Source organism: Brachybacterium horti (assembly GCF_054777615.1).
Window position 1 is genome coordinate 225,258 of record NZ_BAAHAM010000002.1, and the last position, 57,238, is coordinate 282,495.

Annotated in this window: 49 protein-coding genes and 1 tRNA gene (2 of these 50 only partly in view); 31 read left to right on the forward strand and 19 right to left on the reverse strand. The window is 72.8% G+C overall.

The window, feature by feature from the left end; genetic code table 11:
- The 5 genes from ACYVAP_RS06270 to ACYVAP_RS06290 all read right to left on the reverse strand — a co-directional run.
- On the reverse strand, window positions 1–1,118 hold the 5' portion of the coding sequence (locus ACYVAP_RS06270; RefSeq protein WP_259359528.1) for a pyrophosphate--fructose-6-phosphate 1-phosphotransferase. It extends 103 nt beyond the left edge of the window; only the first 1,118 of its 1,221 coding nucleotides appear in the window; it begins with the start codon at window positions 1,116–1,118; the stop codon falls past the left edge of the window.
- Between the two features lie 168 nt (window positions 1,119–1,286).
- Entirely contained in the window at window positions 1,287–2,078 is a 792-nt protein-coding gene (gene hisN, locus ACYVAP_RS06275) for a histidinol-phosphatase (RefSeq protein ID WP_264449421.1), read from the reverse strand.
- A 75-nt stretch (window positions 2,079–2,153) separates the two neighbouring features.
- A complete protein-coding gene (gene rsgA, locus ACYVAP_RS06280; RefSeq protein ID WP_498860002.1) occupies window positions 2,154–3,194 on the reverse strand; it encodes a ribosome small subunit-dependent GTPase A in 1,041 nt (346 codons plus the stop codon).
- A complete protein-coding gene (gene aroA / locus ACYVAP_RS06285) occupies window positions 3,191–4,519 on the reverse strand; it encodes a 3-phosphoshikimate 1-carboxyvinyltransferase (protein WP_498860003.1) in 1,329 nt (442 codons plus the stop codon). The genes rsgA and aroA overlap by 4 nt, the downstream gene beginning before the upstream one ends.
- Before the next feature lie 4 nt (window positions 4,520–4,523).
- The gene (locus tag ACYVAP_RS06290; RefSeq protein ID WP_498860004.1) at window positions 4,524–5,102 is read right to left on the reverse strand and encodes a hypothetical protein; all 579 of its coding nucleotides are present in this window, start codon (window positions 5,100–5,102) and stop codon (window positions 4,524–4,526) included.
- Window positions 5,103–5,390: 288 nt separating this feature from the next.
- On the opposite strand from ACYVAP_RS06290, the gene ACYVAP_RS06295 reads away from it, so the two are divergent.
- Both ACYVAP_RS06295 and ACYVAP_RS06300 read left to right on the forward strand, forming a co-directional pair.
- On the forward strand, window positions 5,391–6,056 hold the full coding sequence (locus ACYVAP_RS06295) for a sigma-70 family RNA polymerase sigma factor (RefSeq protein ID WP_137770464.1): 666 nt from the start codon (window positions 5,391–5,393) through the stop codon (window positions 6,054–6,056).
- Window positions 6,053–6,367: a zf-HC2 domain-containing protein gene (locus tag ACYVAP_RS06300; protein WP_498860005.1), complete on the forward strand. Its 315-nt coding sequence runs from the start codon at window positions 6,053–6,055 to the stop codon at window positions 6,365–6,367. The genes ACYVAP_RS06295 and ACYVAP_RS06300 overlap by 4 nt, the downstream gene beginning before the upstream one ends.
- 138 nt (window positions 6,368–6,505) lie before the next feature.
- Here the strand turns inward: ACYVAP_RS06300 and ACYVAP_RS06305 are convergent, their stop codons facing one another.
- The 5 genes from ACYVAP_RS06305 to ACYVAP_RS06325 all read right to left on the reverse strand — a co-directional run bounded on the left by ACYVAP_RS06305 (window position 6,506) and on the right by ACYVAP_RS06325 (window position 13,428).
- The gene (locus ACYVAP_RS06305) at window positions 6,506–6,580 is read right to left on the reverse strand and encodes a 50S ribosomal protein bL37 (protein WP_370297284.1); all 75 of its coding nucleotides are present in this window, start codon (window positions 6,578–6,580) and stop codon (window positions 6,506–6,508) included.
- A 97-nt stretch (window positions 6,581–6,677) separates the two neighbouring features.
- Complete coding sequence (locus tag ACYVAP_RS06310; protein ID WP_259359534.1) at window positions 6,678–7,322, reverse strand: GDSL-type esterase/lipase family protein; 645 nt, start codon at window positions 7,320–7,322, stop codon at window positions 6,678–6,680.
- A gap of 49 nt (window positions 7,323–7,371) precedes the next feature.
- Window positions 7,372–11,286, reverse strand: a complete 3,915-nt coding sequence (locus ACYVAP_RS06315; RefSeq protein ID WP_498860006.1) for a multifunctional oxoglutarate decarboxylase/oxoglutarate dehydrogenase thiamine pyrophosphate-binding subunit/dihydrolipoyllysine-residue succinyltransferase subunit — start codon at window positions 11,284–11,286, stop codon at window positions 7,372–7,374.
- 184 nt (window positions 11,287–11,470) lie between these two features.
- Entirely contained in the window at window positions 11,471–12,565 is a 1,095-nt protein-coding gene (locus tag ACYVAP_RS06320) for a HAMP domain-containing sensor histidine kinase (protein WP_498860007.1), read from the reverse strand.
- The gene (locus ACYVAP_RS06325; protein ID WP_498860008.1) at window positions 12,562–13,428 is read right to left on the reverse strand and encodes a response regulator transcription factor; all 867 of its coding nucleotides are present in this window, start codon (window positions 13,426–13,428) and stop codon (window positions 12,562–12,564) included. The genes ACYVAP_RS06320 and ACYVAP_RS06325 overlap by 4 nt, the downstream gene beginning before the upstream one ends.
- Before the next feature lie 280 nt (window positions 13,429–13,708).
- Here ACYVAP_RS06325 and ACYVAP_RS06330 point away from each other — a divergent pair, with 280 nt between their 5' ends.
- From ACYVAP_RS06330 to ACYVAP_RS06345, 4 genes are all read left to right on the forward strand, one after another.
- Window positions 13,709–14,560, forward strand: coding sequence for a M23 family metallopeptidase (locus ACYVAP_RS06330; protein WP_498860009.1), 852 nt, complete (start codon window positions 13,709–13,711; stop codon window positions 14,558–14,560).
- Window positions 14,557–15,609 carry a tRNA (adenosine(37)-N6)-threonylcarbamoyltransferase complex transferase subunit TsaD gene (gene tsaD / locus ACYVAP_RS06335; RefSeq protein ID WP_498860010.1) on the forward strand — a complete coding sequence of 351 codons (1,053 nt, stop codon included), beginning with the start codon at window positions 14,557–14,559 and terminating at the stop codon, window positions 15,607–15,609. The genes ACYVAP_RS06330 and tsaD overlap by 4 nt, the downstream gene beginning before the upstream one ends.
- A gap of 78 nt (window positions 15,610–15,687) precedes the next feature.
- Window positions 15,688–15,760: transfer RNA gene (locus ACYVAP_RS06340), tRNA-Arg, on the forward strand.
- Between the two features lie 266 nt (window positions 15,761–16,026).
- Window positions 16,027–17,901 carry a bifunctional chorismate-binding protein/class IV aminotransferase gene (locus ACYVAP_RS06345; RefSeq protein WP_498860011.1) on the forward strand — a complete coding sequence of 625 codons (1,875 nt, stop codon included), beginning with the start codon at window positions 16,027–16,029 and terminating at the stop codon, window positions 17,899–17,901.
- A gap of 10 nt (window positions 17,902–17,911) precedes the next feature.
- Here the strand turns inward: ACYVAP_RS06345 and ACYVAP_RS06350 are convergent, their stop codons facing one another.
- The gene (locus ACYVAP_RS06350) at window positions 17,912–20,203 is read right to left on the reverse strand and encodes a bifunctional alpha,alpha-trehalose-phosphate synthase (UDP-forming)/trehalose-phosphatase (protein WP_498860012.1); all 2,292 of its coding nucleotides are present in this window, start codon (window positions 20,201–20,203) and stop codon (window positions 17,912–17,914) included.
- A 266-nt stretch (window positions 20,204–20,469) separates the two neighbouring features.
- Between ACYVAP_RS06350 and lysA the strand changes: the two genes are divergently transcribed.
- The 5 genes from lysA to rho all read left to right on the forward strand — a co-directional run bounded on the left by lysA (window position 20,470) and on the right by rho (window position 27,760).
- A complete protein-coding gene (gene lysA, locus ACYVAP_RS06355) occupies window positions 20,470–21,882 on the forward strand; it encodes a diaminopimelate decarboxylase family protein (protein ID WP_498860013.1) in 1,413 nt (470 codons plus the stop codon).
- A gap of 124 nt (window positions 21,883–22,006) precedes the next feature.
- Complete coding sequence (locus ACYVAP_RS06360; protein WP_498860014.1) at window positions 22,007–23,344, forward strand: homoserine dehydrogenase; 1,338 nt, start codon at window positions 22,007–22,009, stop codon at window positions 23,342–23,344.
- 5 nt (window positions 23,345–23,349) lie between these two features.
- Window positions 23,350–24,408 carry a threonine synthase gene (gene thrC / locus ACYVAP_RS06365; RefSeq protein WP_498860015.1) on the forward strand — a complete coding sequence of 353 codons (1,059 nt, stop codon included), beginning with the start codon at window positions 23,350–23,352 and terminating at the stop codon, window positions 24,406–24,408.
- The gene (gene thrB / locus ACYVAP_RS06370) at window positions 24,405–25,331 is read left to right on the forward strand and encodes a homoserine kinase (RefSeq protein ID WP_264451297.1); all 927 of its coding nucleotides are present in this window, start codon (window positions 24,405–24,407) and stop codon (window positions 25,329–25,331) included. Before thrC ends, thrB begins: the two co-directional genes overlap by 4 nt.
- Before the next feature lie 344 nt (window positions 25,332–25,675).
- A complete protein-coding gene (gene rho / locus ACYVAP_RS06375) occupies window positions 25,676–27,760 on the forward strand; it encodes a transcription termination factor Rho (RefSeq protein ID WP_264451296.1) in 2,085 nt (694 codons plus the stop codon).
- A 102-nt stretch (window positions 27,761–27,862) separates the two neighbouring features.
- On the opposite strand, the gene ACYVAP_RS06380 is transcribed toward rho, so the two are convergent.
- From ACYVAP_RS06380 to ACYVAP_RS06390, 3 genes are read right to left on the reverse strand one after another with little or no spacing between them, the layout of a single operon-like run.
- Window positions 27,863–28,768, reverse strand: a complete 906-nt coding sequence (locus ACYVAP_RS06380; protein WP_137770477.1) for a carbohydrate ABC transporter permease — start codon at window positions 28,766–28,768, stop codon at window positions 27,863–27,865.
- Entirely contained in the window at window positions 28,765–29,760 is a 996-nt protein-coding gene (locus ACYVAP_RS06385; protein ID WP_498860016.1) for a carbohydrate ABC transporter permease, read from the reverse strand. The genes ACYVAP_RS06380 and ACYVAP_RS06385 overlap by 4 nt, the downstream gene beginning before the upstream one ends.
- Window positions 29,757–31,043, reverse strand: a complete 1,287-nt coding sequence (locus ACYVAP_RS06390) for an ABC transporter substrate-binding protein (RefSeq protein WP_498860017.1) — start codon at window positions 31,041–31,043, stop codon at window positions 29,757–29,759. Before ACYVAP_RS06390 ends, ACYVAP_RS06385 begins: the two co-directional genes overlap by 4 nt.
- 256 nt (window positions 31,044–31,299) lie before the next feature.
- Here ACYVAP_RS06390 and ACYVAP_RS06395 point away from each other — a divergent pair, with 256 nt between their 5' ends.
- From ACYVAP_RS06395 to ACYVAP_RS06475, 17 genes are all read left to right on the forward strand, one after another.
- A complete protein-coding gene (locus ACYVAP_RS06395; RefSeq protein WP_498860018.1) occupies window positions 31,300–33,300 on the forward strand; it encodes an aldo/keto reductase in 2,001 nt (666 codons plus the stop codon).
- Window positions 33,301–33,313: 13 nt separating this feature from the next.
- Window positions 33,314–34,300 (forward strand): LacI family DNA-binding transcriptional regulator, encoded by a 987-nt coding sequence (locus tag ACYVAP_RS06400; RefSeq protein WP_498860019.1) that lies wholly within the window; start codon window positions 33,314–33,316, stop codon window positions 34,298–34,300.
- A 164-nt stretch (window positions 34,301–34,464) separates the two neighbouring features.
- Entirely contained in the window at window positions 34,465–34,677 is a 213-nt protein-coding gene (rpmE, locus tag ACYVAP_RS06405; protein ID WP_137770482.1) for a 50S ribosomal protein L31, read from the forward strand.
- Between the two features lie 191 nt (window positions 34,678–34,868).
- Window positions 34,869–35,987, forward strand: coding sequence for a peptide chain release factor 1 (prfA, locus tag ACYVAP_RS06410; RefSeq protein WP_498860020.1), 1,119 nt, complete (start codon window positions 34,869–34,871; stop codon window positions 35,985–35,987).
- Complete coding sequence (gene prmC / locus ACYVAP_RS06415; protein WP_498860021.1) at window positions 35,984–36,904, forward strand: N5-glutamine methyltransferase family protein; 921 nt, start codon at window positions 35,984–35,986, stop codon at window positions 36,902–36,904. The genes prfA and prmC overlap by 4 nt, the downstream gene beginning before the upstream one ends.
- Window positions 36,905–36,916: 12 nt before the next feature.
- The gene (locus tag ACYVAP_RS06420) at window positions 36,917–37,924 is read left to right on the forward strand and encodes an L-threonylcarbamoyladenylate synthase (protein ID WP_498860022.1); all 1,008 of its coding nucleotides are present in this window, start codon (window positions 36,917–36,919) and stop codon (window positions 37,922–37,924) included.
- Window positions 37,921–39,081 (forward strand): glycosyltransferase family 4 protein, encoded by a 1,161-nt coding sequence (locus tag ACYVAP_RS06425; protein WP_498860023.1) that lies wholly within the window; start codon window positions 37,921–37,923, stop codon window positions 39,079–39,081. Before ACYVAP_RS06420 ends, ACYVAP_RS06425 begins: the two co-directional genes overlap by 4 nt.
- On the forward strand, window positions 39,068–39,553 hold the full coding sequence (locus ACYVAP_RS06430) for a Cg1360 family ATP-synthase-associated protein (protein ID WP_498860024.1): 486 nt from the start codon (window positions 39,068–39,070) through the stop codon (window positions 39,551–39,553). Before ACYVAP_RS06425 ends, ACYVAP_RS06430 begins: the two co-directional genes overlap by 14 nt.
- A 453-nt stretch (window positions 39,554–40,006) precedes the next feature.
- Entirely contained in the window at window positions 40,007–40,690 is a 684-nt protein-coding gene (atpB, locus tag ACYVAP_RS06435) for a F0F1 ATP synthase subunit A (RefSeq protein ID WP_498860025.1), read from the forward strand.
- Window positions 40,691–40,763: 73 nt separating this feature from the next.
- The gene (gene atpE / locus ACYVAP_RS06440; RefSeq protein ID WP_498860026.1) at window positions 40,764–40,991 is read left to right on the forward strand and encodes an ATP synthase subunit c family protein; all 228 of its coding nucleotides are present in this window, start codon (window positions 40,764–40,766) and stop codon (window positions 40,989–40,991) included.
- A gap of 10 nt (window positions 40,992–41,001) precedes the next feature.
- Window positions 41,002–41,541 carry a F0F1 ATP synthase subunit B gene (locus tag ACYVAP_RS06445; protein WP_498860027.1) on the forward strand — a complete coding sequence of 180 codons (540 nt, stop codon included), beginning with the start codon at window positions 41,002–41,004 and terminating at the stop codon, window positions 41,539–41,541.
- Window positions 41,542–41,550: 9 nt separating this feature from the next.
- Window positions 41,551–42,366, forward strand: coding sequence for a F0F1 ATP synthase subunit delta (locus ACYVAP_RS06450; protein WP_498860028.1), 816 nt, complete (start codon window positions 41,551–41,553; stop codon window positions 42,364–42,366).
- Between the two features lie 75 nt (window positions 42,367–42,441).
- On the forward strand, window positions 42,442–44,067 hold the full coding sequence (gene atpA / locus ACYVAP_RS06455) for a F0F1 ATP synthase subunit alpha (protein ID WP_137770492.1): 1,626 nt from the start codon (window positions 42,442–42,444) through the stop codon (window positions 44,065–44,067).
- A 72-nt stretch (window positions 44,068–44,139) separates the two neighbouring features.
- Window positions 44,140–45,060: a F0F1 ATP synthase subunit gamma gene (locus tag ACYVAP_RS06460; RefSeq protein ID WP_498860029.1), complete on the forward strand. Its 921-nt coding sequence runs from the start codon at window positions 44,140–44,142 to the stop codon at window positions 45,058–45,060.
- Window positions 45,061–45,111: 51 nt separating this feature from the next.
- Window positions 45,112–46,584 carry a F0F1 ATP synthase subunit beta gene (atpD, locus tag ACYVAP_RS06465; protein ID WP_264451282.1) on the forward strand — a complete coding sequence of 491 codons (1,473 nt, stop codon included), beginning with the start codon at window positions 45,112–45,114 and terminating at the stop codon, window positions 46,582–46,584.
- Window positions 46,581–46,856 carry a F0F1 ATP synthase subunit epsilon gene (locus tag ACYVAP_RS06470; RefSeq protein WP_137770495.1) on the forward strand — a complete coding sequence of 92 codons (276 nt, stop codon included), beginning with the start codon at window positions 46,581–46,583 and terminating at the stop codon, window positions 46,854–46,856. The genes atpD and ACYVAP_RS06470 overlap by 4 nt, the downstream gene beginning before the upstream one ends.
- Window positions 46,857–46,872: 16 nt before the next feature.
- Window positions 46,873–47,340 carry a DUF2550 family protein gene (locus ACYVAP_RS06475; RefSeq protein ID WP_498860030.1) on the forward strand — a complete coding sequence of 156 codons (468 nt, stop codon included), beginning with the start codon at window positions 46,873–46,875 and terminating at the stop codon, window positions 47,338–47,340.
- Window positions 47,341–47,367: 27 nt separating this feature from the next.
- Here ACYVAP_RS06475 and nagA read toward each other — a convergent pair whose 3' ends face one another.
- Both nagA and nucS read right to left on the reverse strand, forming a co-directional pair.
- Window positions 47,368–48,588: an N-acetylglucosamine-6-phosphate deacetylase gene (gene nagA / locus ACYVAP_RS06480; RefSeq protein ID WP_498860031.1), complete on the reverse strand. Its 1,221-nt coding sequence runs from the start codon at window positions 48,586–48,588 to the stop codon at window positions 47,368–47,370.
- A gap of 79 nt (window positions 48,589–48,667) precedes the next feature.
- A complete protein-coding gene (nucS, locus tag ACYVAP_RS06485; RefSeq protein WP_498860032.1) occupies window positions 48,668–49,375 on the reverse strand; it encodes an endonuclease in 708 nt (235 codons plus the stop codon).
- 137 nt (window positions 49,376–49,512) lie between these two features.
- Between nucS and ACYVAP_RS06490 the strand changes: the two genes are divergently transcribed.
- The 3 genes from ACYVAP_RS06490 (at window position 49,513) to ACYVAP_RS06500 (ending at window position 52,555) form a co-directional block, all read left to right on the forward strand.
- Entirely contained in the window at window positions 49,513–50,418 is a 906-nt protein-coding gene (locus ACYVAP_RS06490) for a hypothetical protein (RefSeq protein WP_498860033.1), read from the forward strand.
- Window positions 50,415–51,467, forward strand: a complete 1,053-nt coding sequence (locus ACYVAP_RS06495) for a DUF8094 domain-containing protein (protein WP_498860034.1) — start codon at window positions 50,415–50,417, stop codon at window positions 51,465–51,467. Before ACYVAP_RS06490 ends, ACYVAP_RS06495 begins: the two co-directional genes overlap by 4 nt.
- Window positions 51,468–51,652: 185 nt before the next feature.
- Window positions 51,653–52,555 carry a co-chaperone YbbN gene (locus tag ACYVAP_RS06500; protein ID WP_137770500.1) on the forward strand — a complete coding sequence of 301 codons (903 nt, stop codon included), beginning with the start codon at window positions 51,653–51,655 and terminating at the stop codon, window positions 52,553–52,555.
- A gap of 102 nt (window positions 52,556–52,657) precedes the next feature.
- On the opposite strand, the gene glgB is transcribed toward ACYVAP_RS06500, so the two are convergent.
- The 3 genes from glgB to glgX form a co-directional block, all read right to left on the reverse strand.
- Window positions 52,658–54,910, reverse strand: coding sequence for a 1,4-alpha-glucan-branching protein (glgB, locus tag ACYVAP_RS06505; RefSeq protein WP_498860035.1), 2,253 nt, complete (start codon window positions 54,908–54,910; stop codon window positions 52,658–52,660).
- On the reverse strand, window positions 54,900–56,936 hold the full coding sequence (locus ACYVAP_RS06510; protein WP_498860436.1) for an alpha-1,4-glucan--maltose-1-phosphate maltosyltransferase: 2,037 nt from the start codon (window positions 56,934–56,936) through the stop codon (window positions 54,900–54,902). Before ACYVAP_RS06510 ends, glgB begins: the two co-directional genes overlap by 11 nt.
- A 187-nt stretch (window positions 56,937–57,123) precedes the next feature.
- Window positions 57,124–57,238: the end of a glycogen debranching protein gene (gene glgX / locus ACYVAP_RS06515; RefSeq protein ID WP_498860036.1), read on the reverse strand. Its footprint extends 2,120 nt past the window's final position; 115 of the gene's 2,235 nt are visible here — the last part of the coding sequence; its start codon lies off the right edge, out of view; the stop codon is at window positions 57,124–57,126.

Consider the following 57,238-nt stretch of genomic DNA (forward strand, 5'->3'; position numbering starts at 1 on the left):
AACTCGATCGCGCGCAGCACGTCGCCCTGCTCCTCGTCGTGGCCCACCAGGCCGGAGCCGCCCTCGAGGGCGACCTGCACGGCGAGATCGGTCATCGACTTGATCAGGCGCAGGTCGTCGGCGTTGGCCTTCGCGGAGCGCGAGAAGTAGCCGGACTTCTGGACCATGACCTTCTCCGCGCCGAGCTTCTCCGCGAACTGCTTCGCGAACCACTGGCCGGGGTTGATCGTGTCGAGCTTGACGTGACCGAAGGGGTCCTTCTCGGGCTCTTCGCCGCGGGCCTGCATCTCCGCGACGATCTCGGGGATGCCGGCGCCCTCGGAGAGGAAGATGTTGACGTTGCCGACCTCGTCCATGACGGTGCGCAGGCGCGCGGCCTCGGCGTCGATGTCGAGCTTCAGCTCGGGCAGGAACACGGCGTGGACGTCCCACTTCTCCGCGGAGAGGCCGATCTGGGGGAGCCACTGCTGGCGGGAGTGCCACTGCTGGTAGTAGCGGGCGGCCTCCGCGGTGAGGTAGCCGCAGGCACGGCCCATGACCTCGTGGATGATGAGCATGCGCGGGTTCGAGCCGTGCTCGGCGAGCACGTTCTGCGCGAAGAGGCTGGACTGCTCCGCGGCGGTGCGCGCGCCGAGGGACTGCTTGACGGGGACGATGTCGTTGTCGATCGTCTTGGGCAGCCCGACGACCTGCAGCGGGTAGTCGTTGTCCGCGAGGTACTTCGCGAGATCCGCGGCGGTGGTGTTGGTGTCGTCGCCGCCGATCGTGTGCAGCACGTCGACGCCGTCCGCCTGCAGCTTCTTCGCGGCGACCTCGAGGGCGTCCTCGCCCTCGGCGATGAGGCCGCGCTTGACGAGGTCGGCGGTGTTGGTGAGCTTCACGCGGGAGTTGCCGATCGGCGAGCCGCCGAAGTCGTGCAGCACGTGCGCGTTCGCGCGCACCGTCTCGTCGACGACGATCTTCTCGTCGGAGAGCAGGCCCCAGTAGCCGTGCTTGTAGGCGATGATCTCGACGTCCGGCACCAGCTCGGTGTAGCGCTCGATGAGGCCGCCGACGGCGGAGGAGAGGCACGGGGCGTAGCCCCCGGCGGTGAGCAGTGCGACGCGCTTGACGGTCATGAGGCAGATCCTCCGAGGGTCCGATGGCAGGCGCGCGGCGGACCCTCCCGGGTCCCGGCGCGCAGGTCGCTCACATCGTAGCGGGGGCCGCTCCACGGATCCCGTCCGTCCGAGCGGCGTCGGTGCACGGCCGTCGCGCGTCGCTCAGGGCCTTCGGCGGCGACGGGCTCAGCCGCGTGCCGCGAGCGCCTCGAGGACCTCCTCGTGGAGCAGGCCGTTGGTCGCCACGGCGTTGCCGCCGAACGGGCCGGGCTCGCCGTCGAGCGACGTGAAGCGGCCGCCGGCCTGCGTGATGATCGGGACGAGGGCGGCCATGTCGTGGAGCTTGAGCTCGGGCTCGGTGGCGACGTCGACGGCGCCCTCGGCGAGCAGCATGTAGGACCAGAAGTCGCCGTAGGCGCGGGTGCGCCAGAAGCGCTGCATGAGGTTCAGCATCTGGGGGAGGCGGTCGATGTCCGCCCAGCCGTGCAGGGAGGAGTAGGACAGCGACGCCTCCTCGATGCTGTCCACCGAGGAGACCTGCAGCCGGCTCGCCGAGCTCAGTCGCGGTCCCGTCCAGGCGCCGGCGCCCTCGCCGCCCCACCAGCGGCGCGACAGCGCGGGGGCGGAGACGAGGCCCACGACGGGCTCGCCGTCCTCGACGAGACCGATCAGGGTGCCCCACACGGGGACCCCGCGCACGAAGTTGGCCGTGCCGTCGATCGGGTCGATGACCCACTGCCGCGGGGAGGAGCCGCTCGAGCCGAACTCCTCGCCGATCACCTGGTCCCGCGAGCGGGAGCGGGAGAGCTGCGCGCGCACCATCTCCTCCGCGGAGCGGTCGGCGTCGGTGACCTCGGTGAGGTCCGGCTTGGTGGAGACCTCGAGGTCCTGCGCCTTGAAGCGGGACATCGTCAGCTGGTCCACGGCATCGGCGAGCACGTGGGCGAGGCGCAGGTCATCGGCGTATCGGCTGGACATGCGTCACACCCTAGGCGGTCGGGGCCCGCCGGACCCGCAGCGACGCGGACGCCCCGCCCGACCACGGGGGCGTGCTCAGACGTCCCAGGGATCGTTCCTGCGCAGCGTGACCGCGAGGCGGCGGTAGGAGGTGAGGCGTGCGGGGCCCGCGGTGCCCGCCTCCCCGGCCTCGACGAGCGCGTCGAGCGCGCAGTCCGGGGCGTCCTCGAGATGGGTGCATCCGCGCGGGCACTGCTCGGCGAGCGCCGCGAGGTCGGCGAAGGCGTCCAGCAGCTGCTCGGGCGCGACGTGCCCCAGGCCGAAGGAGCGCACGCCCGGGGTGTCGATCACCCAGCCGCCGCCGGGCAGCTGCTCGGCGAGCGCGGAGGAGGAGGTGTGGCGGCCGCGGCCGGTGACGTCGTTGACGGCGCCGGTGGCCCGCCCGACCCCCGGCACGAGGGCGTTCAGCAGCGTCGACTTCCCGACGCCGGAATGGCCCACGAGGACGCTCACGTTCCCCTCGAGCCGCTCCCGCAGCGCGTCCAGTCCGACGATCGTCCCGTCGGCCTCCTGGTGGGTGACGACGTGGTCCAGGCCGAGCGGCGCGTAGGTGCGCAGGAACTCCTCCGGGGCGCGCAGATCCGCCTTGGTGAGCACGAGAAGGGCGGGGATCCCGGCGACGAAGGCCGCGACCAGGCAGCGGTCGATCATGCCGCCGCGGGGCTCCGGGTCCGCGAGCGCGGTGACCATCACCATGAGGTCGACGTTCGCGACGAGCGGGCGCTCGGTCGCGTCGTCGTCGTCCGCGCTGCGGCGCAGGAACGAGCTGCGCTCCTCGATGCGGACGATCCGGGCGAGCGAGCCGTCGCGGCCGGAGGTGTCGCCGACGAGACCCACGAGGTCCCCGGGGACGACGGGGGAGCGGCCCAGCTCCCGGGCGCGCATCGCCGTGACGGTCCGCTGCCCCTCGCCGCCCGCGTCGACCACGGTGCGCCAGCGGCCGCGGTCCACGGCGATCACGCGCGCCTGCACGGCGTCCGCGTGGGCGGGACGGTCCTTCGTGCGCGGCCGGGACCCGCGACGGTTGGGCCGGACGCGGACGTCCGACTCGTCGAGGTCCCGCGCACCCCTCCTCACGGGGTGCCGCCCTCCGGGGCCTCGGTGTGCAGCATCGACAGCCACATCCCCACGAAGTCCGGGAGCGTCTTGGAGGTGCAGGCCACGTCCACGACGCGGACGTCGGGCACCTGCAGCCCGATGATTGCGGCGGCCGTCGCCATGCGATGGTCCGCATAGGTCTCGAAGACCGTCCCCCGCAGCGGCCCGGGGACGATCTCGAGGCCGTCCTCGAGCTCCGTGGTGCGCGCGCCGAGCTTCGTGAGCTCCGCGGCGAGGGCCTGGAGCCGGTCCGTCTCGTGGCCGCGGAGGTGCGCGACGCCCGTCAGCCGGCTGGGGGAGTCCGCGAGCGCGCAGAGCGCCGCGATGGTGGGGGTGAGCTCGCCGACGGCGGAGAGGTCCGCATCGATCCCGTGGAGGCTGCCGTCGCCGCGGAAGAGCATCTCGTCCTCCTCGCGCCAGACCTCCGCCCCCATGCGGGTGAGCAGCTCGCGGTACGCGTCCCCGGGCTGCGTCGTCGTCTCCGGCCAGTCCGAGACGGCGATCGTGCCCTGGGTGACGAGCGCGGCCGCGATGAACGGGCCCGCGTTGGAGAGGTCCGGCTCGACGGTGATCTCGTCCAGGTGGAGGGAGCCGCGGGCCACGTGCCAGCGGTGGCGGCCGTCCGGATCGACGTCGTGCGAGGCGGTGACGCCGGCCTGCGCGAGGGTCTCGAGCGTCATGTCGATGTGGGGGAGCGAGGGGAGCGTCGCCCCGACGTGGACGAGCTCGAGGTCCGCCTCCCCGCGCGCACCGGTGAGGAGCACATTGGAGATGAACTGGCTCGAGGCGGAGGCGTCGACCTCGATGCGGCCGCCGCGCAGGCTCCCGCGGCCGTGGACCGTGAAGGGCAGGCGATCGGGCTCACCGTGCTCGGTGACCTCGATGCCCTGCGCACGCAGGGCCTGGAGCACCGCGCCCATGGGCCGCACGAGGGCACCCTCGTCACCGGTGAAGCGGACGTCGCCGTGGTGGAGCGCCGCGAGCATCGGCACGAAGCGCATGACCGTGCCCGCGAGGCCGCAGTGGATCTCGATCGGCTCCGCCGGGTGCTCGCCCGGCGGCGGGATCGGCACCACCGAGAGCGCGCCGTCCTCGACGGAGAACAGGGCGCCGAGCCGCTCGAGCGCATCGCGCATGAGGCGGGTGTCCCGGGAGACGAGCGCGCCCGTGAGCCGCGAGGGCTCGTCCGCGATCGCGGCGAGCAGCATCCAGCGGGCCGTGAGCGACTTCGAGCCCGGCACCCGCACGAGGGCGTCGACCGGCCCCTGTGCGACCGGGGCGGTCCACAGGACGTCGGTGGTCACGCGCTCAGCCCTGGACCGCGGCGAGCTTCTTCTCGGCCGTGCCCTTCGCGTCCTTCACGGACTTCCCGACCTTCTTCTCCGCCTTGGCGGCGCTCTTCCCGAGCTCGCGCTGCTTCGCGGCGGCGGCCTTCTGCGAGCGCTCGACCAGACGGTCCATGCGGTAGCCCAGGGAGGGACGGCCGTCGTGGTCGACGGTCGCGAGCAGCAGCCCGCCGAGGAGACCGGCGTCGACGAGGATCGACTGCACCTCGCGGAGGCGCTCCTCACCGCGGAGCTCCCAGACCTTCTTGCGGCCGACCCAGCCGACGGAGGTCGTGGCGAGCAGAGCCACGGCCGCGGCGCGCGGCGCCCGGTTGGTCGCGTAGAGCAGACCCGCGCCCGCGGCGACGACGCCGGTCGCGCGGACCACGGTGCGCACGTCGACGAAGCCCGGGGCCGAGGACTGCGCGAGCTTGGCGTCCGCGGACTCGAAGGCCTTCGGGTACACCTCCGTCTCCCGCTCGGGGTGCAGTGCGGTGCGCACGCCCTCGAGGATGAAGGGGGCGGCGAGCAGGGGGCGGGCGATGCGACGGACCAGTGCCATGGTGTCCTCGGTGTCCTCACGATGTCGACGGCTGCGGCGGTGCGACGGGGTCCCGCACGGCCCCCGGACCGGCCGGGGGAGGACGAGGAGACCCCTGTCACCGGCGCCAGCCTACCGCGCGGGGAACACCCGGGCCGCCCGGGGCGTTGCACCCGGGGGTGGTGGGCAGGACGCGCACCGCCCAGGGACCGATCGGACGGGACGGACGGAGAGCGGATGACGGCGACAGCCCTCGCGGGCGGCGGCCGGGGCGCGGGCCCCGGTGATGCTGGCGTAAGTTGGGACTCGATGAGCTCGAGCGACCCCGCCCCCCTCGCCGTGACACCGGACCCGGCCCCGGAGAACGCCTTCGACTTCGAGACCGAGGCGCTCTCGCACCTCGACGCGCTCTACGGCGGCGCCCTGCGCATGACCCGCAACCCTCAGGACGCGGAGGACCTCGTCCAGGAGACCTTCATGAAGGCCTTCCGCGCGGCGGACCGCTTCACGCCGGGCACGAACATGCGCGCCTGGCTCTACCGGATCATGACCAACACGTACATCTCGACCTACCGGCAGAAGCAGCGCCGCCCCAAGGAGTCCTGGAGCGACTCCGTCGAGGACTGGCAGCTCGCCGAGGTCGAGTCGCACACCAGCCGCGGCCTGCGCTCCGCGGAGACCGAGGCCCTCGAGAGTCTGCCGGACTCCGCGGTGAAGGACGCCCTCGCCGAGCTGCGCGAGGACTACCGCATGGCGGTGTACCTCGCGGACGTCGAGGGCTTCGCCTACAAGGAGATCGCCGAGATCATGGACACGCCCATCGGGACGGTCATGTCACGGCTCCACCGGGGACGCCGCCAGCTGCGCGACCTGCTCTCCGACCACGCCCGCTCGCTCGGCTACCTGCGCCGCGCCGAGGCGGGCACCACCGATCAGCACACGACCGACCACGAGGCCGGGGAGGAGGAACGATGAGCACGCGGAGCACGCCAGGAGAGGATCCCCGTCGCGACCTGCGCTACGGGCTCGAGGAGGCGCTCGACGGCGAGGTGCCCCAGGAGCTCGCCGAGAGGATGACCGCGCACACGGCGGACTGCCCGGAGTGCGCGGACGAGGTCGAGCGCCTGCGACGGCTGAAGGAGCTCGTGCGCCGCAGCTGCTGCGACACCCCGGCCCCCTCGGAGCTGCGCGACCGGATCGCGCTGCAGTGCCGCACCGTCACCGTCACCTCGACCGACGCCGACGGCACGACCGTGCGGGTGACGCGCACCAGCTGGAGCTCCTGACCGCTCGGGTCCCGGGGCGGTCCCCGGGGCCCTGCGGGCCGGGGTCCCCGCTCCCGGGACCGGACGACGACGAGGGCCTCCATCCGTCAGGATGGAGGCCCTCGTCGTGCGTCGGCCAGCGGGCCGACGCCTCACGGATCAGGCGTTGGGGCGCTTGCCGTGATTGGCGCCGCTCTTGCGGCGGCTCTTGCGCTTGCGTCCACGCTTGCTCATCACGCTCTCCTTCCTTCGCCCGGGCAACCCCGCAATTCTGCCACAGGTCGCGCCGGTCCCCGTCAGGTGCCCGCACCTGAGGCGCGAGTCACTGCCCTCAGGCGCGGCCCGAGACCCAGTCCTCGAAGCCGCTGTGCAGCACGAGCCAGGCCATGAGGCCGTAGCCCGTCTGCCCGGGGTGGTCGCCGTCGGTGCGCGCGAGGTCGCCCTCCCACTGCTCGTGGCCCTCGAGACCGGCCACCATGTCCACGAACGGGACCCGTCGCCGCGAGCAGACGTCCGCATACGCGTCGGACAGCTCGCGCACGGCCGCGCTGCGACCCCGGTCGCGGCTCGGCGGCGGTCCCACCACGAAGGCGGGGACCCGCAGGCGCTCGAGCCCGTCGAGGATCTTCGCGAGGTTCAGCCGTGCGCGGGCCATGGAGACCCCGTGCTCGACGTCGGCCCGGCCCGGGGCGATGACCACGCGATGCTCGATCGAGCCGTCGGCCTGCGCCTCAGGATCCATCCGGCGCCGCACCGCGTCGTCCCAGCGCTCCGCGAGCTCCGCGGAGGTCTCGCCGGGCAGCGCCGAGGTGAACACGTCGATCCGGGCGGAGGGGTCCTGCGCGCTCGCGACCGCACGACCGAGCCAGCCCAGGGCACGCGCGTCACCGACCCCGGCGAGCAGCTCGTCGCCGAGCGCGATGACCCGCACCCGGGGAGTGGTGGGCGTGGCGGGGCTGGTGGACGGTGCGGGCACCGGGACCTCCTGGAGGGTCAGGGGACAGGACGGGACACTCTACCGGCGCTCAGGAGTGCAGCGCGCGCTGCACCAGGTCCTCCTGCTCGGCCTTGTGGGCGCTGTTGGAGCCGGTCGCGGGCGAGGCGGAGGCGGGGCGGGCGACCACGCGGAGCGTGCGGCCCACCTCGACGGGGAAGTTCATCGCCATGTAGGACCAGGAGCCCTGGTTGCTCGGCTCGTCCTGGACCCAGGTGAGCTCGGCGTCCGGGTAGGCCCCGAGCACCTCGACGAGCTCCGCGGTGGGCAGCGGGTAGAGCTGCTCGAGACGGACGATAGCGGTGTCGGTGATGCCGTCCTTCTCGCGGCGTGCCACGAGGTCCCAGTAGACCTTGCCGGAGGTGAGGATCACGCGGCGCACCTGCTGCGGGTCCACGGTCGTATCGGGCAGGACCGGGCGGAAGCCGCCGCTCGTGAAGTCCTCGACGGCGCTCACCGCGGCCTTGTTGCGCAGCATCGACTTCGGGGTGAAGACGATGAGCGGCCGGCGCGGCTCGAGCTTCGCCTGGCGGCGCAGCAGGTGGAAGTAGCTGGCCGGGGTGGACGGCATCGCGACGCGCATGTTGTCTTCCGCGCACAGCTGGAGGAAGCGCTCGATGCGGGCGGAGGAGTGGTCCGGCCCTTGGCCCTCGTAGCCGTGGGGGAGGAGCATGACCACACCCGAGTTCTGGCCCCACTTCTGCTCCGAGGCCGAGATGAACTCGTCGATGATCGTCTGCGCGCCGTTGGCGAAGTCGCCGAACTGCGCCTCCCACAGCACCAGGGCGTCCGTGTCCTCGACGGAGTAGCCGTACTCGAAGCCGAGCGCGGCGAACTCCGAGAGCGAGGAGTCGTAGACGTTGAAGCGGCCCTGGCCCTCGCCCAGGTGGTGCAGCGGGGTCCAGGACTCGCCGTCGGTGTGGTCCATGAGCACGCTGTGGCGCTGCACGAAGGTGCCGCGTCGGGAGTCCTGCCCGGCGAGGCGCACACGGCGCCCCTCGAGGAGCAGCGACCCGAAGGCGAGCAGCTCGCCGTAGGCCCAGTCGATCCCGCCCTCGGCGGACATCTGCGTGCGCTTCTTCAGCAGCGAGGCGAGCTTGGGGTGCACGGTGAAGCCCTCGGGCACCTCGGAGTGCGCCTGCCCGATCCGGGTGATGACCTCGGCGTCGACGGCCGTGTCCTCGTCGCCCGAGGACTCGCCGCCGCGCTGGGCGACGGGCTTCTCGAGCCCCTGCACGGAGCGCTCGGTCTCGCCCGCACCCGCGCCGGAGTCCTTGCGGGTCGAGGCGAAGGCCTCGTCGAGGTGGTCCTGGAAGTTCTTCACGAGCTTCCCGGTCTCCTCCTCGGTGAGCTCGCCGCGCTCGATGAGGGAGTCCATGTACACCTTGCGGGTCGTGGGCTTGTCCCCGATCAGGCTGTACATCTGCGGCTGCGTCATCGAGGGGTCGTCGCCCTCGTTGTGCCCGCGGCGGCGGTAGCAGACCATGTCGATGACGACGTCGCGGTGGAACTTCTGGCGGTACCGGAAGGCGATCTCCGCGACGCGCACGCACGCCTCGGGGTCGTCGCCGTTCACATGGAAGATCGGCAGCTGCGTCGACTTCGCGACGTCCGTGGAGTAGTAGGACGAGCGCGAGGAGTCCGGGAGCGTCGTGAACCCGATCTGGTTGTTGATGACCACGTGGATCGTGCCGCCCGTGCGGTAGCCGCGCAGCTCGGAGAGGTTGAGGGTCTCCGTCACGACGCCCTGGCCGGCGAAGGCCGCGTCGCCGTGCACCAGGATCGGCAGCACGGGGAACTCGGTGGGCTTCTCGAGGCGGTCCTGCTTGGCGCGGACGATGCCCTCGAGCACAGGGTTCACGGCCTCGAGGTGCGAGGGGTTCGCCGCGAGGTACACCTTGGTGGTGGAGCCGTCGACAGCGGTGAAGGTGCCCTCGGTGCCCAGGTGGTACTTCACGTCGCCGGAGCCCAGGTTCTGCCCGAAGTTGCCCTCGAACTCCTGGAAGATCTGGCCGTAGCTCTTGCCCGCAAGGTTCGAGAGGACGTTCAGGCGACCGCGGTGGGACATGCCGATGCCCACCTCCTCGATGCCCTCGTGCGCGGAGCCCTCGAGGATCGCGTCGAGCATCGGGATGACCGACTCGCCGCCCTCGAGCGAGAAGCGCTTCTGGCCCACGAACTTGGTCTGCAGGAAGGTCTCGAACGCCTCGGCGGCGTTGAGGCGGTCCATGATGTGCGCGAGCTCCTCCTTGGCGAAGGGGCGTCGCGGCGTCTCCATCTCCCGCTGGAGCCAGGCGCGCTCCTCGGTGTCCGTGATGTGCATGTACTCGATGCCGATGGTGCGGCAGTACGCATCCCGGAGCACCCCGAGGATGTCGCGCAGCGGCATCTCCTCCTTGCCGCCCAGCCCGCGCGTGGGGAAGATGCGGTCGAGGTCCCACAGCGTGAGGCCGTAGGTCTCGACGTCGAGGTCGGGATGGTGGCGCACGCGGTACTGCAGCGGGTCGGTGTCCGCCATGAGGTGGCCGCGCACGCGGAAGGCGTGGATGAGGTCCATGACGCGCGCGAGGCGCTCGGACTTCGAGTCCTTGAAGGGGTTGTCCGCGACCCAGCGCACGGGCTTGTAGGGGATCCGCAGCGAGGCGAAGACCCGGTCGTAGAAGCCGTCCTTGCCCAGGAGCTTGTCGGCGATGGCCTTGAGGAACTCGCCCGAGGCCGCGCCCTGGATGATCCGGTGGTCGTAGGTCGAGGTCATGGTCATGACCTTCGAGACCGCGAGATCGGCGAGGGTCTGTGGGCTCGCGCCCTGGAACTGCGCCGGGTAGTCCATGGCGCCGACGCCGACGATGACGCCCTGGCCCTTCATGAGCCGGGGGATCGAGTGGACGGTGCCGATGCCGCCGGGGTTCGTCAGCGACACCGTCGTGCCGGTGAAGTCCTCCATCGTGAGCTTGCCCGCCCGGGCCTTCCTCACGACCTCCTCGTAGGCGCGCCAGAAGCCGCGGAAGTCGAAGCGCTGCGCGGCCTTGATGTTCGGGACCACGAGTCCGCGGGAGCCGTCCGGGCGGGGCATGTCGATGGCGAGGCCGAAGTTCACGTCCTCGCGGACGAGCATGACGGGCTTGCCCTTCTCGTCGACGTCGAAGCCGTTGTTGAGGTCGCCGATCTCGGAGACCGCCTCGACCATCGCCCAACCGATGAGGTGGGTGAAGGACACCTTGCCGGCGCGGTGGCGCTTGAGGTGGTTGTTGATGACGATGCGGTTGTCGAAGAGCAGCTTGACCGGGACGTCGCGGACCGAGGTCGCGGTGGGGACGGTGAGCGACTCGTCCATGTTCCGCACGACGGCGGCGGCGGGGCCGCGCAGCTTGACGACCTCGGGCTCGCGCAGCTCGACCGTGGGGATCTGCGCGGTCGTGGTGGGGACCTTCGCGGGGCGGTCCGAGGTGGTGGAGACGGCGGCGCTCCGCGTCTCCTTCGCGGGCTGGTCGGTCACGGCGTCAGGTTCCTTCGCGGCGGGAGGGGAGTCGGTGGCGGCGTCCGGGGTGCGGTCCCCGGAGGCGGTGGTGCGGGGGGAGCCGGTCCCGGCGGGCTCCGGGGCGGGGGCCTGCGCGGCGGGCGCGGGCGCCGCGGCGGGCTCCTGCTCCGTCACGGGCTCCGCGGGCTCGGGGGCCGGGTCCGGTGCGCTCACCGTCGCGGGCCCGGGGGCATCGTCGCCCTCCTTGCCCGACGTGGGGGCGTCGGTCGATGCGGATGATGCGGGGGCCTGGGCAGCGGCGGGGGAGTCCTCGGCGGAGCGGGCGAAGTACTCCGCCCAGCTCGGGTCGACGCTCGCGGGATCCTGCTGCCACTGCTCGCGGAGCGCGTCCACGAGCCACTGATTGGGTCCGAAGTCCGGGGTCTCCGGAACGGGGGAGGTGTCCGGGCCCTGTGTCGTCTGTGACACTCTGAGATCGCCAGCCTTCTCACGGTCGGGTGATGCGGATGGCACCACCCTAACGGAGGCGGGGAGCACCGACGTCGCTTGTGCGCAGGTCCTTCACACACCGGGCCGCCCGGGTGGGGGAGGTCACCCCGCGCCGGGCGGTCGGAGGGCTCCCGCGGCCCGCGCGGGGCTCCTCCGGGAGGCCTCAGCGGAGGGGCGACGGCTCCTGCGGGAGCGTCACCCGGATGAGGGAGGAGCGCCCCGAGCGCGCCTGCTCGGCGCGGGGGTCGTCGAGGACCTCGATGCTGCCGCCGTGCAGCCCCACGGCCCAGCGGGCGATCGCGAGCCCCAGCCCGGTGCCGCCCGAGGAGTCCGGTGCACCGCCGCGCTGGAAGCGCTCGAAGACGCGAGAGCGGTCCTCGCGGGCGATCCCGGGCCCCTCGTCGTGCACGTCGATGCTCACGGTGCCGCGCGCCGCGTCGCCGCGCGCCATGATCCGGATCCGCCCGCGCGCGGGGGAGTGGCGGGCCGCGTTGTCGAGCAGGTTGTGGATGACCTGGTGCAGGCGCGCGGCGTCGGCCGTGACGGCGAGGTCCGGAGGCTCGACCTCGACGATCCAGCGGACGTCCCGCTGGCCGGCGGCGAGATCGGCCGCGTCCGCGACCTCGTGGAGGAAGGGGGTGAGCTCGACTCTCTCGAGGTCCAGCTCGACCACCCCGGCGTCCAGGCGGGAGAGGTCCAGCAGATGGTCCACGAGGAGGGAGAGCCGCTCGGTCTCCGCGAGGGCGACCTCGAGCGCGGCCGGATCGGGCTCGGTCACGCCGTCCACGAGGTTCTCGAGCTGGGCCCGCAGCCCCGCGACCGGGGTGCGCAGCTCGTGGGACACGTTGGCGACGAGGTCGCGCCGCAGCTGATCGGTGTGCTCGAGCTCGGCGGCCATCGTCGAGAAGGCCGCCGCGAGCTCCCCCACCTCGTCGCGGCTGCTCGCACGGATCCGCTGGGAGTAGTCGCCGCGGGACATGGCCACCGCGGCACGGGTCATCTCCCGCAGCGGCGAGGTCATGCCGCGGGCGAGCAGCTGCGTGACGACGAGCGCGAGGACCACGACGATCGGGATCGTCAGCAGCGGCTGCAGGCCCGCGTAGAAGCCGGCCCAGGCGAGCAGCGAGGCGACCGTGACGACGACCGCCACGAGCACGCCGAGCTTGACCTTGAAGGAGCTCACACGGTCCAGGGGACGCACGTCGAAGCGCTCCTCGACGCGGTGCAGGGCGGCGGCCCGGCGCTCGGCCGGGATCACGGTGCGGTGGAGGGTCCGGAGGGATCCCGGGGCTGCTCGAGGTCGGGGATGCCCGTGCCGGTGCCCGCGTCGGCGGGGAGGCCGCTCCCGCCGCCCTCGCCGCCGTCGGCGTCCTCCGGGGCCTCGAGCGCGTAGCCCACGCCGTGCACCGTGCGCACGAGGTCCGCGCCGAGCTTGCGGCGCAGCGCCTTGACGTGGGAGTCGACGGTGCGGGTGCCCGTCGCGTCGACCCAGTCCCAGACGTCGGCGAGGAGCTGCTCGCGCGTGAGCACGGTCCCGGGGGCCGTCGCGAGGCACAGCAGCAGGTCGAACTCCGTGGGGGTGAGGTGCGCCGGGACCCCGGCGCGCATGACGCGGCGCCCGGCCCGGTCGATGACGAGGTCGCCGATCTGGAGGGCGAGCTGCGGCTCGGCGGGTGCGCCGCCCGCGGGGGCCGGCGCGGGCGCGCGGCGCACCCGGCGCAGAAGGGCCTTGAGCCGGGCGACGAGCTCGCGCATCGAGAACGGCTTGGTCATGTAGTCGTCGGCGCCGACGCCGAGCCCCACGAGCATGTCGGTCTCGTCGTCCCGGGCGGTGAGCATGAGGACGGGGACCGGGTCCGCGGCCTGGATCCGGCGGCACACCTCGAGCCCGTCGAAGCCGGGGAGCATGACGTCGAGGACCACGAGATCGGGGTGGACCTCGAGCACCGTGCGCACCCCCGAGGGGCCGTCCGGCGCGGTCGTCACCTCCCAGCCCTCCGCGGTGAGGCGGTCCGCGATCGCCCGCGTGATCGTCGGCTCGTCCTCGACGACCACCACGCGCACGGGGTCCGCGCCGGGGGCCGAGGAGCTGCTGGGGGCAGGGAGTTCCGGGGTCGGCATGGCGTCACTGTAGACCGCGGTCCGGGGCGCGGTCTGGGGGTCGGGGGGCCGCGGGGTGGCGTCCGGGTATCGGGAGGGTCGGCTCCGACGGCGGCACGTCAAGAGCCCTTCCCCCTTTTCCCCAAGACCGCAAAAAGTCGGCAAAGGCCGCTGGCCCTGGCTCGAACCTCTCAGCGCGGGCCCCTAGGTTGGTACGCGTTGTTCGGAGACGCTCCTTCCCCCAGTCCGGCGTCGATCTCGGACCGATGCCCAGAACTGACGTAGGAAGCAGGCTGATCTCTTGGCGAATCATCGCGCCACCGGGCGGGCGAACGTCCGCAAGAGCCGGGTCACCGGCGGCACCCACCGCGACTCCACGCTGACCGCCGGAGTCGTCAAGGTCGGGGTGCTCGGAGCGCTCGCCACGGCGACCATCGCCGCCCCTCTCGCCGCTGCCGCCGCCGGGGTGGACGAGTCCCGGGCCGTCGCCGAGGTCGCGACCCCGGCCTCGGACGCCGTCCCCGCCCTCGCGGAGTCCGCCACCGCCCCCGTCGCGCTGCCCGTCGCCGACGTCGCCTCCGCGACCGCGACCCGCGGCGGCGCCGCCGCGGACCGCAGCCAGGAGCGCACCTCCACGGACAGCGCGGACGTCGCCGACGACGCGGCCGCCGTGGACCCGGCGACCGCCTCGACGGGCATCGAGGTCGAGGCCCCGGCCCCGGAGATCGTCGACGAGTCCACCGGTGAGGAGCTCACCGCGAGCGCCGAGGGCTTCATCCGCCCCGTGAGCGGCCCCATCACCTCCGGCTACGGCTACCGCATCCACCCCGTGCTCGGCTACGGCAAGGGCCACGACGGCGTCGACTTCGGATCCGCGTGCGGCACCCCGGTCCACGCCTCCGCGGCGGGCACCGTCGTCGCCGTCGAGCACAACTCCGCCTCCGGCAACCGGGTGAAGATCGATCACGGCGACGGCGTCGTCACCGGCTACTACCACCTGCAGGGCTTCAACACCGAGGTCGGCGCGAAGGTCGAGCAGGGCGACGTCATCGGCTACGTCGGCTCCACCGGCCGCTCCACCGGCTGCCACCTCCACTTCGCGAAGATGGACGAGTCCGGCACCTACTCCGACCCGATGGCGCTGCTGAAGTGACGCGCACCCCCGTCGTCCTCGGCGTCGAGTCCTCGTGCGACGAGACCGGCTTCGGGATCGTCTCCGAGGGGGTCCTGCTGGGCCAGGGCCTCGCCTCGAGCGCGGCCCAGCACGCCGGCTTCGGCGGCGTGGTCCCCGAGATCGCCGCCCGCGCCCACCTGGACGCCGCGGTGCCGACGCTCCGGCTCGCCCTCGCCGACGCCGGCGTCGAGCTCGGCGACATCACGCACGTCGCCGCCACCTCCGGTCCGGGCCTCGCGACGGCCGTCCACGTGGGCCTCGCCGCCGCGAAGTCGGTCGCCTGGTCGCTCGACGTCCCGCTCTACGGGGTGCACCACCTCGCCGGCCACGCCGCGGCGGACACCCTCGAGCACGGCCCCCTGCCGGAGCGCTCGATCGTGCTCATCGTCTCCGGCGGGCACACCTCGATCCTCGCCGTGGGCGACCTCGTGCGCGATCCCATCGAGCACCTCGGCGACACCCTCGACGACGCGGCCGGCGAGGCCTTCGACAAGGTCTCCCGCCTCCTGGGCCTCGGCTACCCCGGCGGCCCCGCGATCTCCCGCGCCGCGGCGGGCGGCGACCCCACCGCCTTCTCCTTCCCGCGCGCCATGCTGCGCCAGGGCGATGCGCCCTACACCTTCTCCTTCTCCGGGCTCAAGACCGCCGTCGCCCGCACCGTCGAGACCATCGAGCGCGCCGGCGAGGCCGTGCCCGTGGCCGACGTGGCCGCGAGCTTCGAGCAGGCCGTCGTCGACGTGCTCGTCACGAAGGCCGTGCGCGCCGTGCGCGACCGGGGCCTGGACACGCTCGTCATCGTGGGCGGCGTCGCCGCGAACGCCCGGCTGCGCGAGACCGCGCGGCAGCGCTGCGAGTCCCTCGGCATCACCCTGCGGATCCCACCGATCCGCCTGTGCACCGACAACGGCGCGATGATCGCCGCGATCGGCGATCTGCTCGTGCGCTCCGGTGCCGAGCCGAGCGGTCTCGGCATCCCCGCCGACCCCTCCGCCGTCCTCCACGGGGCCCAGCTGCCGCTCCTGCGATGAGGCCTGCCTCACTCCCACGCCCCTGCGGGGCGTGCACGGTCCGCTCGGGCCGCACGGCTTGCTAGGATGCCGGAGTCGGCCCGCGTAGCTCAGTGGATAGAGCGTCTGCCTCCGGAGCAGAAGGTCGTAGGTTCGAATCCTGTCGCGGGCACCCCTGACCCCGTCCGCCGGCCCTCGTGGCCGGGGGGCGGGGTCCTCTGGTCCCCGGGCGCCCGCCCCCACCGACGGACCGGTCGGGCGGCGGCGACCGCCCGGGGACGGTCCGCGTCGACGCGATCACCCCCGTCCTCGCGGAGGTGGACGTCTCCTCAGGGGGCAGGCGGGACCCCGTCGCGGAGGATCCCTCCTCCGGGACCTGCTCTAGGGTGGGCGCGGCGCCCCTCCCCGGCGCCCCCGTGACCGCACCCTGGAGGCCCCGTGCACCCCGCCGCACCTCGTGCCCGCTTCGAGGACCCGGGGACCGGGGAGGTGCTGCAGCTGAGCCGGGTGAGGGAGGAGATCGTCGCCCGCACCCCGGACCAGGTGCTCCCCGCCCTCCGCGCCGTCCAGGCGCGGGTCGACGCCGGGGCCTGGGCGGCCGGCATGATCGCCTACGAGGCCGCGCCCGGGCTGGACCCGGCGCTGACGGTCGCGCCCGGCCAGGCCCCGCTGCCGCTCGTGTGGTTCGTCATCGCCGACGCCCCTGATCAGCAGGACGTGGCCCGCGCTCCCCGCCCGCACGGTGACTACCGCACCGGGCCGTGGACGCCGCGGTGGAGCGCGGCCGAGCACGCCCGGGCCGTCGGCGCCGTGCGCGAGGCGATCGCCGAGGGCACCACCTACCAGGCGAACCTCACGACCCGGCTCGACGGCCGGATCGAGGGGGACCTGCTCGCCTGCCACCGCGATCTCCTGGACCGCCAGAGCACGCGCCACGGCGCCTACCTGGACCTGGGGAGCCATGTCGTGCTCGGGGCCAGTCCCGAGCTGTTCGTGCGGCGTGAGGGGGACCGGCTCACGACCCGGCCGATGAAGGGCACGGCGCCCCGGGGGAGCGGCCCCGCCGCGGATGCCGCTGCCCGCGCCCACCTGCTGCGCAGCCCCAAGGAGCGGGCGGAGAACATCATGATCGTCGACCTGCTGCGCAACGACCTGGCCCGCTGCGCCGAGCCCGGCACAATCGCGGTGCCCGCGCTGCTGGACGCCGAGCCCTATCCCACGCTGTGGCAGATGACGAGCACCGTCACGGCCCGCGCCGCCGCCGGGACCGGGCTCGCCGAGGCCATGACGGCGCTGTTCCCGTGCGGCTCGATCACGGGCGCGCCGAAGGCCTCGACGACGGCGCTGCTCGCCCGGCTCGAGGACGGCCCGCGCGGCGCCTACTGCGGCGCGGTCGGCTGGATGGCGCCGGCGCGCGACACCCCGGATGGTCGGCGGCCGGCGAGCAGCTCCTTCTCCGTCGCGATCCGCACGATCGTCGTGGACCGGGCCGACGGCGCCGCGACCTACGGTGTGGGCAGCGGGATCACGTGGGCCTCGGAGGCGGCCGCGGAATGGGAGGAGCTGCAGGTGAAGGCCCGGGTGCTCCAGGCGATCGCGCCGCGTCCGGCGAACCGGCCCCGTCCCGGGACGACGTCCGCTCCCGTCGTGCCGGTCGCCGACGGGGGTGCGGCGCCGGATCCCGCGGGCTTCGCGCTCCTGGAGACCCTCGCGGCGCGCGGGGGACGGCCCCAGGACCTCGAGGCGCACCTGGACCGGCTGGAGTCCTCCGCGGCGGAGCTCATGATCCCCTGCGACCGGCCCGCCCTCGCGGACCTGCTGCGGGACCGCGCGCGCACGGCGGGGGAGCCGGGGTCCGTGCTCCGGCTCGCGCTCGGCCTCGACGGGGCGGCCACGCTCACCGAGCGCCCGCTGCCCGCACCGTCCGAAGCCCCGGTGCTGCTCGCGCTCGACGACGAGCTCCAGGACCCGGACTCCCCGGCGCTCCGGCACAAGAGCACCGACCGGGCGCATCTGGAGCGGGCGCTCGAGCGGGCTCGCCGGCGATCACCGGCGGTGCAGGACGTGCTCCTGCGCGGGCGGGACGGGCGGGTCACCGAGTCCACGATCGCGACGCTGATCGCCCGCATCGACGGGTCCTGGTGGACCCCGCCGCTCGAGGACGGCTGCCTCCCCGGGGTGGGGAGGCGGCTCGCCCTCGAGGCGGGGGAGATCCGCGAGCGTCCCCTCACCGAGGCGGATCTGTGCGCGGCGGAGGGGATCGCCCTGCTCAGCAGCGTCCGCGGTCGACGACCCGCACGGCTCCTGGGCTGAGCCGGCCCGCTCAGCCGCGGGCGCGGCGCAGCGCGGCGAGGTGGGTGAGCAGCTCGCGCACCTGCGCGGTGCCCTCCACGCGCAGCCCGGCGCCCGTGTCGCCCGGCCCCACCTTGATGCCGAGGTCGTCGTCGCCGAGCTGGTCGAAGACCGTCTCGTCGGTGACGTCGTCGCCCAGGTAGAGCCAGGCGTCGGCGGCGCTCGCGCGGGCGAGGGCCTCGATCGCCACGCCCTTGTTCGCGTCCACGACGGAGAACTCGACGACCTCCTTGCCGGGGGTCACCGTGACGTCCGGGAGGCTCAGGGCGTACTCGAGCGCCGCCTCGGTCGCGTTCCCGGCGCCGCGGCCCCGGGCGCGGCGGGTGTGCAGCACGGCCGCGGCGGGCTTCGTCTCCACCTCCGCGCCCGGGTTCGCGCTCGCGATCCGGTGCAGGGTGCGGGTGATCGACTCGAGCAGCTGTTCCTTCTGCGGCGACATGGTCAGCGCGAAGGAGTCCAGGACCTCCGCGTGCATCCACGGCGGCAGGGCACCGACCTCCGCGCCGTGCGAGCCCACGAGCACGACCGAGCTCGGCATGCGCGTGTGGTGGTCGAGGTTCGTCAGCGAGCGGCCGGAGACGAGCGCCACCGAGACGCCCGGCATCTCCGAGAGCTCGCGGAGGGCGCCGATCGCCTCAGGATCGGCCTGCACGGCGTCCCGCTCGGCGACGATCGGCGCGAGGACGCCGTCGAAGTCGCTCGCGACGAGGATGCGGGGGACCTCCGCGAAGGTCCGCAGTCTCGCCTCGAGCTCGGCCTCGGGGGTGGGCGTCTCCCCGGTGAGCCGGATCCGGCGGGTGGTGATCTCGTCCCGGCCCACGCTCTCGAGCTCGTCGAGGAAGGCGTGGGCCCAGGCCTGCACGTCGTGGTCCATGACCTGGCGGCGCAGGGAGGTCATCGCCTCGCGCTGCTCGTCCTCGCCCATGGCGAGGGCTCGCAGGATCGAGGACTTCAGTTCGTCGATGTCGTGGGGGTTCACGCGCAGCGCCGCCCGCAGCTCGTCCGCGGCGCCCGCGAACTCGGAGAGCACGAGCACGCCCTGCTCGTCGGGGCGCGAGGCGACGTACTCCTTCGCCACGAGGTTCATCCCGTCGCGCAGGGCGGTCACGAGGACGACGTCGGCCGCCATGTAGAGGGCGGTCATGTCGCGGCGGTCGAAGGAGCGGTGCTGGTAGGAGATCGCGGGCCGGCCGATCGGCGCATGGTCGCCGTTGATGCGCCCGACGGTCAGCTCGACCTCGTCGCGCAGCTGCCGGTACGCGTCCACCCGCTCGCGGGACGGCGTCGCGACCTGGATCATGACGGCGTCGCGGGGGTCGATCGCGCCGTCGGCGAGGAGCTCGCCCCAGGCCTTCAGCCGGTGCCGGATGCCCTTGGTGTAGTCCAGGCGGTCCACGCCGAGGACGATCTTGGCGGGGTCGCCCATGTCCGCGCGCAGCTGGCGGGCGCGCTCCTGGATGTCCGGGTCCTCGGTGAGGTCGGAGACCGACTGCGAGTCGATCGAGATCGGGAAGGTGCGCGCCTGGACCTCGCGGGAGGGGGCCGTGCCCAGGCCCGGCACGGTGATGGTCTGGCCGTCGGTGTGGTAGCCGAGGAGCTTGCGCACGGCGGCCACGAAGTTCAGCGTGTCCCCCTCGCGCTGGAAGCCGAGGACGTCCGCGCCGAGCAGCCCGCGCAGGATCTGGTTGCGCTTGGGGAGCTGGCTGAACAGCTCGACCGGGGGGAAGGGGATGTGGTTGAAGAACCCGATGCGCGCGTCGGGCCGGGTCTCGCGGATCAGCGCCGGCACGAGCTGCAGCTGGTAGTCGTGCACCCAGACGATGCCGCCCGGGGCGGCGACCTCCGCGGCCGCGCGGGCGAAGCGGCGGTTCACGCTCTGGTAGTCGTCCCACCAGGTGCGGTGGAACTCGGGGTCGACGATGACGTCGTGGTACAGCGGCCACAGGGTCGCGTTGGAGAAGCCCTCGTAGTAACGCTCGACCTCGTGGCCGTCGAGCGGGACGGGGTACAGGTGCATGCCGTCCGCGACGAAGGGGGAGGGGGCCTCGCCCGTGCCGCCGGCCCAGCCCACCCAGGCGCCCGAGTCCACCGTGCGCATGACCGACTCCATCGCCGTGACGAGGCCGCCGGGGCTGGTCACCCACTCGGTCGCGCCGTCGGGGAGGGTCCGGGAGTCGACGGGGAGGCGGTTGGCGACGACGACGAGCTCGTGGCCCGCCTCCGGTCGCCGATCGTCCTCGGGGCCGGTCTGGGGATCGGGCATGGGAGCTCCTCCGTGTCGGGCCGGTGCGTACGGGGCCACGCTATCAAGTGCGATGCCTCACGCGGACCGCGGGAGCGTGGCGCCGGGAGCGCGCCGACAACGTCATGACCTGCGCGGACGGGCGGCGATGCGCGGGGCTCTGCGGGGCCGGGAGCAGTCGGGGCGGACCGTCGGCCGGACGGTCGGGGCGCGCCGGCGACGCCGCCGTCTAGGGTCGTGGCGTCGCCCCCGGTGACCCCGCCCCCGCAGACATCAAGGAGCAGCCCATGCGCGCCCACGAAGCCGGAGCCCTCCACGGCAACGACGCCGCCCCCACCTGGCTCCCGTTCCCCACCGACGTCAACGCGCTGATCCCCGGGCTGTGGTCGCGCACCACCGTGCGCGGGGCCGACGGCGCCCTCGAGGTGGGCGGCGTGAGCGTCACCCGGATCGCCGAGGAGGTGGGCACCCCCGCCTTCGTCCTGGACGAGGACGACTTCCGCGAGCGCGCCCGCGGCTTCCGCGACGCCTTCGCGGAGGCGTTCCGCCCCCACGCCGGCGCCCAGGTCTACTACGCGGGCAAGGCGTTCCTGTGCGGCGCCGTCGCCCGCTGGGTGCAGGAGGACGGCCTCGGCCTGGACGTCTGCACCGGCGGCGAGCTCGCCGTGGCGCTGCGCGCGGGCTTCCCCGCCGAGCGGATCGCCCTGCACGGCAACAACAAGTCCGACGCCGAGCTGCGCCGAGCGATCGAGGCCGGGGTGGGCCGCATCGTCGCCGACTCGCTCGACGAGATCGACCGCATCGACGCGCTCTCCGCCGAGGCGGGGGCCACGACCGCCGTCATGCTCCGCGTGACCACAGGCGTCGAGGCGCACACCCACGAGTTCATCGCGACCGCGCACGAGGACCAGAAGTTCGGCCTCTCCCTCAGCGGCGGCCGGGCCTTCGAGGGCGTGCGCGACGTGCTCGCGGCGGAGCACCTCGAGCTCGTGGGCCTGCACTCGCACATCGGCTCCCAGATCTTCGACACGGGCGGCTTCGAGGTCGCGGCGCGGCGCGTGCTGGACCTCGTCGCGCAGGTGCGCGACGAGCTCGGGCACACGATCACCCAGCTCGACCTCGGCGGCGGCTTCGGCGTCATGTACAACACCCAGCACACCCCCTCGACGCCCGAGGCGCTCGCCGCGGGCATCGCGGGCATCGTCGAGAAGCAGTGCCACGAGCTCGAGCTCGACGTGCCGCACGTGTCCTTCGAGCCGGGGCGCGCGATCGCCGGCCCCTCCACGCAGACCCTCTACGGCGTGGGCACCGTGAAGGACGTGAGCCTCGGCGGCCCGCACCACCGCGTCTACGTCTCCGTCGACGGCGGGATGAGCGACAACATCCGCACCGCGCTCTACGACGCGGACTACTCGTGCCTGCTCGCCTCCCGCGTCTCGGGGGAGCGGCCGGAGGTGGTGCGCGTGGTCGGCAAGCACTGCGAGAGCGGGGACATCGTCGTCAAGGACGAGTACATGCCGGCGGACGTCCATCGCGGGGACCTCGTCTCGGTGCCCGTGACCGGCGCCTACTGCTACTCCCTCGCGTCGAACTACAACCACGTGCCGCGCCCCCCGGTGGTCGCGGTCAAGGACGGCGAGCTGCGCACCCTCGTGCGCCGGGAGACGGAGGACGACCTCCTCGCCCTCGACATCGGCTGAGGCGGCGTGCGTCCGGGGAGCGCGTCTCATGCGTTCATCCCCGGACATCCGCCCGGCACCTGCTCGGATACAGTGCCGTGTGCCTCCCAGGCCGCCCCTGGACCCCGCGGAAGGACTTCACCCCATGGTCTCCACGACCCCCTCGCCCTCCGATCAGCTCCCTGCCCTGCGCGTCGCCGTGCTCGGTGCCGGGACCGTCGGGACCGAGGTCATCCGCCTGATCACGCAGCAGGGCGAGGACCTCGCCCAGCGCATCGGCGCCCGCCTCGAGCTGATCGGCGTCGCCGTGCGGGACGCCGAGCGCGACCGCGGCCCGCACGTGGACGCCGCCCTGCTCACCACGGAGCCGAGCGCGCTCGTGCGCGAGGCCGATCTGGTCATCGAGGTGATGGGCGGCATCGAGCCCGCCCGCGGGCTGCTGCTCGAGGCGATGGCGCACGGCGCGAGCGTCGTGACCGCGAACAAGGCGCTGCTCGCCCAGGACGCCGCCTCCCTCTACGAGGCGGCGGACGAGCACGGGGTGGACATCTACTTCGAGGCCGCCGTCGCCGGGGCGATCCCGATCGTCCGCCCGGTGCGCGAGTCCCTCGCGGGCGACCGCGTCCAGCGCGTGCTCGGCATCGTCAACGGCACCACGAACTACATCCTCGACGCGATGGCGAGCACCGGCGCGGGCTTCGACGACGCGCTCGCCTCCGCCCAGGAGCTCGGCTACGCCGAGGCGGATCCGACGGCCGACGTCGAGGGCCACGACGCCGCCGCGAAGGCCTCGATCCTCGCCTCCCTCGCCTTCCACACGCGCGTCGGCATCGGCGACGTGCACTGCGAGGGCATCACCGCGGTCTCCGCCCAGGACATCGCCGCGGCCGCCCGCATGGGCCGCACCATCAAGCTGCTCTCGATCGTCGAGCGCATCGAGGACGGCACCGAGGAGCGGGTCTCCGCCCGCGTCTACCCCGCCCTCATCCCGGACTCCCACCCCCTCGCCTCCGTCGCCGAGGCGTACAACGCGGTCTTCGTCGAGGCGGAGGCCGCCGGCTCCCTCATGTTCTACGGCCAGGGCGCGGGCGGTGCGCCCACGGCCTCCGCGGTCATGGGCGACGTCGTCTCCGCCGCCCGCCACCGGGTCTCCGGGGGAGTGGGGCCCCGCGAGTCGAACTACGCGGACCTCCCGGTCGCCTCGATCGACGAACTGCGCAGCGCCTTCTACGTCTCCCTCACGGTGCAGGACCGGCCCGGCGTGCTCGCCGAGATCGCCGGCACCCTCTCCCGTCACGGCATCTCGATCTCCACGATCCACCAGGAGCTCATCGAGGCCGACGAGGACGCCCCGGGCCGCGCGCACATCGGCATCACCTCCCACCGGGCGCTCGAGTCCGCGATGACCGCCGCTCTCGACGACTTCTCCTCCACCTCCGCCGTCCTGTCCATCGACTCCGTCCTGCGCATCGAAGGAGAATGACCCGCATGGCACACCAGTGGCGCGGCGTCCTCGCCGAGTACTCCGATCACCTGCCCTTCTCCTCCACGGACACGCTGCTGAGCCTCGGTGAGGGCGGGACCCCGCTCGTCGCCGCGCCCGCGCTGTCGGCGAAGGTGGGCGCCGAGGTCCACATCAAGGTCGAGGGCCAGAACCCGACGGGCTCCTTCAAGGACCGCGGCATGGTCTCCGCGATGTCGAAGGCGCTGAACGACGGGGCCACCACCGTCGTCTGCGCGTCGACGGGCAACACCTCCGCCTCCGCCGCGGCCTATGCGGCCGCCGCCGGGCTCACCTGCGTGGTGCTGCTGCCCGAGGGCAAGATCGCCGCGGGCAAGCTCGCCCAGGCCGTCGTCCACGGGGCGAAGCTCGTGCAGGTGCAGGGCAACTTCGACGACTGCCTCGAGATCGCGCGCAAGCTCGACGCCGAGCATCCCGTCGAGCTCGTGAACTCGGTGAACCCCTACCGCCTGCAGGGGCAGAAGACGGCCGCCTTCGAAGTCGTCGACGCGCTCGGCGGTGCCCCCGACCTCCACCTGCTGCCGGTGGGCAACGCGGGCAACATCTCCGCCTACTGGATGGGCTACCAGGAGTACCGCGAGAAGGGGATCTCGGACTCCGTGCCGCGTATGTGGGGCTTCCAGGCCGCGGGCGCGGCGCCGTTCGTCGCCGGCCGCCCGATCCTCGACCCGGAGACGGTCGCGACCGCGATCCGGATCGGCGCCCCCGCGTCGTGGGACCTCGCCGTCGCCGCGCGCGACGACTCCGGCGGCAGCATCGACGCCGTGACCGACGAGCAGATCCTCGCCGCGCAGGCCCTCCTCGCCGCCGAGGTCGGGATCTTCGTCGAGCCGGCCTCCGCGGCGGGCGTCGCGGGGCTGCTGCAGAAGGCCGAGCAGGGCCAGGTCCCCGCCGGCGCCCGGATCGTCATCACCGTGACCGGCAACGGGCTCAAGGACGTGGACACCGCGCTCAGCGGCCGCGACCTCACGCCGACCGTCATCCCCGTGGACATCGCCGCGGCCGCGGAGGCCATGGGACTGTGAGGATCGAGCACTCCCGCGTGCGGGTGCAGGTCCCCGCGACCTCCGCGAACCTGGGGCCGGGCTTCGACGCGCTGGGCCTGGCGCTCGATCTCGTGGACGACCTCGAGCTCGAGGCGACGACGGGCGGCGTGGAGGTCCGCGCCGAGGGCGAGGGCGCCGGCTCCGTGCCGACGGGGGAGGAGCACCTGGTGGTGCGCGCCCTGCGGCGCGGCCTCGACCATGCGGGCGCCCCGCAGGTGGGCGTGCGCCTGCGTACCCGCAACCGCATCCCGCACGGCCGCGGCCTCGGCTCGAGCGCCGCGGCGACGGTCGCGGGCCTGCTGCTCGCCCGCGGGCTGCTCGCGGATCCCGCGGCGCTCGACGACGACGCGGTGCTCCAGCTCGCGACCGCCTTCGAGGGCCATCCCGACAACGCCGCGCCCGCGCTGCTCGGCGGGGCGGTGCTCTCCTGGACGGAGGCCTCGCGCGGCGAGGAGCGGGCCCGCGCCGTGAACCTGGCGCTGCACGGGGAGGCGCTGCGACCGCTCGTGCTGCTTCCCCGCACCACCCTCGCGACGCACCAGGCCCGCGGCCTGCTGCCCGAGGAGGTCCCGCACGGCGACGCGGCCTTCAACGCCTCGCGCGCGGCGCTGCTCGTGCATGCCCTGGCCACGGATCCGTCGCTGCTGCTCACAGCGACCGAGGACCGTCTGCACCAGGAGCAGCGGGCGCCCGGCATGCCGGAGAGCGTCGAGCTGCTGCGGGTGCTGCGCCAGGAGGGGCATCCCGCGGTGATCTCCGGGGCCGGCCCCTCGCTGCTCGTGCTGCGCGGTGACCGCGCGGAGGTCGCGCAGCTCGTGCGGCGCGTGGTCGCCGAGCCCGCCGCCTGGCGCATCGCGGCCGTGCCGCTGCGCGAGGACGGCGCCCGCTGTGTGGTAGATTGACCGCGCGTCCAGGCGGCGAAGACCGCGGGCGGGCTGGCACCACACCCCGTACCCGACGTCTCCGATGCTCCCGTCAGCTCACTGAGAGTTCAGTTTCCTGACTGCACCGCCTGCCCCGTGCCCCGCAGGATCTCGCGCATCGCATCTTCGCGCGCACCCCTGCGCTCCGGCGCCGGCGCACCCCCAGAACCATCCCGCAGGCCGGTCCCCGATGCCCCGCACCGCTGATCAGGCACCTGCCCGCCGAGTCCCGGCCCCTCTGCCGGTGCACGCCCCAGCCCCGGGCCTCGGCCCATGCTGATCCACACGGGACCGCACGACGGTCCGACGAGGAAGGACATCGGGTGAACGACACCACCCCCACCGCAGGCGGATCCTCGGATCTCGCCGCGAAGAAGCTCCCCGAGCTGCGAGCTCTCGCCGCCGAGCGAGGTATCCGCGGCGCCGGCCGCCTCCGCAAGGGCGAGCTCGTCGAGGCCATCCGCACGGGCCGTGTGCCCGCGGCGACCACCGAGGCCGCGGCGCCGCAGTCCGCGCCGCGCGAGCAGCGCGCCCCGCGCGAGGAGCGACCCGCCCGTGAGGAGCGCGGCGCCTCCCAGCAGTCGGCGCCCGAGCTCGCGATCCGCCTGCCCGAGGGCGGCGAGCGTCGTGAGGAGCAGGGTGCCCGCGAGGGTCGTCGCTCCCGCGGCGGCCGCTCCGGCGGTGAGAACCAGGACCGCGGCGCGCAGTCCGCGGAGTCGACGTCGGCCCCCGCCGATGCGCCCTCCGGCGAGTCCGCCCCCTCCGGTCGCGGCGACCGCTCCAACTCGCGCGGTGAGCGACAGGACCGTGGCGACCGTCAGGACCGCGGAGACCGTCAGGACCGCGGCGACCGCAACGATCGTCAGGACCGCGGCGACCGCAACGATCGTCAGGACCGTGACGGTCGTCAGGACCGCCAGGACCGCGGCGACCGCGGCCAGCAGCGCGGCGACCGCCCGGCGCGCGTCGAGGACATCGAGCTCCCGGACCGCTCCGGCGAGTCCGACGACCGCGACCGCGGCGGCCAGGACGACGACGACCGCCGTTCCCGCGGCCGCAGCCGCACCCGCTCGCGCGACCGCAAGCGTCGCGGCCGCGGCCAGAACGACCAGGGCGGCTACGGCAACCAGGGAAGCCAGGGCAACCAGGGCGGTCAGCGCGGCGACGACCGCCAGGACGACCAGGTGCGCGACGGCGAGGAGCTCGTCTCCGTGGCCGGCATCCTCGACATCCGTGACAACAACGCCTACGTGCGCACCACCGGCTACCTCCCCGGTCCGAGCGACGTGCACGTGAGCATCAACCAGGTGCGCAAGTACGGCCTGCGCAAGGGCGATGCGCTCACCGGTCTCGTCAAGGCCCCCCGCGACGGCGAGGAGCAGCAGCACGTCGAGCAGCAGTACTCCGGCGGCCGCAACCGCCGCGGCAAGGGCGGCAACCAGGGCAAGGGCAACTACTCCTCGCTCGTCCAGGTCGACGCGATCAACGGCATGACCCCCGAGCGGGCCCGCCAGCGCGTGGACTTCGGCAAGCTCACCCCGCTCTACCCGGACTCCCGGCTGCGTCTGGAGACCACGGGCACCTCCGTCGCCCCGCGGATCATCGATCTCGTCTCGCCGATCGGCAAGGGCCAGCGCGGCCTCATCGTCGCGCCGCCGAAGGCGGGCAAGACGATCATCATGCAGCAGATCGCGAACGCGATCACCCAGAACAACCCGGAGGTCCACCTCATGGTGGTGCTCGTCGACGAGCGCCCCGAGGAGGTCACCGACATGCAGCGCACGGTCAAGGGTGAGGTCATCGCCTCGACCTTCGACCGTCCCGCCTCGGACCACACGATCGTCGCCGAGCTCGCCATCGAACGGGCCAAGCGTCTCGTGGAGATGGGCCGCGACGTCGTCGTGCTGCTGGACTCCCTCACCCGCCTGTCGCGCGCCTACAACCTCGCGGCGCCCGCCTCGGGCCGCATCCTCTCCGGCGGTGTCGACGCCTCGGCGCTCTACCCGCCCAAGCGGTTCTTCGGCGCGGCGCGCAACATCGAGAACGGCGGCTCGCTGACCATCCTCGCCTCGGCGCTCGTGGAGACGGGCTCGAAGATGGACGAGGTGATTTTCGAGGAGTTCAAGGGCACCGGCAACATGGAGCTGCGGCTGTCCCGCCACCTCGCGGACAAGCGCATCTTCCCGGCCGTGGACGTCAACGGCTCCGGCACCCGCCGCGAGGAGGAGCTCATGGGCAAGGAGGAGCTCGCGATCATGTGGAAGCTCCGCCGTGTGCTCGGCTCCCTCGAGCAGCAGCAGGCGCTCGAGCTGCTCCTGGAGCGGGTCAAGAAGACCCAGTCCAACACCGAGTTCCTCATGACGGTCCAGAAGAACACGCCGAGCGTCGGCCAGCGCGCCGCCGACTGACCTCGCCCCGCACGGCCGACGGGCCGTCCCGCACCACCGCTCGGTGGTCCGGGACGGCCCGTCGGCCGTTCTGCGGGGTGAGGGGATCCGGTCCCCGGTCCCTCAGCCCTTGAGGGCACCCGCGGCGATGTTCGCGATGAAGTGCCGCGATCCGATGATGAACACACCGATCAGCGGGAGCACGCTGACGAGCGCTCCCGCCATCACCATCCCGTAGTCGGTGAGGTAGAGGGAGTTGAGGTTCTGCAGGGCGGTCTGCAGGGTCTGCCTGCCCGGGTTCACGAGCACGATGAGCGGCCACACGTAGTCGTTCCAGGCGGTGATGAAGGTGAAGATCCCGAGGAACGCGAGACCGCCGCGCATCATCGGCACGCCGATCCGCCAGTACGTGGTGAAGAACCCGGCCCCGTCGATGCGCGCGGACTCGACGAGCTCGTGGGGGATCGACCCCGCCGCCATCTGACGCAGCAGGAAGATGCCGAAGGCGTTCGCGGCGCCCGGCACGATGAGCGCCTGCAGCGTGCCCACCCAGCCGATCGAGGACATGAGCATGAAGCTCGGCACAAGCGAGAGGCTGCCCGGGATGAGGAACGTCGCGAGCATGAGCACGAACAGCACGTTGCGGCCCGGGAAGTCGTACTTCGCGAACGCGAAGGCGGCGAGCGAGTCGAAGAACATCACGAGCACGGCGCACAGGGTCGAGACGATGATCGTGTTCAGCAGGGCGCCGAGGATGTCGACGCTCGAGAACAGGTTCTGCAGGTTCGTCACGAGCGAGTCGCTGGGCCACAGCCGGGGCGGGTAGCCGAAGATCTCCCCGGTCGTCGAGGTCGACATGACCGCGAGCCAGTAGAACGGGAAGACGGACAGCAGCACGCCCACGAGGATCAGCACGTGGGTGAGCACCTTCTCGACGCGGTCCGCGAGGATCGCGCGGCGGTCGCCCGCGGTGCGGCGCGCGGCGGGGGCGGGGCCCGCGGCGGTGCGGGTGGGGTCGGCGGTGGTCATGAGCGCGCTCCCTTCGAGCGGCGGGCGGCGCGCGGCGTGCGGTCACGCTCGCTGAGCAGGCGCCAGTTGATGATCGCGAAGATCGAGGCCATGACGAACAGGGCCCACGCGATCGCGGAGCCGTAGCCGAAGTCGAACTGGGTGAAGGCCTGGTTGTACTGGTAGAGCACGATCGTCATGCCGGCCTCGCCCACGCCGCCCTCGTTGCCGAGCAGCACCTGCGGCTCCGTGAACAGGCTCAGGCCGCCCACGGTCGAGGTGATGACGGTGAAGAGGATGACCGGTCGCAGCATCGGCACGGTGACCCGGGTGAAGATCTGCCAGGTCGAGGCGCCGTCCATCTTCGCGGCGTCGTAGAGGTCCGTGGGGATCGACTGCAGGCCGGCGAGGTAGATGATCGCGTTGTAGCCGGTGAAGCGCCAGATCACCATGACGGCGATCGTCACCTTGATGCCCCAGCTGCTCGAGAGCCACGGGATCGAGTCCGCGCCGATCGCCGTGAGCGCGGAGTTCACGAGGCCGAAGGAGTCGGAGAAGACCGAGCCGAACACGATCGCCATGGCGACCATGGAGGTGACGTTCGGGAGGAAGAACGCGACGCGGTAGATGCCGCGCAGGCGGATGTTCTGGTGGAGCAGGAAGGCGATCCCGAGCGCGAGCGCGAGCATCGGCACCGTGGAGAGGAACCAGATGATGAAGGTGTTCCCCACGGCGTTCCAGAAGCGGCTGTCCTGGATCAGGTAGGCGTACTGGGCGAGACCGGCGAACTCGATCTTCCCCATGCCGTCCCAGTTCGTGAAGGACAGGACGATCGAGAAGAGGATCGGGAACAGGCCGAAGATCAGGAACAGCACGTAGAAGGGGCTGATCGCGAGGTACTGGGGCCAGTGGGCGCGCAGGGCGCGCCAGCCCTTCTCGTGGCTGCGGGGGACGGCCGCGTCGGTGCGACGGGCTCCGGCGGCGGAGGGGGCGATGGGCGTGGTGGCGCTCATGAGAGCACTCCTCTCTTGGTGAGGACCTTCTTCGCCGCGGCGACGGCGTCGTCCCATGCGGCGTCGGGGTCCTTGCCGGAGGACTCGACGTTGTCGAGCTCGAGGGCGAAGCTCCCGGAGACGAGCGACTCCCAGGTGGAGATGAAGGAGCTGGGCACGGACTCCGCGGCCTTCGAGAAGAAGGCGAGCGGGTCCTGGTCGCCGAAGAAGTCCCCGGAGTAGCTCAGGGAGTCGAAGGAGGCGGGGCAGGAGGGGAAGAGCTGGACGTCCTCGTAGGCGCGGGCCTGGTTCTCGGGGGTGTTGATCCAGCGGATGAAGGCCATGGCGGCCTCGGGGTCCTTGCAGGTGCGGGGGATCGCGGCGAAGGAGCCGCCGGAGTTGCCGGGGCGCACGGGCTGCTCGGCGATGCGCCACATGCCGGCGGTGTCCGGGGCGGACTCCTGGAGGATCTGCGCCCACCAGGCGGCATTGATGTGGCCGGCGGTGGTGCCGTTGGACCAGGCGGCGTTCTGGTCGGGGCCGCGGGCGTCGGGGATGCCGGCGGTGATCCCGGCCTCGATCGCGGCGACGGCCGTCGTCCAGGCCTCGCGCACGGCGGAGCCGTCCTCGAGGTAGAGCGGTGCATCGTTCTCGTCGAGGTAGCGCTCGGGGCTCGCGTTGAGGAACTGGTCGTAGACGTGGCGGGCGGTGTTGACGAGCCTCGCCTTCGTCGCGCCGAGCAGCTCGGTGCCCAGCGCGATCCAGTCCTCCCAGGTGGTGACCGCGGCGGAGACCTCGTCCGGGGAGGTGGGGAGTCCGGCCTCCTCGAAGACGTCCTGGCGGTAGAAGAAGCCGGTGGGGCCGATGTCGAGCGGGAAGAAGCAGAAGCGTCCCTCCGGGGTGGTGCCGAGGTCCCACTTCCAGGGGTAGTAGTCGTCCTTGACCTCGTCGGCCCCGAGCTCGGCCATGTCGAGGAACTGGTCCTCGTTGCGGAAGTAGAGGGCGTTGTTGGAGTTGATGTACGTGATGTCCGGGATGTAGGCGCCACCGGCGAGGCTCGTGCGCAGCTTCGTGTCGAAGGTGGTGCCGATGACGTCCGCCCGCACGTGGGCGTCCGATCCGGGGATGGAGGTCGCGGCCTCCTCGAGCAGCTCGGGGCTCGCCGAGCGGTTCCAGTACCAGAGCACGAGCTCGTGGGGGTCGTCCGAGATCGACGCGTTCGAGCCGCAGGCGGAGAGGCCTGCGGCGCCGAGGCCCGCGAGTCCTGCGGCCTGCAGCAGCCGTCGTCGTGTGGGTGGTGTCATGGGCGCTCCTCGTCCTTGAGGTCCGGCGCCGTGAGCGTTCACGGCTGGGAGGACAGTGGCACCGGGGAGGCCGCGTGTCAAGCATCACGTCGCGGATCGACGGGTGTCGGCCGCCCCGGGGGAGTCGTGGTGAGCGAGAGCGGCCCGGTGCGGCGGCGCCATGCTGGGAAGCGCGTTGCCCCGTCGGCGCATGGCGTGTAGCGTCGTGCAAGGCGTGAACGTTCACGCCCCGACTCCGAAGGACAGTGAGGTCTCCATGAGCACCCGTCTGCGCTGGGCCGTTCTCGGCCCGGGCTCGATCGCCCGCCGCTTCGCCACCCATCTCCCGCACAGCGAGCTCGGTGAGCTCGCCGGCGTCGGCAGCCGCGATGCCGGCCGTGCCCGGGCCTTCGCGGAGGAGTTCGACCTGGGCGCCGACGCCGTCATCGGCGATTACGACGAGGTCCTCACCTCCGACGCGATCGACGCCGTCTACGTCTCGACCGTGCACACCGGCCACGCCCAGCTCGCGATCGCTGCGCTCCGCGCCGGCAAGCACGTGCTGTGCGAGAAGCCGCTCGCCCCCAACTCCGGCACCGTCATGGCGATCACCGACGCCGCGCGCCGCAGCGGGAAGGTCCTCCTCGAGGGCTTCATGTACCGCTTCCACCCGCAGACCCTGCGCGTCCTCGAGATCGTCGCCTCCGGCGAGCTCGGCGAGATCACCCACGTGGACGCCTCCTTCTCCTTCGACACCGGTCGCCGCGAGGGCCGCCTCTTCGGGACCGACGTCGCCGGAGGCGGCATCCTCGACGTGGGCTGCTACCCGCTCTCCCTCGCCCGCCTCGTGGCCGGCGCCGCCGCCGGGACCCTCGCCGTGGAGCCCAGCTCGCTCAGCGGCGCCGGGACCCTCGGCCCCACGGGCGTCGACGAGTGGGCCACCGCCGAGCTCGTCTTCCCCTCCGGCACCACCGCCTCGCTCCGCACCGGTGTGCGCCTCGCGGACCCGCAGTCCGCGACGATCACCGGCACGCGCGGCGTGCTGCGCCTCGAGGACCCGTGGGCGCTCACCGATCGGCAGGTCATCCGGGTCGACGTGGTGGGGGAGGAGAGCCGCGAGATCGAGATCGAGCCCGCTCACGCCTACGCGCTCGAGGCCGACGCCCTCGCCCGCGCCGTCGCCGCCGGGCAGAGCGAGGTCCCCGAGCTCACGCTCGCCTTCAGCCACGCCCAGGCGAAGTCGCTGGACGCCTGGCGCGCACAGCTGGGCCTGCGCTACCCCTTCGAGGCGGACACCGCCGCGATCCCCACCGTCTCCGGTGACCCGCTGCGCGTGCGCGACGGCGCCGCGATGCCCTACGGGGAGATCCCCGGGGTCGGCAAGAAGGTGTCCCGCCTCGTCATGGGCTGCGACAACCAGGGCGACCTCGCCCACGCCTCCGCGCTCTTCGACGCCTTCTTCGAGGAGGGCGGCACGACCTTCGACTCCGCGTACATCTACGGCGGCGGGCACCACGAGGTGCTCCTGGGCCAGTGGGTCGCCAACCGCGGTGTCCGCGAGGACGTCGTGGTGATCATGAAGGGCGCCCACACCCCGCACTGCGACCCCGAGTCGATCACCCGCCAGCTCGGCGAGTCCCTCGAGCGTCAGCAGACGGACTACGCGGATCTCTACATGATGCACCGCGACAACCTCGACATCCCCGTCGGCGAGTTCGTCGACGTGCTCGACGAGCACGTGCGCGCCGGCCGCATCCGCGCCTTCGGCGGCTCGAACTGGACGCCCGAGCGCGTCGACGAGGCCAACGCCTATGCCGCCGCGAACGGCAAGCAGGGCTTCAGCCTCCTGAGCAACCACTTCGGCCTCGCCGAGGCGCTCGACGTGCCGTGGGCCGGCTGCGTGCACGCGACCGACCCGGCCTCCAAGGCCTGGCTCGAGGAGCGCAGGATCCCGCTGTTCCCGTGGTCCTCGCAGGCCCGCGGGTTCTTCACGGGGCGCGCCCGCAAGGACGACCTCTCCGACGCGGAGCTCGTGCGCTGCTACTACTCCGACGAGAACTTCGAGCGCCTCGACCGCGCCGGGGCCCTCGCCGCCGAGCTCGGCGTGCCGACCACCGCGGTCGCCCTCGCCTACGTGCTCGCGCAGCCCTTCCCCACCTTCCCGCTCTTCGGGCCCCGCTCGATCGAGGAGATGCGCTCCTCGATGACGGGCCTGTCGATCTCGCTCACCCCCGAGCAGACGGCATGGCTGGACCTGCGCTCCGACCGGCCGGCGTGACAGACTCCCGCGCATGACGCAGCAGGACAGCAGCCCCGGCGCGCGCCGGGCGACGATCATCGACGTCGCGGCGCGCGCCGGGGTCTCCCGGCAGACGGTCTCCCGGGCCATCAACGACATGCCCGGGATCTCCACGAGCACCCGGGAGCGCGTGCTCGCCGCCGCCGAGGAGCTCCACTACCGCCCCTCGCGGTTCGGCCGGGGGCTGGTGAGCGCGGGACCGCCCACGCTCGGCCTGCTCGTGGACGACCTCGCCAACGCCTTCTTCCCGGAGGTGGCCCGCGCGATGATCCGCGCCGCCTCCGAGCGCGGCTGGACCGTGCTCGTCGCCGAGACCGGCGGCGCCGAGGACCCGGAGGAGGTGGGCCGCGACCTCGCACGCCGTGTCGACGCGCTCGTGGGCTACGGCCTGCCGCAGCGCACGGGGGACGCCGTCCCGGAGCGGATGCCGATCCTCCAGCTCGACGGGCCGCGCGCGGGTGATCGTCCGGGCGTGCTCTTCACGCTGGATCCCGCGCTCGAGGAGCTCGCCGGGCACCTGCGCTCCCAGGGGGTGCGCCGCGCCGCTCTCCTGGACAACGAGCTCACCGGCCCCTCCGATCGCGCGCGCCGCGTGCGGGCGGGGCTCGGCGGGGTGCTCGAGGTGCTCGAGGTCGTGCCGATGGTGGTGGACGGGGTCCGGGCGCAGGTCGACGCTGCGATGGCCGGGTCCCCGGACCTCCTCATCGGATGGAACGACGCGCACGCCCTCGCGGCGCTCAAGGAGCTGCGGTCGCGCGGCGTCGCCGTCCCCGAGCAGGTGCGTGTCATGGGCATCGACGGCCTCGGGATCGGCACGCTCGTCACCCCGGAGCTGACGAGTCTGGGTGTGGACCTCGAGGCGATGGCCCGTGAGGCCGTGGACCTCGTGGACGGCATGTTCTCCGGGGCGCTGCCGATGCAGGGGGAGCGGTCCCGGCGCGAGGTGCCCTACCGGCTCATCCGACGCGGCTCCGCCTGAGGGGGCGGCAGGGCGCGGGGCTGCTGCGACGAACCTGCGATGTTGCCCACGCCGCATCGCACGCTCTCGCGCCGGTGGCCGCGGTCATGGCAGGATGGTGCGTCGGTTCTGGTTCACGGCGCCCGCCGGGCGACGACCCAGCGACCCGGACGAAGGAGACTCTCATGAAGGCTGATATCCACCCCGCTTACGTGGAGACCACGGTGACCTGCACCTGTGGCAACACGTTCACCACCCGCAGCACCAAGACCGACGGCGAGATGCGCGCCGAGGTGTGCTCCGAGTGCCACCCGTTCTACACCGGCAAGCAGAAGATCCTCGACACCGGCGGCCGCGTGGCCCGCTTCGAGGCCCGCTACGGCAAGAAGAAGGCCTGATCGACGTACTGCGAGGTACGAGCGGTAGGAGATCAGGCAGAGAGCACAGCCTGATCTCCCCGATCGATCGGTCGATCTGCGCCAGGTCAGCCTGAGGCAGGTCTCCGACGCCGGCGTCCGCCCCTGGGGCGGGCGCCGGCGTCGTCATGTCCGGGGCCCGGAGGCCCGATCCGGAGAGAGGGGGAGCGAGGATGAGCAGCACCGACGCGCAGAGGGCGGGGCTCGACGCCCTGCGCCGTGAGCACGCCCGTCTCGAGCAGGCGATGGCCGACCCCGCCCTCCACGAGGACGCCTCACGAGCCCGCTCCGTGGGGCGCCGCTACGCCGAGGTGCACCAGATCGTCACCGCGGCGGACGCCCGTGACGCCGTCCTCGAGGACCTGACCACCGCCCGGGAGCTCGCCGAGGAGGACCCGGAGTTCGCCGCCGAGGCGCAGCACCTCGCCGCACGCGCCGAGCAGCTCGAGGCGGAGCTCGAGGAGCTGCTCGCCCCCCGTGACCCCGACGACGGGCGCGACGTGCTGCTCGAGATCAAGGCCGGGGCGGGCGGCGAGGAGTCGGCGCTGTTCGCCGCGGAGATGCTGCGCATGTACCGCGCCTACGCCGAGTCGAAGGGCTGGACCGTCGAGGTCATGAGCTCCTCGCCCTCCGATCTGGGCGGGCTGCGGGACGTGACCGTCGCGATCGGGGCCCGCTCCGCGGCCGCCCCGGCGGACGGCGTCTACGCGCACCTCAAGCACGAGGCCGGGGTGCACCGGGTGCAGCGCGTCCCCGTCACCGAGTCCGCGGGCCGCATCCACACCTCCGCCGTCGGCGTGCTCGTGCTCCCGGAGGCGGACACCACCGACGAGGCGGAGCTGCTCGCGGAGGAGATGGCGCCCGCGAACCTGCGCACCGACGTCTTCCGCTCGAGCGGTCCCGGTGGGCAGAGCGTCAACACGACGGACTCCGCGGTGCGGATCACGCATCTCCCCTCGGGCATCGTCGTCTCCTGCCAGGACCAGAAGAGCCAGCTGCAGAACCGCGAGCAGGCGCTGCGGATCCTGCGCACGCGGCTGCTCGACGTGCGCCGCCAGGAGCAGGACGCCCAGGCCTCGGCCGCGCGCCGCTCGCAGGTGCGCACGGTGGACCGCTCCGAGCGCATCCGCACCTACAACTTCCCCGAGTCGCGCGTCGCGGACCACCGCACGGGCTACAAGGCCGGGAACCTCGCGCAGGTGCTCGCCGGGGACCTCGACGCGCTGATCGGCTCCTCCCGCGAGGCCGAGCGCGCCGCCCGCCTCGCGGAGAGCGCGGAGGGCGCGGGATGAGCGGGGAGGACCGCACCCGGCTGCGGGCGGCCCTCGCCGCGAGCACGGAGACCCTGGGCCGCGCCGGGGTGCCGTCCCCGAGCGTCGACGCCCGCGCGCTGATCGTCGCCGCGGCGCGCCACGAGGGACCGCTGGTCCTCCTCGACGACCTGCCCGCCGATTTCGAGGAGCGGCTCGAGCAGCTGGTCTCCCGGCGCGCCTCCCGCGAGCCCCTGCAGATCATCCTGGGCCGCGCACCCTTCCGCCGGCTCGAGCTCACCGTGCGGCCGGGGGTCTTCGTCCCGCGCCCGGAGACTGAGCTCGCCGTGGACCTCATGACGCAGGAGCTCGGCGGGGTCCCGTCGCGCGTCGTGGACCTCTGCACGGGCAGCGGGGCACTCGCCGCGGCCGTCCTCGACGAGATGCCCCGGGCGACCGCGACGGCCGTGGACGTGGATCCCGCCGCGGTGGCGCTCGCGACGGAGAACATCGACATGGCGGGCCCGGGCCGCGGCCGGGTGCTGCAGCTGGACCTCTCCGTCGACGTCGACAACCCGGCCGCCGCCGCGCTGCGCGAGCTCGCCGGGGCCGAGGCCGTCGACGGTGCGGGCGGGGTGGACGCGGTGCTCTCGAACCCGCCCTACGTCCCGCCGGGCGCCGTGCCGCGCGAGCCGGAGGTGCGTGACCACGATCCCGAGCGCGCCCTCTACGGCGGGGGAGCGGACGGCCTCGCCCTCCCCGCCCATGTGCTCCGCTGGGCGCACGCCCTGCTGCGCCCCGGGGGTGTGCTCGTCATGGAGCACGCGGACGTCCAGGGCCCCGCCGCCCGGGAGCTCGCCGCCCGCCACGGCGGCTTCACCGCGATCCGCACCGCGCAGGACCTCACGGGCCGTGACCGCTTCCTGGTGGCGCAACGGTGCTCCCAGGCGGGGAAGTGAGAGACTGACCCGGTGAGCGTGCACGACACCCAGAACCCCGAGAACCGCGACGACTCCCTGGAGGCGGCCGTCGCGGCCGTCCGCGACGGCAGGCTGATCGTCCTGCCCACGGACACCGTCTACGGCATCGGCGCGGACGCCTTCACCCCGGACGCCGTGCAGGCGCTGCTGGACGCGAAGGGCCGCGGCCGCGACACGCCGCCGCCGGTGCTCGTGGGCGACCACGCCGTGCTCATGGCCCTCGCGGTCGACGTCCCCGAGTGGGCGGAGCGCCTCACCGAGGAGTTCTGGCCCGGGGCGCTCACCCTCATCCTCTCGGCGCAGCCCTCGCTGACCTGGGACCTCGGGGAGACCCGGGGCACGGTCGCGCTGCGCATGCCCGATGACGAGACCGCCCTCGAGCTGCTGCGACGCACGGGACCGCTCGCCGTCTCGAGCGCGAACCGGCACGGGAAGCCCGCGGCCCTGACGGTCCTCGACGCCGCGACCCAGCTCGGCGACGCGGTGGAGATCTACCTCGACGGCGGCCAGGCGCGCATCGGCACGAGCTCGACGATCGTCGACGCGACCGTCACCCCGGCCGTGATCCTGCGCGAGGGCACCATCACCCGCGAGCAGATCGTGGACCTCGTCGGCGACGTCTTCACCGCCCCGGAGCCCGAGCAGGACCCGGAGGCCGATCCGGCCGAGGAGCTCGCGCCCGGTGACGAGGCCGCACCGGCCGAGGGCACGGAGGCCGGGAGCGGGTCCGGTACGGCGGCCGACGACGGGACCAAGGCCGGGACCGTCGGCGACCCCACTCCCGTCACCGAGGGCGGGGCGGTGTCCCCGTCCGCCGACGAGCCCGCGTCCTCGGCCGCCGTCGCCCCGGCCGCCGGAGGCCTCGACCTGCCCGCGGAGTCGGAGATCACCACGCCGAGCCCGCAGCTCGACGAGGTCGCCGCGGTCGAGGGGAGCGCCGACGCCGGCGCCGCCGACGGGGCCGCCGGCACCCCGCGGCAGGAGAACCCCGCCGGGTGAGGATCTACCTCTTCGTCCTCCTGATCTCGGCGGCGGTCGCCTACCTGACCACACCCGCGGTCCGCCTGGCCGCGCGCCGGCTCGGGGCGATGACCGCCGTCCGCGAGCGGGACGTGCACGACGCCGTGACGCCGAGGCTGGGTGGGGTCGCCATGTTCGCCGGGGTCGCGGTCGCGATGCTCGTGGGGTCGAGGATCCCGTTCCTCGCCCCCGTCTACGAGGACTCCCACCAGCCGTGGGCGATCCTCGGCGCGGCGGGCCTCGTCTGCGCGCTCGGCGCGGCGGACGACAAGTGGGACCTCGACTGGTGGACGAAGCTCGCCGGCCAGGCGCTCGCCGCGCTGCTCATGGCATGGCAGGGCGTGCAGCTCGTGTCCCTGCCGATCGGCGGCGTCACGCTGCTCTCGAGCCACACCTCGATCATCCTCACGGTGCTCGTCGTCGTGGTGTGCATGAACGCCGTGAACTTCGTGGACGGGCTGGACGGCCTCGCGGCGGGCGTGATGGCGATCGGGGGCACCGCCTTCTTCCTCTACGCGTACCTGCTCACGCGGGACAACTCCGCGACGGACTACTCGTCCCTCGCCGCGCTCGTCACCGCCGCGATGATCGGCGCCTGCCTCGGCTTCCTGCCGCACAACCTCCACCGCGCCCGGATCTTCATGGGGGACTCCGGCTCGATGCTGCTGGGGCTGCTGCTCGCCGCCTCGACGATCGCCGTGACCGGGCAGGTGGACCCCGCCGCGCTCTCCGGCGCCGACTTCTTCGGGCAGTTCCTGCCGATCCTGCTGCCGATCGGCGTCATGATCATCCCGTTCCTGGACTTCGCGATGGCCGTCGTGCGGCGCATCGGCTCGGGCCGCTCCCCGTTCCACGCCGACAAGTCCCACCTGCATCACCGTCTGCTGCGCCTGGGGCATTCCAAGCGCAGCGCCGTGCTCATCATGTACGTCTGGACGGTGCTCGTCTCCGTGGGCCTGCTGCTGCCGCTCGTGCTGCCCCTGCGCACCGTCGTCGTGGCCTGGGTGCTGGGACTGCTCGTCGCTGTGCTCGTCACGCTCGACCCGCTCACCCGACTGCGCCGCCGGCGCGCGGCACGGACCGATGCCGGCCCCGCCCCCGCACCCGACCTCGAGGACCACCATGCCCCCCGCTGAGACCCCCCGCCCCGACCAGGCCGACGGCATCCGCACCGCTCGGGCCCGCAACGAGCGGATGCTCCTGCGCGCGCTCCTGCTCGCCGTCGCGGCCGGGGTCGTCATCGATCTCGTCGTGATCCTGGTCGCGCTGGGGGTGGGCCAGGACGGCGCCGTGGCCGGCGCGCTCGTCGGGTCGGCCCTCGCGCTCGTGGTGACCCTGCCCACAGTGGGCAGCGCCCTCGCGTCCCGGCGGCTCGACGCCACGGCATGGGCGATGGTGCTCATGGGCAGCTGGATGGTGAAGATGTTCGTGCTGATCATCGCGCTGCTGCTGCTCCGGGACGCCGAGTGGCTGTCCCGTCCCTGGCTGGGGCTCGCCCTGCTCGCGGGAGCGATCGTCTCCGCGGTCACGGAGGCGGTCGGCATGATGCGAGGAAGGCCTCGTCTGGAGGTCGCCCCGACGGCCCCGGAGGACCCCGATGAGCAGTGATGCTCTGATATGCTCACATCGTCTTCACGCGGCCTGAGCCGACGCTGGTGACGGCACCCTCCTCCCTCGTCGCAGGGGAGCCCTGAGCGGATCTCCACGCGAGGCGCAGTGCCGGAACCGACGGCGACGGTGCCACCGCTGAGGCCACGCCCGGTCCCCGGGTCGAGGTCCGCGGTGGAGTGGCCGTGAGACACCCCGGGCCGAGGTCCGCGGGTGCAGGGACACCGCACGACCATCCGGGCCGGACGCGCCCGGGTCCCCCGCTCCGCGGGACGGCCCGGAAACCCGCCGCGAACCTCCGGATGCCACACCTGACCACGGGAGCTCGCGCTGAACACCTCCGACACCGCCCACGTCCTCGCCGAGGGTGATTCGTTCTTCCACGTCCCCACGATCGGGGAGTTCTTCCCGGACGCGATCCTCTTCGAAGGGACCTGGTTCGAGTTCAACCGCGTGCAGCTGGTCCGCCTGATCATCCTGGCCGTGACCCTCATCGTGCTCGCGATCATCGCCTCCCGCGCCAAGCTCGTGCCGGGCAAGGCGCAGAGCATCGTCGAGATCCTCATCGAGTTCGTGCACAGCTCGATCATCCAGAACACGCTGGGCCTGCGCGAGGGCAAGCGCTTCGCCCCCATGCTCATCACGATGTTCTTCTTCATCTTCGCGATGAACCTGGGTGGCGTGATCCCGGGCCTCAACCTCGCGGGCACCTCCGTGATCGGCATGCCGCTGCTGCTGGCCCTCTGGACCTTCGTCACCTACGTCGTCTCCGGCGTGAAGAAGCACGGGTTCGGCGGGTACCTCAAGCACGAGACGATGCCCCCCGGCGTGCCGAAGCCGATCTACCTCCTGCTGGTGCCGATCGAATTCCTCCAGGTCGTCCTGATCCGCTGGGCCTCGCTGACCATCCGACTGCTCGCGAACATGGTCGCCGGGCACATCATGATGGTGGTGTTCATCGGCATGACCCAGGCCCTGCTCTTCTCCGGCTCCGCGCTCATCGCGCTCGCCCCGTTCTCCGGTGCGCTCGCGATCGGGATCTACGGCTTCGAGATCTTCGTCGCCGCCCTCCAGGCCTTCATCTTCACGATGCTCACCGCGGTGTACATCCAGATGGCGACCTCGGACGAGCACTGATCGTCCCCCCGACCACCCCGCTCCACCCCACCCCGCTGCCGTCCGACCGGTCGGCGCAACGAAAGGAACCCCTGTGGACACCTCGCTCATCGCCGCTCTCGACGGGAACATCGCGACCGTGGGCTACGGTCTCGCCGCGATCGGCCCCGGCATCGGCATCGGCATCATCGTCGGCAAGACCGCCGAGGCCATGGCTCGTCAGCCCGAGCTCCGCGGTCAGCTCCAGACCACGATGTTCATCGGTATCGCGTTCACCGAGATCCTGACGCTCCTCGCCATCGTCACCGGCTTCATCTTCTGAGGTATCGCTGATGATTCAGGCTGAAGAGAGTGTGCCGGGCTGGCGCCTGCTGGTGCCCCAGCCCCAGGAGATCGCCTGGACGCTGATCTTCCTCGTCATCTTCGCCCTGGTCTTCATGAAGTTCATCCTCCCGCGGCTCAACGCCGTGCTCGAGGAGCGTGCGGAGAAGATCGAGGGTGGCCTCAAGAAGGCCGAGGAGGTCCAGCACCAGGCCGATCAGCTGAAGGCCGATCAGGAGCAGGCACTCGCCGAGGCCCGTCAGGAGGCGTCCGCGATCCGCGAGCGCGCCCGCCAGGACGGCGCCCGCATCGTCGAGGAGGCCAAGGCCCAGGCCGGCTCCGAGAACGAGCGGCTCCTCACCGCGGGTCGCCAGCAGCTGAACGCGGAGCGCACGAGCGCCGCCGCCCAGCTGCGCGGAGAGGTCGGGACGCTCGCGAGCGACCTCGCCTCGAAGATCGTCGGGGAGTCCCTCTCCGACGACGAGCGCTCCCGCCGAGTGATCGACCGGTTCCTGGACGACCTCGAGTCGTCCCAGACCGCGACCCGATAAGGACACCAGATGCGAGGAACCTCCTCCACCTCCCTGCGTGAGGTGACCCAGCGATCCGAGCAGCTGTTCCGGGGCGACGACGTCGCCCTCGGGACGGTCGCCACGGATCTGTTCGGGATCGCCGACGCGATCGACTCCAGCAACCAGCTGGTGCGGACCCTCAGCGACGGCGGCCGTCCGGCCGAGGTCAAGGAGTCCGTCGTCCGCTCGCTGTTCGAGGGGAAGGTCGGCCCTGTCGCCCTCGAGCTCGCGCTCGAGGTCGTCCGCCGCCGCTGGTCCGAGCAGGAGGACGTCCTGGACGCCCTCGAGCAGCTCGGCGTCGAGGCGCTGCTGGAGCAGGCCTCCCGCGAGGACGCCCTCGGTACGGTCGAGGAGGAGCTCTTCCAGGTCTCGCGCCTCATCGAGGACAGCAGCGATCTCAGCGGAGCCCTCGACGACGCCCGGGGCACCCCGGGCCGGCGGGAGGGCATCATCGCCCGCCTGCTCGAGGGGCGCGCCCACCCGCTGACCGTCGCCCTTGCCGCCCGCGGCGTGGAGCGTCGCAGCGACCTCAAGCCCGCCCGTCGCCTGCTCGCCTTCGCGGAGATCGCCTCGGCGCGTCGTCGCCGGCTGCTGGCGGTCGTCGCGAGCGCCCGGCCGCTGGCGCCCGAGCAGCTGAACCGTCTGGGCTCGATCCTCGCCGGCATCTACGGCCGCGAGGTCCAGATCAACACCGAGCTGGACGAGGACGTCGTCGGCGGTCTGCGCATCGAGGTCGGCGACGACCTCTACGACGCGACCGTCCTCGCGCGCCTCGCCCAGGCGCGCACCCGCCTGGTGGCCTGACGGCCCCTCCCCGAGGCGAACCCCACCCGAGACCACAGCCCCCGTTCGGGGGAGAAGAGGAAGCGAAGCACCGCGATGGCTGAGCTCACGATCCGCCCGGAGGACATCCGGAACGCCCTGGACACCGCGGTGTCCACCTACCAGGCCGGCACCCCCGACCGCGAGGAGATCGGCCGCGTCACCGAGTCGGCCGACGGCATCGCCCGCGTCGCAGGCCTGCCCAACATCATGGCCAACGAGCTGGTGCGCTTCGAGGACGGCACCCTCGGCCTCGCGCTGAACCTCGACCTCAGCGAGGTCGGCTGCGTGATCCTCGGCGAGTTCACCGGGATCGAGGAGGGCCAGACGGTCCGCCGCACCGGTGAGGTCCTCTCCGTGCCCGTGGGCGAGGGCTACCTCGGCCGCGTCGTCGACCCGATGGGCCAGCCCATCGACGGCCTCGGCGCCATCGAGACCTCCGGCCGCCGCGCCCTCGAGCTGCAGGCGCCCGGCGTCATGCAGCGCAAGAGCGTCAAGGAGCCGATGCAGACCGGCCTCAAGGCGATCGACGCGATGACCCCGATCGGCCGCGGCCAGCGCCAGCTGATCATCGGCGACCGTCAGACCGGCAAGACCACGGTCGCGCTCGACACGATCCTCAACCAGAAGAAGAACTGGGAGAGCGGCGACCCGGAGAAGCAGGTCCGCTGCATCTACGTGGCCGTCGGCCAGAAGGGCTCGACGATCGCGTCGGTCCGCGGCACCCTCGAGGAGGCCGGCGCTCTCGAGTACACGACGATCGTCGCCGCCCCGGCCTCGGACCCGGCCGGCTTCAAGTACATCGCCCCCTACACCGGCTCGGCCATCGGCCAGCAGTGGATGTACGAGGGCAAGCACGTCCTCATCGTCTTCGACGACCTCTCCAAGCAGGCCGAGGCGTACCGCGCCGTGTCGCTGCTGCTGCGCCGCCCGCCGGGCCGCGAGGCCTACCCGGGTGACGTCTTCTACCTGCACTCCCGCCTCCTCGAGCGCTGCGCGAAGCTGTCCGACGAGATGGGCGGCGGCTCGATGACCGGTCTGCCGATCATCGAGACCAAGGCCAACGACGTCTCGGCGTACATCCCGACCAACGTCATCTCGATCACCGACGGCCAGTGCTTCCTGCAGTCGGACCTGTTCAACGCGAACCAGCGCCCGGCGGTCGACGTCGGCATCTCGGTCTCCCGCGTGGGCGGCTCGGCGCAGACGAAGGCGATGAAGTCGGTCTCCGGCACGCTGAAGATCTCGCTCGCCCAGTACCGCGACCTCGAGGCCTTCGCAATGTTCGCCTCCGACCTCGACGCGGCCTCCAAGCAGCAGCTCAACCGCGGTGCCCGCCTCATGGAGCTGCTCAAGCAGGCCCAGTCCTCGCCGTTCCCCGACGAGGAGCAGGTCGTCTCGATCTGGGCCGGCACCACCGGCAAGTTCGACGACATCGAGGTCGAGGACGTCCGCGAGTTCGAGGCGCAGCTGCTCGAGCACCTCCGCCACAACGGCTCCGTGCTCGAGGACATCCGCACCTCGAAGAAGTTCTCCGACGCGACCGAGCAGGAGCTCTCCACGATCCTCGACCAGGTGAAGAAGGACTACCTGGCCGGCAAGGGTCAGGGCTCCGCGGTGAGCGACGTCCACACCAGCGCCTCCGACGAGGACATCGACCAGGAGCGCATCGTCCGCGGTTGATCCGGCTCGCCGCCCGCCCCTCGGGGCGGGCGGCCCGGACCACCCGCACGGCGCTTCCCGCGAAGGAGAGACATGGGAGCCCAGCAGAGGGAGTACAAGAAGCGGATCGGCTCCGCCCAGGGCATGAAGAAGATCTTCAAGGCCAAGGAGATGGTGGCCGCCTCGCGCATCGCCAAGGCGCATGCCCGCGTGCTGGCCACGACCCCGTACGCCGACGCGATCACCCGGGCCATCGGCGCGGTGGCGACCCACTCCGGGGACGTCGCCCACCCGTTCCTGGACCAGGAGCGCTCCACGAACGGGCGCGCCGGGATCGTGCTGATCACCGCGGACCGCGGCATGACCGGCTCGTACTCGCACAACGTCATCCGCGCGGCGGAGGAGCTCGCGAACGCGCTGCAGGAGGAGGGCAAGACCCCCGTCCTGTACGTCGTCGGCCGCAAGGGCGAGACCTACTACCGCTTCCGCAACCGCCCGCCGCACGAGGCCTGGGCCCCGTACCACGAGGGTGAGCTCCCCGAGCTCGGCCACGAGATCGCCCAGCGCGTCACCGCGGACCTCCTCAGCGAGGACCCGGAGACGCACCTCGACGAGCTGTACCTGGTCGGCACGCGCTTCAAGACCCGCTTCCAGCAGGTCGCCCGCGCCTCCCGCCTGGTCCCGATCGAGGTCGTCGACGCGGACGAGGAGAACGGCACCGCCCGTCCCACCTACCCGCTGTACGAGTTCACCCCGGACGCCGAGCAGGTCATGGACGAGCTCATGCCGCGGTACCTCGAGTCCAAGCTCGTCAACATCCTGCTGCAGTCGATGGCCTCGGAGCACGCGGCCACGCAGCGAGCGATGAAGACGGCGACGGACAACGCGGAGACCCAGGTCAAGAAGTTTACCCGCCTGGCCAACTCGGCCCGTCAGGCGGAGATCACCCAGGAGATCACGGAGATCGTCGGCGGCGCCGACGCCCTCTCGGGATCCGGTCGCAAGGAACGCTGAGCCGCCTCGAGCGCACCGAGCGCCGGCCCGAACCATTTGGAGAGAATGCAGATGAGCATCACCGACACCACTGACGCCACCGCGGCGCCCGCGCAGAAGGGCACGGGCCGGGTTGCCCGTGTCACCGGCGCGGTCGTCGACATCGAGTTCCCGCCCGGGGACATCCCCGAGCTGTACAACGCGCTGACCGCCGAGATCTCGGTCCAGGGCGCGGGCCTCGAGCCCTCGACCCTGACCCTCGAGACGGCCCAGCACCTCGGCGACGGCATGGTCCGCGCCGTGGCCCTGAAGCCGACCGACGGCCTCGTCCGCGGCCAGGCGGTCACCGACACCGGGGCCCCGATCTCCGTCCCCGTGGGCGACGCGACCCTGGGCACCGTGTTCGACGTGACCGGCACCCCGCTGAACAAGCCCGCCTCCGAGGTGCAGGTCAGCGAGCGCTGGCCCATCCACCGCAAGGCGCCGAACTTCGACCAGCTCGAGTCGAAGACGACCATGTTCGAGACCGGCATCAAGTCGATCGACCTCCTCACCCCGTACGTGCAGGGCGGCAAGATCGGCCTGTTCGGCGGCGCGGGCGTGGGCAAGACGGTGCTCATCCAGGAGATGATCTACCGCGTGGCCAACAACCACGACGGCGTCTCCGTGTTCGCCGGCGTGGGCGAGCGCACCCGTGAGGGCTGGGACCTCATCGAGGAGATGACGGAGTCCGGCGTCATCGAGAAGACCGCCCTGGTCTTCGGCCAGATGGACGAGCCGCCGGGCACGCGCCTCCGCATCGCGCTGACCGGCCTCACGATGGCCGAGTACTTCCGCGACGTGCAGCAGCAGGACGTCCTGCTGTTCATCGACAACATCTTCCGCTTCACCCAGGCGGGCTCCGAGGTCTCCACGCTGCTGGGCCGCATGCCCTCCGCCGTGGGATACCAGCCCAACCTGGCGGACGAGATGGGTGTGCTCCAGGAGCGCATCACCTCGACCCGCGGCCACTCGATCACCTCGATGCAGGCGATCTACGTGCCGGCGGACGACTACACCGACCCGGCGCCGGCGACCACCTTCGCCCACCTGGACGCGACCACCGAGCTCTCCCGTGAGATCGCCTCGCGCGGTCTGTACCCGGCGATCGACCCGCTGTCCTCGACCTCGCGCATCCTTGACCCGCGTTACGTGGGCCAGGAGCACTACGACGTCGCGGTCCGCGTGAAGCAGATCCTGCAGCGCAACAAGGAGCTCCAGGACATCATCGCGATGCTGGGCGTCGACGAGCTCTCCGAGGAGGACAAGGTCACCGTGTCGCGTGCACGGCGCATCCAGCAGTTCCTCTCGCAGAACACCCACCTCGCCAAGCAGTTCACCGGCGTGGACGGCTCCGACGTGCCCCTCAAGGACACCATCGAGTCGTTCAAGGGCATCTGCGACGGCGAGTTCGACCACATCCCGGAGCAGGCGTTCTTCAACGTCGGCGGCATCGACATGGTGCTCGAGAACTGGCACAACATCCAGAAGGAGCTCGGCCAGTGAGCTCCCTCGCGGTCACCTTCGTCACCTCGGACCGGACCGTGTGGTCCGGCAGCGCCTCTCAGGTCGTGGTGCCGGCGGCGGACGGCTCGATGGGCATCCTGCCCCGCATGCAGCCGACCCTCGCGATCCTCGACCGCGGTGTGGTGCGCATCCACGACGAGTCCGGCCAGGTCACCGAGCGCGAGGTCGCGGGCGGGTTCGTCTCCGTGGACGCCGACGTCGTCACCATCGCTGTCGACCGCGCGGCGCGCCGCGATCCGGCCGAGCGCTGAACCGGCGCTGACGCCGATGCATCATCCGAGCATCCCGATCCTCCTCGTGGGGGTCGGGATGCTCGTCGTTCTGGCGCTGGTCGTGCTCTTCGCGCTCAACGTGCGCCGCGCCGTCGTCCTCGACCGCGCGGGCGCTGTCCAGTGCCAGATGGCGCGGAGCCTCCTGGGGCGCCGCGAGGTCTGGCAGCACGGCGTGCTGCAGGTGGGCAACGACCGCCTGCGCTGGTTCCGCGACCTGTCGCTGCTGCCCGGGCCGCAGCTGATGATCCCGCGCCGGGACATCCTCGAGGTCGAGCGGGAACGGCTCGTGGAGCCCGCGGGCCCGACGGGACCCGGAGGACCGGCGCCCGAGCGCGTGCTCGTCGCCTTCTTCCTGCGGGGCGGCCGCACCGTGCAGGCGCTCATGGACGCCCCCGCCGCCGCGGCGCTGCAGTCCTGGCTCGAGGCGGCGCCGACGGGCCTCGTCCTCGGCGACGCCGACTGACCCTCGGGCCCGGGGCCGCGCCGCGGCTCAGACGGTGACGATCTCCCCGCGGCGCAGCACCTCGGTGACCTGGAGACCTCGATCCGTGAGCAGCAGGTCCGCGCTCCGGCCGGCGGCGAGCGAGCCGATCGAGTCCTCGAGCCCCAGCACCCGGGCCGGGACGATGCTCGCGGCGCGCACGGCGACCGTGAGATCGACGCCCGCCTCCTGCACCGCGAAGCGCACCACGTCGATCAGGTGCGCCGTGCCGCCGGCGATCGCCCCGCCGTCGGTGAGCGTGGCGGTGCCGCCGGCGACCGTGACCTCCTGGGCGCCGAGCGTGTAGGTGCCGTCCGCCATGCCGGCGGCGGCCATCGCATCGGTCACGAGGGCCACGTGGTCCGGCGCGGCGATCGCGAGGACATGGGCGACGGTCCGTGCGTCGAGGTGGACGCCGTCGGCGATGATCTCGAGGACCATCTCGCCGCGGGCCCCCGCGTCGAGCGCCGCGAGCGCGGGACCCGGATCGCGGTGGTGCACCGGGCGCATGCCGTTGAACAGGTGCGTCGCGGTGGGCAGCGGGCTGCGGCCGCGGTGACGGCGCAGCGCCTGCGTGGAGCGGGCGATCGCGGCCGTCATCTCCGCGCTGGAGCCGTCGCTGTGCCCGAGGGAGGGGACGGCGCCGGCGGCGGCGAGGGCGTCGATGACGGCTTCGGCGGCCGGGGTCTCCGGGGCGAGCGTCATCGTGGCGAGGGCGCCCCCGCCCAGCTCCGCGAGCTCCGCGACGAGGTGGGGGTCGCCGTCGACGATGTGCTCGGCGTTCTGGGCGCCGCGGCGCTCGACCGAGACGAAGGGGCCCTCGGAGTGGATCCCCACGATCTCCCCGGCCGCGGCGAGCAGGGCGAGGTCGCGCACGCGGGCGCGGAGCGTGTCCGCGGAGGCGGTGACGAGCGAGGCGACGAGCGAGGTGGTCCCGTGGCGCCGGTGCTCGTGGACCGCGGTGAGCATCTCCTCGGAGGTGGTGGAGTCCGGGAAGGACGCGCCTCCGCCGCCGTGGCAGTGGAGGTCGACGAGGCCGGGGAGGATCATGCCCTCGTGCTCGATCGTGCGGGCCGCGCGATGTTCCGGTGCGGACGTCGCGGGTCCGGACCAGCGGATCGTCCCGCCGGCGATGAGGACGAGGGCGTCGGGCACGAGCCCGCCGGGCAGCACGGCCGTGCCGCGCACCGCGAGGTCGACGTCGCCGACGGGGGAGGGGGTGGCGCTCACGACGGGACTCCTCGATGGGGCGGGGGCGGGGCGGGACGGGTCCCGTGCTCCCGGCGGGGTGGGGACAGCGGGGCGAGGGTCAGAACAGGCGGGACTCGGCGTCGTCCATGCCGCGCAGGGCGTCGTAGTCGAGCGTCACGCAGGCGATGCCGCGATCCTCGGCGAGGACGCGCGCCTGGGGCTTGATGATCTGGGCGGCGAAGATGCCGCGCACGGGCGCGAGCAGGGGGTCGCGGTTGAGGAGCTCGAGGTAGCGGGTGAGCTGCTCGACGCCGTCGATCTCGCCGCGTCGCTTGATCTCGACGGCGACCGCGCGTCCCTGCGCGTCGCGGGCGAGGATGTCCACGGGGCCGATCGCGGTGCCGTACTCGCGGCGCACCAGGCTCCAGCCCTCTCCGAGGGTGTGGATGTGCTCGGCCAGGAGCGCCTGGAGGTGCGCCTCGACGCCGTCCTTCTGCAGACCGGGGTCCTCGCCGAGCTCGTGGGCGGACTCCTCGATCAGCTCGTGGATCCGCACGCGGAGGGTGTCGCCGGTCTTGGTGTGGGTCACGTCCCACTGCTGGATCCAGGCGCCCTCCGGATCGGCCTCGGCCTCGGCGGGCGAGCGCTCGGTGGTGCGCAGGGTCGCGGGCGGGCTCATCCAGTTCAGCGGCTTGTAGCTGCCGCCGTCGGAATGCACCAGCACGCTTCCGTCGGCCTTGAGGATCAGGAGCCGAGGGGCAAGCGGGAGATGGGCGGTGAGTCGACCGGTGTAGTCGACGGAGCAACGGGCAACCACGAGACGCACCCGGTAAGGCTAGCCGATCGCGGAGCGCCGCCGGGTGCGAGTGCTCACGTGGGGGTGGTCCCGTCGCGTGCGCGCCCGTATCGTGGGCGGGTCCCCTGCCCGGGCGGTGCCCGGTGAAACTCGAAGGAGCTGCCACCGTGCAACGTCTGCTGGCCATCCTGCTGGTCCTGATCGGAGTGATCGGTCTCGTGCTGGGCCGTCTCGGAGAGACCACCTGGGCTCCCGCGACCGAGGTCACGGCGACCGCGGAGCTCGCCGACGCCGGCCCCGCCGTCGTCATCGATCCCGGAGTGCTGTACATCGGCGGCAAGGAGGGCACGGTCACGGTGACCGGTGCCTCCGACGTCTCCGTCATCACCGCCCCCGAGGGCGACGTGACCGCCTACCTTCACGGCACGAAGTACACCCGCATCACGGGCGCGAGCGACTGGTCCACGCTGACCACCGAGGTCGTGGGCGCGGACGGCGCGACCGAGATCGATGACCCGACCAGCTCGGACCTGTGGCTCACGGTGGAGACCTCCCCGAGCCCCGCGACGATCGACATCGCCGACTACGCGGCCGCGGAGACCGGGGACGAGGAGCAGGAGTACCGCCCGATCCTCCTGGTCACGGACGGGAAGTCCGCGGGCGCGGAGAAGGTCAGCATCACCTGGCCGGTCGAGGCGGAGAACCGCTGGGTGCCCTTCGCCTACGCGGGCGGCGCCGCGATCGCCGTGATCGGCCTCGTGCTGCTCGTGGTCTCCCTGGGCGGCGGCCGCCGCCGCAGCGAGGAGATCGAGGACGCGGACGGGAGCGCGGAGGGCGAGGAGCCTGTCGCCGCCGCCGATCCCACCGAGGAGCTGCCGCGCGCGGAGGACGGCGGCGCCCCGCTCGCGCCCACCTCGTCGAGCGCTGCCGGCGCCGCCACCGCGGCCTCCGACCGGACTCCTCCCACCGCCCCCACCGCCCCGGAGGCCCCGGCCTCCGCCGACGACGCCGACCTCTGGTCCGTGGTCGACGAGGACCAGCGCCGCGCCGAGTCCCCCGAGGAGGACCGATGACCAGCCCCCGCCCCCGCACCGTCGCCCGGCGTCGCCTCGTGCTCGGTGGAGGCGGTCTCGCCCTCGCCGGCCTGCTCGCCGCGTGCGCCGAGACCCCCGAGGCCCCGCCCGCCGCCGAGGCCGGCCCCACCCTCGCCGAGCCCACCCCCAACACCACCGTGGGCCAGCTCACGACCGTCGTCACCGAGATCAGCGCGGCCGTCGCCGCGGCGGACAAGGCCCGGGACGCGGGCAAGCTGGCACCCCGCGTCGTCGGCTCCGTCGCCGCGTTCCGCAAGGCGATGTACGGCCTCATCGAGAAGGACGACCAGTGGGCGGAGGACCTCACCGCTCCCGGCGACGCGCTCATGGTCCCCATGACCTCGACGGACGCCGAGTTCCCGCGCACCGCGATCGCGCTGGTCGCGAGCTCCGCGAAGGACGGCGTGCCGATGTTCATGGCGCTCCAGCAGGCCGATGCCCGCTCCCCGTACACCACCTGGGGCTGGGCGCAGCAGGCGAGCGGCGTCGAGATGCCGGAGGTCCCCGCGGATGTCGTGGGCTCCGCTCCGGTCACCCCGGACACCGACGACCTGCTGATGACCCCGAAGGACGCCCTCGCGCTCTACGCGAAGGTGCTCTCCGACGGCGACGCCGCCGACAAGGACGACAAGCTCGCCGAGAACCCCTTCCAGACCGAGACCCACAAGCGCATCCAGACGGAGCGCAAGGAGCTCAACGCGGGCGTCGAGAAGGACGAGGTGGCCACCATCAAGGAGGTGTTCACGGTCGTCGAGGACGAGTTCGCCGGTCTGCGCACCGCGGACGGCGGCGCCATCGTGCTCGCGACCCTCACCTCGGTGCGGAAGGTGTCGATCAAGGACGGCGCGACCGTGCGCTACGCCGAGGACAACAAGTACACGACGGTGATCGGCACCAAGGAGTTCACCAAGGAGTTCATCCGCGAGTTCGGCACCCAGGTCGCCGTGTACATCCCCGCGAAGGACTCCGACGCCCAGGTCCAGCCCATCGGCGCGACCCAGACCGCGACGGGCACGAGCGGCTCCTGACCGGCTCTCCCCGTGACGCGCCCCGGGACCCCGCCATGGCGGGCCCGGGGCGCTGTCGTCCCGGTGCGCTCCCGCCCGGGGACGCTCCCGCGGCGCGGCGCACAGCCGCTGGCGAACACGAGCGGCCGGCAGCCGCCGGCTTCGTAGACTGAGGGGGTTTCCGCCCCCGTCGAAGGAGCTCCTCCGTGTCCGATCCCTACGGCATCATCGATCTCGCCCAGCTCAAGCAGCCCGCGGGGGACGCGGTCGGCGCGTCCGGCACCGCCGGCCCCTACGAGGTCGCGGTCACCGAGCAGGGGCTCGAGCAGCTCATCGCCGACTCCCAGCAGGTCGCGACGCTGCTGCTCGTCACGAGCTCCCGCGTCCCCGAGGGCGAGGCCTTCCTGCAGTCGCTCCGCGACGGCGTGACCGCGCGCGGCGGCGCCGTGCGCCTCGCGGTCGTCGACGCCGACACCCAGCCCCGCGTCGCGGGCGCCCTCCGCGTGCAGCAGCTGCCCACGCTCCTCCTGCTCCTGCAGGGCCAGCTCCAGCCGATCGTGGACTCCGTGCTCGGCGCGGAGGAGATCGGCCCGCTGCTCGACCAGGTCGTCCAGCTCGCCCAGCAGCAGGGCATGGACGTCTCCGGCGCCGCGGCCGGCGCCGACGACGCGGCCGACGCCCCGGCGGAGGAGCCCCTTGACCCGCTGATCGCCGAGGCCTACGCCGCGATCGAGCGCGGGGACCTCGACGCCGCCGTCGACGCCTACGACCGCCGCCTCCAGCAGAGCCCGGCGGACGACGAGGCGAAGGCCGGACGCGCCACCGTCGAGCTCATGCGTCGCACCCAGCAGGCCGATCCCGCGGCCGCCCGCACCGCCGCCGCCGAGGCCCCCGCCGATCTCGACGCGCAGCTGCTCGTCGCGGACCTCGACATGCTCGGCGGCCATGTCGACGACGCCTTCGGGCGCCTGCTGGACCTCCTGCGCGGCGCCGACCAGGAGACGAAGGACGCCGTGCGCGCCCGGCTGCTCGAGCTGTTCGAGGTCGCCGGAGCCGAGGACCCGCGGGTGGGCCCGGCGCGGCGCCGCCTCGCGAACCTCCTCTACTGAGCGCGCGCACCCGGCCGCTGCCCCGTCGGGCGGCCGGATGATGCACGAGGGCCTGCCCGATCCGCGGATCGGGCAGGCCCTCGTGCATCGGAGGCGGCGCGCTCAGCCCTCGCGGAGCCGTGCGGGCACGAGGACCACGGCGCCGAGCGGCGGGACCGCGAGCCGCACGGAGTGCTCCCGGCCGTGCGCCGCCACCGTCTCGGCGTGGACGCGGCCCAGGTTGCCCACGCCGCTGCCGCCGTAGACGGTCGCGTCGGAGTTGAGGACCTCGAGCCAGGTGCCGCCCTCGGGCAGCGGGACCCGCAGGTCCAGCCACGGCTCGGGGGAGAAGCTCAGCACCACGACGACCGGGTCCCCGGCGCCGTCGCGGCGCACGAACGCCACGAGGTTGTGGCCCGCGTCGTCCCCGATCAGCCACTCGAAGCCCGCGGGGTCCTGGTCCAGCTCGTGGAGGGCCGGGAGCTCCGCCTGCAGCGCGTTGAGGTCCTTCACGAGCTGCTGGACGCCGCGGTGCAGCGGGTACTCGACGAGCCACCAGGGCAGGCCGTCCTGCTCCGACCACTCGGTGCCCTGGGCGAACTCGCTGCCCATGAACAGCAGCTGCTTGCCCGGATGGGTCCACTGCAGGGCCAGGTAGACGCGCAGCGAGGCGGCCTGCTGCCAGTCGTCGCCGGGCGCCTTGCGCAGCAGCGAGCCCTTGCCGTGGACGACCTCGTCGTGGGAGATCGGCAGCACGAAGTTCTCGGAGTACTGGTAGACCATCGAGAAGGTCAGCTCGCCGTGGTGGTGCTGACGGTGCACCGGGTCCTCGCCGAGGTACTCGAGGGTGTCGTGCATCCAGCCCATGTTCCACTTGAAGCCGAAGCCCAGCCCGCCGGCGTCCGTGGGGCGCGTGACCCCGGGGAACGAGGTGGACTCCTCGGCGATCATGACGATGCCCGGGGCCCGCTTGTAGGCGGTCGCGTTGGCCTCCTGGAGGAAGGCGATCGCCTCGAGGTCCTCCCTCCCGCCGTGGACGTTGGGCACCCACTGGCCCTCCTCGCGGGAGTAGTCCAGGTAGAGCATCGAGGCGACGGCGTCCACGCGCAGGCCGTCGACGTGGAACTCCTCGAGCCAGTAGCAGGCGTTGGCGACGAGGAAGTTGCGCACCTCGTGGCGTCCCACGTCGAACACGTAGGTGCCCCAGTCGGGGTGCTCGCCGCGCCGCGGGTCCGCGTGCTCGTACAGGGGCGTGCCGTCGAAGCGGCCCAGGGCCCACTCGTCCTTGGGGAAGTGGGCGGGCACCCAGTCCATGATCACGCCGATCCCCGCCGCGTGCAGGGCGTCGATCAGCGCGCGCAGCTCGTCCGGGGAGCCCAGCCGCGAGGTGGGGGCGTAGTAGCCGGTCACCTGGTATCCCCAGGAGCCGCCGAAGGGGTGCTCGGCGAGCGGCATGAACTCCACGTGCGTGAAGCCCATCTCGACCACGTAGTCCACGAGCTCCGTCGCGAGCTCGGTGTAGCCGAGGCCCGGTCGCCAGCTCGGCAGGTGCAGCTCGTAGATCGACATGCGGGAGCTCACTGGCTGCTGCTGCGCGCGCTGGGCGAGCCAGGCGTCGTCCGTCCACTCGTAGTCGCTCTCGGCGACGATCGACCCCGTCGCGGGCGGGACCTCGGCGCGGCGGGCCATCGGGTCCGCCTTGTCCCGCCAGGTGCCGTCGGCGCCGAGGATCCGGAACTTGTAGACCTCTCCCGCTCCGATCCCGGGCAGGAAGATCTCCCACACGCCGGAGGCGCCGAGGGAGCGCAGGGCGGTCTGCTGGCCGTCCCAGCCGGAGAACGCGCCGATGACCTGCACGGCCCGCGCCCCGGGGGCCCAGACCGCGAAGGAGGTGCCCCGCACGCCGTCGACGGTGCGCACGTGCGCGCCGAGCGCGCGCCACAGCTCCTCGTGGCGGCCCTCGCGGATGAGGTGCAGGTCGAGCTCGCCGAGCGTGGGCAGGAAGCGGTACGGGTCCTCGACCTCGACCGCGGGCTCCCCGGCGGCCCAGGTCACCCGCAGCCGGTAGCGCTCGATCTCGGGACGGTCGACGACCGCGACCCAGATGCCGTCGTACTCGTGCTCCATCGGGACGGAGGTGCCGTCCTCGAGCACCACCTCGACCGCGTGCGCGAGCGGCTTGAGCGCGCGGACGGTCACGGCGCCCTCGTAGGGCTGGGCCCCGAGCACGGAGTGCGGGTCGTGGTAGGAGCCGGTCGCGGCCGCGCCGAGCTCGTGGACCTCGAGCTGGAGACGGGAGGGGCCGGCGGCGGATGTCGTCCGGTCCCCGGCGGGTCCGGCGCCTGCGGGGACGACGGGGGTCGCGTCATCGGACATGGGGGTCCTCCTCGGGTCGGACGATGCGCAGCACGTGCGCGGGGCGGTCGTGCGGGTCGAGGATGACGAAGGGGTCCTCGCCCCAGGTGAAGCGCTCCCCGGTGAGCAGGTCCTCGACCTCGAAGGACGCGCCGACGTCGAGGGCGCCGAGGTCCAGGGAGAGGCGGGTCCAGGCGCCCCGGTCGTGCACGGTGAGCGAGGCGACGAGCACCGTGTCCGCCTGCCCGGTGGGGGACTCGTCGGCCGGCAGGTGCTTGGAGAACACGACGACGTCCTCGTCCTCCGCCTCGTGGAAGCGGATCGTGGTGAGGGTCTGCAGGGCCGGGTGCTCGCGACGGATCCGGTTGAGGTCGCCCAGCAGCGGCTCGAGGCTCGTGCCCTGGGCGAGCGCCCCGGCGAAGTCGCGCGGCCGGTACTCGTACTTCTCGTTGTCGATCTGCTCCTCCGCGCCCGGGCGGGGGACGTCCTCGACGAGCTCGTAGCCGGAGTAGATGCCCCAGGTGGGCACGAGGGTCGCGGCGAGAATCGCCCGCAGCGCGAAGGCCGCCCGGCCCCCGGAGCTCATGAACGGGGTGAGGATGTCGTGGGTCGTCGGCCAGAAGCTGGGGCGCATGTAGGGGGCCGCCTCGACGAGCTCCTCGAGGTACTCCTGGAGCTCGGCGGGGGTGTGGCGCCAGGTGAAGTAGGTGTAGCTCTGGTGGAAGCCGACCTTGCCCAGGGTGTGCATCATCGTGGGGCGGGTGAACGCCTCGGCGAGGAAGACGACCTCGGGGTGCTTCTCGTCGAACTCCGCGAGCAGCTGCTCCCAGAAGCGCACGGGCTTCGTGTGCGGGTTGTCCACCCGGAACAGGGTCACGCCGTGCTCGACCCAGAGCTCGAGCACGTCGCGGATGGCCGCGTACAGGCCCTCGTAGTCCGTGTCGAAGCTCAGCGGGTAGATGTCCTGGTACTTCTTCGGCGGGTTCTCGGCGTAGGCGATCGAGCCGTCCGGCCGCACGACGAACCACTCGGGGTGCTCGGTGACCCAGGGATGGTCCGGCGAGCACTGCAGGGCCACGTCGAGGGCGACCTCGAGGTCGAGCTCCTTCGCGCGGGCGACGAAGGCGTCGAAGTCCTCCATGGTGCCGAGGTCCGGGTGGATCGCGTCGTGGCCGCCCTCCGCGGCGCCGATCGCGTAGGGGGAGCCGGGATCGCCCGGCCGCGGGTCCAGCGAGTTGTTGCGGCCCTTGCGGAAGGCGGTGCCGATCGGGTGGATCGGGGTCAGGTAGGCGACGTCGAAGCCCATCGCGGCGACGCGGTCCAGGGAGTCGGCCGCGGTGCGCAGCGTGCCGGAGACCCAGCCGCTCTCCGGGTCGAAGCGCGCGCCCTCGGAGCGGGGGAACATCTCGTACCAGGAGCCGAACAGGGCGCGGGGACGGTGCACGACGAGCGCGTGGGGGCCGGAGACCGTGACCCCCTCGCGCAGCGGGCGCACGTCGAGCACCCCGCGGAGGTCCGCGGCGAGCGCCGGGGCCACCCGCGCGGCGGGGGAGAGGGAGGAGTCCTGGAGGCTCGCGATCGCGGCCTCGAGCAGGGGGCGGTCCGCGGCGGGGCGGGTGCCGTCGGCGACCTCGGCGAGGGCGGCGCGCAGCACGGCGACGCCCTCGGCGCACACGAGCGGCTCGTCGATGCCGGCGGGGATCTTCACCTCCGCCACGTGGGCCCAGGTGTCGTACGGCGAGGAGAAGGCCTCGATCCGGAAGGACCAGTGACCCGCGGAGTCCGGGCGCACGTGCGTCTCCCACAGGTCCAGGCCGGGGTTCGTCGAGCGCAGGCGGCGCACGGTCTCGGCGCCCTGCGGGTCCGTGAGCACCACCTGCACGCCCATCGCGTCGTGGCCCTCGCGGAAGGCGTTCGCCGTGATCCGCACGCTCTCGCCGACGACGCACGAGGCGGGGAACCGACCGCCGTCGACCACGGGGGTGACGCCCATGATCGGGATCCGGCCGACGCCGGCGTCCAGCGGGCCCGGCGCCGTGGCTGCCACGGCCGGGGCGGCGGTGGTGGCCGGTGCGGCGTGCTGCGGCGGGCGGCTCCCGCTCCCGGTGGGAGCGGTGGTCGCCGGGGTCCGGTCCAGGGGGGACGACGAAGATGACACGAGCTCTCCTGACTGCGCGGACGCGCGCCCGCACCCGGGCGCGGTGACGGTGCTCACCCTAGCCGTCCCGCCGGGGTCAGGGCTCCGCGATCCCGACGACGAGGACGCTCCCGGGGGCGATCAGGCGGGAGCCCGGGGCCAGGGGAGCGGAGGGGAGGGAGGACATGTCCTCGAGATCGCTGTCGAAGAGC

Coding starts and splice junctions, on each gene's coding strand:
- atpD (WP_264451282.1), top strand. CDS start 45,112: ATGAGCATCACCGACACCACTGACGCCACCGCGGCGCCCGCGCAGAAG.
- prfA (WP_498860020.1), top strand. CDS start 34,869: ATGAGCAGCACCGACGCGCAGAGGGCGGGGCTCGACGCCCTGCGCCGT.
- lysA (WP_498860013.1), top strand. CDS start 20,470: ATGCGCGCCCACGAAGCCGGAGCCCTCCACGGCAACGACGCCGCCCCC.
- ACYVAP_RS06380 (WP_137770477.1), bottom strand. CDS start 28,768: ATGACCACCGCCGACCCCACCCGCACCGCCGCGGGCCCCGCCCCCGCC.
- ACYVAP_RS06460 (WP_498860029.1), top strand. CDS start 44,140: ATGGGAGCCCAGCAGAGGGAGTACAAGAAGCGGATCGGCTCCGCCCAG.
- ACYVAP_RS06445 (WP_498860027.1), top strand. CDS start 41,002: ATGATTCAGGCTGAAGAGAGTGTGCCGGGCTGGCGCCTGCTGGTGCCC.
- ACYVAP_RS06390 (WP_498860017.1), bottom strand. CDS start 31,043: ATGACACCACCCACACGACGACGGCTGCTGCAGGCCGCAGGACTCGCG.
- ACYVAP_RS06400 (WP_498860019.1), top strand. CDS start 33,314: ATGACGCAGCAGGACAGCAGCCCCGGCGCGCGCCGGGCGACGATCATC.
- ACYVAP_RS06395 (WP_498860018.1), top strand. CDS start 31,300: ATGAGCACCCGTCTGCGCTGGGCCGTTCTCGGCCCGGGCTCGATCGCC.
- ACYVAP_RS06360 (WP_498860014.1), top strand. CDS start 22,007: ATGGTCTCCACGACCCCCTCGCCCTCCGATCAGCTCCCTGCCCTGCGC.
- glgB (WP_498860035.1), bottom strand. CDS start 54,910: ATGTCCGATGACGCGACCCCCGTCGTCCCCGCAGGCGCCGGACCCGCC.
- prmC (WP_498860021.1), top strand. CDS start 35,984: ATGAGCGGGGAGGACCGCACCCGGCTGCGGGCGGCCCTCGCCGCGAGC.
- ACYVAP_RS06325 (WP_498860008.1), bottom strand. CDS start 13,428: ATGCCGACCCCGGAACTCCCTGCCCCCAGCAGCTCCTCGGCCCCCGGC.
- ACYVAP_RS06350 (WP_498860012.1), bottom strand. CDS start 20,203: ATGCCCGATCCCCAGACCGGCCCCGAGGACGATCGGCGACCGGAGGCG.
- ACYVAP_RS06430 (WP_498860024.1), top strand. CDS start 39,068: ATGCCCCCCGCTGAGACCCCCCGCCCCGACCAGGCCGACGGCATCCGC.
- ACYVAP_RS06300 (WP_498860005.1), top strand. CDS start 6,053: ATGAGCACGCGGAGCACGCCAGGAGAGGATCCCCGTCGCGACCTGCGC.
- thrC (WP_498860015.1), top strand. CDS start 23,350: ATGGCACACCAGTGGCGCGGCGTCCTCGCCGAGTACTCCGATCACCTG.
- ACYVAP_RS06475 (WP_498860030.1), top strand. CDS start 46,873: ATGCATCATCCGAGCATCCCGATCCTCCTCGTGGGGGTCGGGATGCTC.
- hisN (WP_264449421.1), bottom strand. CDS start 2,078: ATGTCCAGCCGATACGCCGATGACCTGCGCCTCGCCCACGTGCTCGCC.
- ACYVAP_RS06495 (WP_498860034.1), top strand. CDS start 50,415: ATGACCAGCCCCCGCCCCCGCACCGTCGCCCGGCGTCGCCTCGTGCTC.
- ACYVAP_RS06295 (WP_137770464.1), top strand. CDS start 5,391: ATGAGCTCGAGCGACCCCGCCCCCCTCGCCGTGACACCGGACCCGGCC.
- ACYVAP_RS06385 (WP_498860016.1), bottom strand. CDS start 29,760: ATGAGCGCCACCACGCCCATCGCCCCCTCCGCCGCCGGAGCCCGTCGC.
- atpA (WP_137770492.1), top strand. CDS start 42,442: ATGGCTGAGCTCACGATCCGCCCGGAGGACATCCGGAACGCCCTGGAC.
- ACYVAP_RS06290 (WP_498860004.1), bottom strand. CDS start 5,102: ATGGCACTGGTCCGTCGCATCGCCCGCCCCCTGCTCGCCGCCCCCTTC.
- ACYVAP_RS06450 (WP_498860028.1), top strand. CDS start 41,551: ATGCGAGGAACCTCCTCCACCTCCCTGCGTGAGGTGACCCAGCGATCC.
- rpmE (WP_137770482.1), top strand. CDS start 34,465: ATGAAGGCTGATATCCACCCCGCTTACGTGGAGACCACGGTGACCTGC.